This window comes from Hymenobacter sediminicola (assembly GCF_014250515.1).
GTDB lineage: Bacteria > Bacteroidota > Bacteroidia > Cytophagales > Hymenobacteraceae > Hymenobacter > Hymenobacter sediminicola.
Genome location: NZ_CP060202.1, coordinates 1453367 through 1511037 on the forward strand (window position 1 = coordinate 1453367; position 57671 = coordinate 1511037).

Here is a 57671-nt window from a genome sequence, read left to right on the forward strand (position 1 = left end):
ACGGCACATCGGTGCGCTTAGTAAGCGTGCTGGGGCTGGTGCCAAAATACACGGCGTAGGTGGTGGTATTGGTGCTGCCAGTCCACTTCAGGGTGAGGTTCCCGTTGGTTATTTCCGCGTATTGAAATGCGTCGGTGGGGCTGGGCGTGACGGCCACAGTCGGGGCTGAGGGCAGCCCAGGCGTTTTCACGGATGCCACTGCAAACGTGGATTCCTCGGTGGACGTCACGGCTTTCAGACGGTAGGAATACGTGGTGTTGGGCTGGAGGCCGGCGTTGTCGGTGTAGGTGGTAGCGTCGGCGGCCGGCTGGGCAATGGCGGTATAGGTGACGCCATCGGCGGAGCGCTCCAGCACAAAGTTGGTTTCGTTGGGAGAGTTGTCGAGCCAGTTTAACACTACCTGGCTGGCCGGCGCGGGCACTTCCGTGGAAGTAGCCGCCAGCTCCATGCCCGATGGGGGCCGCACGAAGGCCGGAGCTGCCGTTTTGATGAGCGAATTAACGTAGACCTCAATGTTCAGGTAGGCCGGCGCTGTGGTGCTGTAGGCCACGGCATCAGCTTTGTTGTTCTTGTTGAGGCCGTGCGCGTCTTCCCAGGCGTCAGGCATGCCATCAGCGTCAGAATCCTGCCGGGACGGTGCCCCAAACACGTTGCCAAGGCCGCCGTTGGTAAACGGCAAATCGGCTTCGGTATACACATAGTAGCCTTGCGTGCCGCGCGAACGGACCTCGTCAATCATCAGTCCGTCTACCTGGTCGCGGCGCGGGTAGGTAGCCCCGGCGCTGTCTATCACCTGTTGGTAAGCCTGCACAGCCGTCAGCGGGTTGGCGGCGGCAGGGTAGGAGAAGGGCTGGGTGCGGAAACCCGTGTCGGCAATGCCAGGGTAGCCGACTGTGTCGTAGGGCACCAGCGTACCATCCAGCACGCCGTTGCGGTTGTTATCAAAGTAGTTGCCGCTGCCAAACAGGTTGAACGTGCCGGTGCCGCGCGAGAAAGGCGTGGTTTTGCTGGGCGGTGTAAGCGGGCCACCCACGAAGTAGTTGTTGATGATGTTGACCTCCGACACGCCTGCCGAGCCGCCCATGATGTAGGCGTCGCCCGACCAACCGTAGTTCGGAATGTCGCCGAGGCGGTTACCGTTGCCCCAGTCGTACACCACATTGTTCACAAACTCATTGACACTCTTCACCTTGGGGTTGCGGGTTTTGTTGCTGATGTAGAGGTTGCGCAACAAACTCACCTTGCCACCGTCGGGCGTCTGAATCAGGCCGCCGGCCGAGTGGTTGGCGCGGTGCAGGCCCTGCCCGATGATAGAGTTCTGCACCGTAATGTTATCTGGTGCAGTGCCTTTGCCGTCCCAGTTAATGGAAAATACCTCGTCCATGCCCCACGAAAAGGACATGTGGTCGAGGATGATGTTGGAGCCATTGGCGAGGCCGGAGGCGTCGTTGCCGGAGTTGCCGGTAGCACCCAGCCGGACCCGCAAAAAGCGACAGATGGTGTTATTGGAGCCGGTAAAGGTGATGCGCTTGTTAAAGAACACCACTCCGTCGCCGGGAGCAGTCTGGCCGGCCACGGTCACGTTGGGAGCTACCTGCACGTTGCTTTGCAGCGTAATGATGCCGCCTACAGCAAACGTCACGATGCGGCCCGGCTGGCTCACGGCGTCGCGGAAGGAGCCAGGGCCAGTGTCGTTGAGGTTCGTAACGACGTAGACGCTGGGATTGGCCGCGCCCCGGGCTCCGGTGGCAAAGCGCCCGAAGCCACCCGCGCCCGGGAAGGCGACAGTTTGGGCTTGCGCCTGGGTGGCCAGAGGCAATAGCGCCGCCAAGGCCAGCGCCAGCCGCCCCCAGGAACGACGCCGCGGCAGAGTAGTTGTGTGCATAAATGGTGGGATTTGGTGGAAAGGACTGATAGATACAGCATGGCTGACTGCCGTGACTGCCTGACAAGAGTAGCCAAACCGCTCTGCCGAACTTCCCTGCACAGTTCTGGTATAGAGGCATATAATTCCGGTTTTCTATGTCTTTTCAAGGTCAACTCTCCTGCTCGTTGGTAGTACTTGCTGCTGGTAGCGCCAAGGCCAGTTCAGCCAAGCCGAAGTGCCAAGTCGGCTCCTATCAATAGCTCAATTGAAAGCGGATTGGACTGCCGCCAAGCGAAAAGTGGGAGGTGGTTTAGGGAAAATCTGGCGGCGTTGAGCAGAGTGGGCCTACTTTTGCGGTGTGGTATATGCCTGCGGGCCGTGGCGGCGTTATAGCTGTCCGGTTTATCGTTTCACCTCAACCCCGGCCGCTTTGATTCTGCGCTCCTTCTTCTCCTTCGACTTTTCCCTTCGCCGTCTGAGCCGGCCAGTAGGCCTGCTTACGGCCGCGCTGTTGCTTGTGCAGGTAGCACAAGCCCAGATACAGCTGCGCGGCACCGTCATCGACAAGGACACCCGCGAGACGCTGCCCTTCTCTAGTGTGGTAGTGCGCAACACCACTCTCGGCACTACCACCAACGTCGATGGCGAATTCACGCTAAGCGTACCCAAGCTGCCGGTTACACTGCTGGTATCAGAGTTAGGCCACTTGAAGGATACGATTCGGGTGACTAGCGCCTCGGAGCCGCTGAAGCTAGCCCTCGCCACGGCCGCAGTAGCACTACCTGAAGTGAAAGTGGGTAGCTACCCGTTTCAGCTTGTAGACCGTGCTTACCGCCAGATGCAGGCCAACTACGACCAGAAATTCTACGGTAAGGCCTTTTACCGCCAGCTCACTCGCATCGATAAGCAGCCCACGGAACTGCAGGAAGTGGTTTGGAATGTGAAGTCCAGCAACGCCCGCATCGAGGGTACTGCCATTGCGCAGGGGCGCTATGCGGCGGTTCCGAGCATGACCAACTTCAGCAACTTCTCGCTCTACACGAAGTCTTATGGCCTCTACGACGCCAATGCTGACACCACCAAGTCTTTGGCGCTGCTCAGCCCCAACGTGGTGAAAAACTACCTGCTGGAGCTGAAAGGCATTGTCTCAGGCGCCGACAGCACTAAAGGCGGCATTGCGGAAATCGACTTCGAAACCCGCCCCGAACTGACTAAATACCGCTCGGAGGGCACCATCTGGATTGATATTGACTCCTATAAAGTGGTGCGCTATCATATGAAGTCGCCCAATTTCACGGGCTCCACGTCGAACCCCAACCAGAAATTCCGCAACACGAAGCTGGAAATCGAAATGGCCTTTCGCAACGACGACCCGGCCGTGGCAGTGGCTCCGCTGGAGTATATGAAGGTGAACCTGGCCGCCGATCTGGTCAGTGGCAAACAGTCGACCCCGCTTACTGTCTCGTCGTTTACCTTTTTCTACGACACCAACACCAAGCCTACTACCATTCCTTATGCCCGCGTGAGTGTGCAGGACCGGGACTTGGCGGCCATCAAGGCCATCAAGTACGACCCCGAATTCTGGGCCAATAACCCCGTTGTGCAGCGTACCCCGGTGGAGGACGAAGTTATTGCTTCGTTTGAAAAGAAAGGGGCTTTCGGTACAATGGTCAAAAAGCCAGAGCCCAAAGCCGATGTCCGTATCCGCAACGGCCGGATTGAATAAGCAAAGCCGTCATTCCGAGCTTGCCGAGGAATCTCGCTAGTGTAGTAAGTACTACCACAACCTCAGCACACGAGATGCTTCGACTTCGCTCAGCATGACGTTCTTATTACACGCAAAAAGAGCCCCTCCAATTGTGGAGGGGCTCTTTTTGTATGACCCAAAGCAGGGTTTAGCCTTTGCGCGACTCGTCGTAGCGGCTGGATACTTCGCCCCAGTTCACTACGCTCCAGAACGTTTTGATGTACTCGGGGCGCTTGTTCTGGTGCTTGAGGTAGTAGGCATGCTCCCACACGTCGAGGCCCAGGATAGGCGTGCCCCGCTGTACGCCGGGCAGATCCATCAATGGGTTGTCTTGGTTAGGCGTGCTTGTAATCATCAGCTTGTTCGCCTTTTTATCGTGGATCAGCCAAGCCCAGCCGGAACCGAAACGGCCGGTAGCAGCTTTCGTGAATTCCTCGGTGAACTTCTCATAGGAGCCGAAATCCTTATTTATAGCTGCCGCTAAGCCACCAGTAGGCTGGCCGCCACCTTTCGGCGACAGAATCTGCCAGAAAAAGGAGTGGTTCCAGTGGCCACCAGCGTTGTTGCGGATAGCATCAGGCTGTTTGCTGGCCGAGGCCAGCAATTGAGCCAAGCTCAGTTTTTCTTCCGGCTTGCCCACTACAGCCTCATTCAGCTTCGATACGTAGGTTTTGTGATGCGCATCATGGTGGATTTCCATGGTTTTGGCATCAATATGTGGCTCCAGCGCATTGAAGGCATAAGGCAGAGCCGGCAGCGTGAAGGGGCCATCGGCCATGGGGGTGGCGCGGGCCTCGCGCAGCAGCTTTTCTTCGTGGGCAGCGGCTAGCACTGCGGGGCTTACCAGGGCGCCGACCATCGTCAGCAGGCCGTTTTTCAGAAAATCTCTTTTCAGCATGATTAAGGCAGATAAATGAAAGAGCGGAAGTGAAAGCCAGAGTGGCTGGCGGCAAAGCCGCTACCGTGTACCGGTTGCGTAAGGCTCAGGTTGCGGTAGCTAGCGAAACCAAATAAAGAAAAAAGCCCTGGAAACTGCTTCCGGGGCTTTCGTTGCTTAGGGGTTAGTGCTCCACATGCCGGCTTCCTTAATGAAGATGCGGCGGTTGAGCTTGAGTTGCGCCACGATGAACTCGGCCAGGTCTTCGGGTTGCATCACCTTGTCGGGGTTGCCGTCGGTGAGCTTGTTGCTGATAGCAAGGTCCGTAGCCACGGTGCTGGGCGTGAGGGCCGACACGCGGATGTTGTGTTTGCGTACTTCCTGCATCAACGACTCGGTGAGACCAAGCACGGCAAACTTAGAGGCACTATAGGCACTAGTGGTAGCCGCGCCACGCTGCCCGGCCGTGCTGGCGATATTGATAATGTCGCCGGTTTCGCGCGCAATCATGCCCGGCAATACGGCGCGCGTGGCGTAGTAAGTGCCCATCAGGTTCACCTGGATAATGTGCTCCCACTCTGCGGGCTCCATATCCACAAGTTTGGCAAATGTGCCGATACCGGCGTTGTTGATCAGGATATCAAGGGAGCCGAGTGCCTCAGTAGCTTGCGCCACGGCAGCTTCCACAGCGGCGCGGTCAGCAATATCAGCGGCCAGCACCACGGCTTTCACACCAAGCGCCTCTACTTCTTTGGCTACATCCTGTAGCTGGGCTTCGGTACGGGCCAGCAGAGCCACATGTACGCCTTCGTGAGCAAGAGCAAGTGCTACTGCCCGCCCAATTCCTTTGCCTGCACCCGTAACAAGGGCGTTTTTACCGGCTATTGATGCCATTACTTCCAGATTAGATAGTGAGCTGTCTTAAACCGCTAAGACGGCAGGTAGGATAACCTGAAATGCCGGCTCTGGGTTGGCCTGAGCAGACATTTTCCATAAGAAGGGAAAAGTTTTTCTAAAAAATATACGCTGCTTTCTGCTCTTTATAGCAACGCGGAGATATTATTTAAGTGCAATGTGTGAGGCAGAATGCACCGCATACGCGGCACAAATTTGTTATATGTGTAATTTTAATAAAAATTGATTTATTTATATAAATAAATATAAAAATATTATATACGATCTTGTTATGGATACCCTAATGAGCAGCGGCGGCGTACAAGCTGCAAACGGGTTCAAAGAAATAAAACTTAAACCACATTCCCATGAAAGTCTACCTACTTTCTTTTGTTATACTTTTTCTGTTTGGCTTCGGTGCATCTTCGCGGGTGCTGGCCCAGACAACTTACGTCTCTCGTCCCGGTGGTGGCGCATGGAGTAACCCCAACACTTGGCTTGTAGATGGAATAGCAGGTGTCTCGGCTCCAGCAATGAATTCTACCACCCGCCAAAGAGAAACGAACAACATTATCGTCATCAACTCGGCCGTAGTTCTCGACCAGGATTATTCTATTGAAGGAGGCAACGGCCTCCTGACGGTAAATGCTGGTGGTTCACTCATCGAGGACAGGGCAGGCCGCCGGCTGAGTTTTGGGAGCCAGCAGGGCAACGACAAGCTGCGCCTCGTCCTGAACGGGACCCTACAGGTAACGTCGTTGAGCTTCTACAAAGCTGACGCTGAAATCAATGCCTCGCTGCGCACCAGCTGCAACATATCGGTAGCCAACCAGTCGACGCTGGAAGTAAACGGCAGCGTGACGATTGAAGGCAATCTAATTGTCCGCCAAGGCAACCCTACCATTGAAGGTACCGGCCAGGTGAACATCAGCGGCTGCGTACTTACCAACAACAATGGTTCGCTCAACGGTCTTTTTGGCCCTAACATCAGTGTATGTGTGCAGGGCACGGCCAATGCTTGTGACACGGAAGGCCTCAGCTGCAGCCCCAACATTGCCCAGTTTATCACGATTGATGGCTGCCGGGCGCCGCTGCCAGTAGAGCTGCGTAGCTTTTCGGCCCGCAACACGGGCGGTACAGTACAGATAGTTTGGACCACGGCTACCGAGAAAAATTCGGATAGTTTCTTGGTAGAGCGGGCAGGCGAAAGCAAGGAGTTTGTACCAGTAACGTCTGTTGCTGCAGCGGGCTCGTCGCAAACGCTTCGCTCATATTCGGCCATTGACCGTAAGCCCCTGGCTGGCAACAATTACTACCGTCTCAAGCAAATCGACAAAGACGGCACCTTCGCTTATTCGCCGGTGGTGAATGTTCTACTGGCTGGTATCGATAAGCAGGATTTGAACGCCTACGGCACCAGCAGCCGCCTGAACATCCAAGTGAATACGCCGGCCGTGTGCCAGATGCTCCGTGTGATGGATAGCATGGGCCGGGTCGTGTACACCGAAAATATGCCTACTGGCACCACTGGAGTTGTGAGCCGCGAGGTGCCCTTGAGCAGCACTGGTTCGGGCGTCTATATTGTTCAGGCAGTAACGAACCAAGGCACTATCAGCCGCAAGTTTATGCTGGCCGAATAGCCCAAAGCGGTAAGCCACGTCGCACTTTACACGGAAGCCCCCGAAGATTTTCTTCGGGGGCTTTTTGTGTCTGGCAGCCAGCGCCCCGCGAAACCTCTTATCTTGCCCGGTACCAACCTTACTCCCGCTTTCCGCATGAAAAATATCGTCCTGACAGGCTTGCTGGCTGGAATGCTGCTTGGCGGCTGCAACCAGCAGAAGCCGAAAACAGGGGACACTACAGCTCCCACCAGCCTCGCCGACGTGAAAGAAATCAACCAGTTGTTTGAACTGTATTGGGAAGAAAACGCCAAGCTCTTTCCGCTCGATGCTACCACGCAGGGCGACAACCGCTACAACGACCAGCTGCCGAACGACGGTACTAAAGCTTTCCGGCAGAATCTGACGGCCTTCTACCAGAAATATCTGGATGGCCTGAAGAAGTTTGACCGCGCTACACTGGCCGACAACGACAAAATCAGCTACGATATCTTCCAGTACGACCTCGAAACCAAGCTGGAAGGCCTGAAGCTGAACACCTGGATGATACCTTTCCAGCAGTTTTGGGGACTGCCCATTACAATGGGACAATATGGCTCGGGTGAGGGCATGCAGCCCTTCAAAACTGCCAAGGACTACGACAATTGGCTGGGCCGCGTGCGCGGCTTCTCGGTATGGGCCGATACGGCCATCAGCAATTTTCGGCAGGGCATAAAGGCTGGCGTGGTGCTGCCCAAAACGCTGGTCACGAAGATGATTCCGCAAATGCGCGACCTGCAAGTGACAGATCCTACCAAGAGCCTGTTCTACGGCCCCATCAACAAGATGCCCGCCGATATTTCAGCCGCTGACAAGCAGCGTATTACGGCTGCTTACAAGAAGGCCATCATGGAGGAGCTGGTGCCTACGTACAAGAAGCTTGGCGACTTCCTGGAGAAGGAGTATGCGCCTAAAGCACGCCCCAGCACCGGCATTTCGGCGGTGCCTGGCGGCCCCAACATCTACCGCTACTACGTGAAGAGCTGGACCACCACCGACAAAACGCCGGAGGAAATCTATGAAACCGGTGTGAAGGAAGTAGCCCGCATCCGGGGTGAAATGGAGAAAGTAAAAGCGCAGGTAGGCTTCCAGGGCGACCTGCCGGCCTTCTTCGCCTCGCTGAAAACCGATCCTAAGCTGATGCCTTACAAGACACCGGAAGATGTGCTGAAAGCTTTCCGTGGTATCCAAGCCAAAATCACCCCGAACCTGCCCAAGCTGTTTGGGCGCACTCCCAAAACACCGTTCGAAATCCGGCAGACCGAAGCCTTCCGGGCCGCTTCTGCCTCCGCCGAGTATAACCAAGGCTCCCCGGATGGCTCGCGGCCCGGCATTTTCTACATTCCGATTGTAGACGCCACGAAGTTCAACATGACGTCGGGGATGGAGTCGCTGTTTCTGCACGAAGCTATTCCTGGACACCACTACCAGATTTCGCTGCAGCAGGAAAACACCGACTTGCCTAAGTTCCGCCGCTTTGCGTGGTATGGGGCCATGGGCGAAGGCTGGGCGCTCTACACTGAAAGTCTGGGCAAAGAGCTGGGCCTCTACACCGACCCGTACCAGTATATGGGCGCCCTCGGCGACGAAATGCACCGCGCTGTGCGCTTGGTGGTAGACGTGGCTATGCACACCAAAAACATGACCCGCGAGCAGGCTATCAAGTACATGATGAGCAACGAAGCTATCAGCGAAGATGGTGCTACTGCCGAAATTGAGCGGTATATGGCCATTCCTGGCCAAGCACTGTCTTACAAGATAGGAGCGCTCAAAATCCGGGAGATGCGCGAGAAATACGCCAAGCAGCTCGGCAGCAAGCCAAATGCGCTGCGGGAAAAATATGCCGGCCAGAATAAGGAGCATTTCCGACTCCCACAGTTTCATGACGAGCTGTTGAAGGACGGTGTGATGCCACTGGCCGTATTGGAGCGCAAAATGGACAACTGGGCCGCCGGCCATCGGTAGAAACCCTTCCTACTAGTTGCGCTGCCCGCTTCTGTCCTGGTTTCCGGATGAGGTGGGCAGTGCTATATTGGAGCCACCCGGCTGGCGTATTCGCATCTGCTAGATAGGTGTTGCGTGCGTGCCGGATTCAGCACCTTCTAGTGAGATAGGCTGACTGTGACACAGTTGGTTATTGCGTCGTGAGGTGGTGTTCTTTGGGACATGAAAAAGGGTAGATTTGATTGTTCAGGAATTCTATCGTTTCATGATGAGAAAACAACTACTACTTGCAGGGTTGCTGGCTGTTGCATACAGCGGAACCGCTCAAAATCAAGAAGCTGCGCAGGAAATCGGTAATCTGGTGGTGCGCAATATCCCGGCTCTGCCCGCCGACCTGATGGAGCGCGTCGACCAGTACCAGAACGTGCGCGGCGCCACAGTAGCTGATTGGGACCGGGAAGGTAAAGGCCTGTTCATCTCCACCCGTTTCGCCGAGGTGCCCCAGATCCACCATGTGGCGGCACCCGGCGCCGACCGACGCCAGATTACGTTCTATAAAGAGCCGCTGGCCGCTGCGGCCGTAGCGCCCGACAAAAAGCAAAATGGCTTCGTTTTCAGCCGCGACAATGGCGGCAATGAAAACTACCAGATCTACTTCTTCGACCTGAGTACGGGCCGCGCCCGGCTGCTGACGGATGGCAAAAGCCGCAACCAGTTTCAGGGCTGGAACCGGGCCGGGTCGCAGCTGGCGTACATGAGCAACCAGCGCAACGGCGCCGACCTCGACCTGTATCTGCTCAACTTTCAGCCCGATGCCAAGCCCACCATGCTTACGGAGCTGAAAGGTGGGGGCTGGGGCGTGTCAGCTTGGTCGGATGATGGAAAGCAAATGATTCTCAGTAACTACAAATCCATCAATGAAGCCGAACTCTACCGATTTGATGTGACCAGCCGCAAGCTGGAACGGCTGTTTGCCACGGCTGGCCCCGTGAGCTATAGCGGCGCGGAATTCACCAAAGATGGCAAAGGGCTGTTTCTTGTTTCTGACGAAGGCACCGAGTTCCAGACCCTGCGCTACGTGGACCTAGCCAGCAAGCAGCAAACCCCGCTCACGGCACCCATCACCTGGGACGTGCAAGGCATGGACCTGAGCATGGACGGCACAAAGCTCGTGTTTGCTACGAACGAGGATGGCTACTCGAAGCTTTATGTGCTCGATACCAAAACCCGCAAATACCAGCCCGTTGCCAACGTGCCGAAAGGCGTTATCAGCAACTTCCGCCTCAACGATGACAGCCGCCGCTTGGCCCTGAGCGTGTCGACGCCCACAGCCAGCAGCGACGTATACGTAGCCGACCTGACTACCAAGACCCTGACGCGCTGGACTACTAGCGAGCTGGGTGGTCTGAATTCGGCGAGTTTCGTGGAGCCAAGCCTCATTCAGTATTCCACCTTCGACCAGGTAGATGGGAAGGCGCGCCTGATACCGGCTTTCCTGTATAAGCCCAAAAACGCGACGGGCAAAACGCCGGTGCTCATCAGTATTCATGGCGGCCCCGAAGGACAATCATTGCCCACTTTTAGTCCCCTGATTAATTTGCTGGTGAATGAGTTAGGCGTGGCGGTAGTAGTGCCCAACGTGCGGGGCTCCAGCGGCTACGGCAAGACCTACCTCAAGCTCGACAACGGGGCCAAGCGCGAAGAATCGGTGAAAGACATTGGCGCGCTGCTGGAATGGATTGGCCGCCAGCCTGATCTGGACCCGGGCAGAGTGGCGGTGTACGGCGGCTCTTACGGCGGCTACATGAGCCTAGCCACCATGACCAACTACAACGACCAGATGCGTTGCGGCATCGACCTGTTCGGCATCAGCAACTTCACCACCTTCCTCAAAAATACCAGTCCTTACCGTGCCGACCTGCGCCGCGCCGAATACGGCGACGAGCGGGACCCAGCCATGCAGGCAGTTTTTGCGCAGATTTCGCCCATCAGCAAAATCAAGAACATCACGAAGCCTATGCTGGTGTACCAAGGCAAAAACGACCCGCGGGTTCCGCTTTCCGAATCGGAGCAAATGGTAGCTGGCTTGCAGCAGCAGGGCACTTCCGTGTGGTACATCATGGCGAAGGACGAAGGGCATAGCCTCGCCAAAAAAGCCAACCGCGACTATACGTATGGCGCTATGCTACTCTTCCTGCGCAACAATTTGCTGAAATAAGGCTTAGCCTACAGAAGTATCACGGCCGGCTGGCGCGCATGATGCGCCAGCCGGCCGTGGCATGTATAACTCTACCCTCCCCGTACGCCCGTATGCGCCATATTACGCCCACCGATCTGCAGGCTTTTGAAAAGGTATTTCGCCTCAACCTGATAAACGCCCTGCCCGGCTACAAACCTGCCAATCTTATTGGGACGGCTGATGCCGACGGTGCTACCAACTTGGCTATTTTCAGCTCTGTGCTGCATCTGGGCTCGGCGCCGGCGGTGCTGGGCATCGTCACGCGGCCTACCACAGTGCCGCGCCACACCTACCAGAATCTGAAAGCCACTGGCTGCTTCACCATCAACCACGTGCACGCCGGCTTCGTGGCGCAAGCTCACTACACCTCCGCCGACTTCCCGGCCGGCGAGTCGGAGTTTGCTGCGTGCGGCTTCACGCCGGTCTGGCGCGACGATTTCCCGGCCCCCTACGTAGCCGAAAGCCAGATCAGCATTGGGCTGCGGCTGCAGGAAGAGCTACCGATTCATAATGGCACCGTGCTACTGGTGGGCAGCGTAGAACATATTTATCTACCTGAAGCTGTGTTGCTGGCCGATGGTACACTCGACCTGGCGGCCGTCGAGGATGTGAGCATTTCGGGGCTTAATACCTATTTCCGGGCCCAGCCTGTGGGTGCCTTCGCCTATGCCCGGCCGGGGCAGGGCCCCCAGCCAAAACAGTAACAGCCGCTACAAAGTGGTAGCCTGTGCAGCCACTGTGCCAGGTAGCCCGTTTAAGCAAAGCAGTTTCTTCATTAGACTACCTGAAATCATGAGCAAACACTTCTGGCAGACCGTTGGCTTAGGTACCATTGCCGGCTTCCGCAGCATGACGGCCCCGGCGCTGCTGACGGGCAACTTGGCCAAATTTCATCCGCAGGCGTTGGCTGGTTCCCCGCTTCGCTACTTGCAAAAGCCGCTGGTAGCTACGGGTTTTAAGCTGCTGGCCGGCGGTGAGTTGGTAGGCGACAAGCTACCTCAGACCCCTAACCGCATTGCCCCACCCGTCCTGTTGGGCCGGCTACTCTCGGGGGCTCTGGTGGGGGCCACACTCTACAAAATCAACCACGGTAAAACACTGAATGGTGCACTCCTGGGTAGCGCCGTAGCGGGGCTGGCTACATTCGGTAGCTTCTGGCTGCGCAAAAAGACCACCGACGAGTCGGGTTTGCCCAGTGCACTGGTAGGGGGTCTTGAGGATATACTGGTACTGAGCAGTGGCCTCGCTCTTTCCAAGGGTACTGATATTGGAGCACCCGCCGGCCGGGCGTTGTAGCCAGTCTGTTGCATAAAAAAAGCGCCGCCAGCACTGCTGGCGGCGCTTTTTTTATGCAACAGACTGGCTGCTATTCTTCACGAGTTGTAGAGCGGCCTTCTTCCGATTCGGTTGGCATTGTGGTAGTAGGGGAGCTAGGGCTGCTTGGGGCGCCTTCCAGCGCCGCGTTGGTCGAGGTCTTCTGGTCGGCGGCTGAGCCCAGGCCGGTTGGTGTTTCTACGTTCTGTCCGCCGCTGAGACTGTCCCGGTCGGTTTCGTTGGTCGTTGCTTTGGGTGCGTCTGAGAAGTCCTGGCTAGCTTGTGGGTCTTTGCCCGGCGTGTTGTTGTAATCGCAGGCCGTGAGGGCAGCACCCAAGCTGAGTGCCAGCAGGAAAGTGAAAGAGCGTTTCATAGAAGAAGAGTAGGGGTAGAGATGGAAGGGAAGACGATGAAGCCGTAGTGCTACTGCGCGGGGCCAGGAGCTGGGCCCGCCTGTGTCGAGTTCTGAACGGCACTCTGGTTCTGGGCACCGTCGGTGCCGGTAGAATCGGAGGTGTTGGCTGGCGTAGAGGAGTTGGCCGCGCCCGAAGTAGAGGAGCCGGAGTCGCAGCTGGCCAGCGTGAGGCTGAGCAGCAAAGCGGCAAGGGACAGCATACGAACAGGATAGTGCATGTACGAAATCGGAAAAAGATGCTTTGGGCAAACGGCCACAAACCTGCTTCGGTTGCGACACACTTACCTTTGGCCCATGCCCGCCCCAACCCTCATGAACTGGAGCGGGGGTAAAGACTCGGCCCTCGCCCTCTACCACGCCCTCCACGACCCCCGCTACCACGTCACGGACCTGCTGACCAGCGTAAACGCGCAGTACCAGCGGGTATCCATGCATGGCGTGCGGGTAGCGCTACTAGAGCAGCAGGCGCAGCGCATTGGGGTGCCGCTCACCAAGCTAGAACTCCCCGAAATGCCCGGCATGGATGACTACGAACGGCTGATGAAGGCCGCATTGGCTCCTTTACAGGCCCACGGCATACAGCACGCCATCTTCGGCGATATTCATTTGGAAGACCTGCGCCACTACCGCGAACAACAGTTGGCCCGGGTTGGCATGCAAGCCGTATTTCCGCTGTGGCAGCGTCCTGCCGCCGACCTGCTGCGCGAATACCTGGACCTGGGGTTTCGGGCCATTGTTGTGTGCGTCAACGAAAAGATGTTGGATGCCAGTTTCTGTGGCCGTGAGCTGGATGCAGAGTTTCTGCGCGACCTGCCACCAGGAGTAGATGCCTGCGGTGAGAATGGCGAATACCACAGCTTCGTGTACGATGCGCCGTACTTCAGCGCGCCCATTGCTGTGGAGCGGGGCGAGTTGGTGCACCGCACGTATGCACCGCCCGCTGCTGCCCAATCCACCTGCTACCAGCCCAATGGCCCTGATGAAGCTGCTTCTGCTACACCAGACCCTTATTCTACTGGCTTCTGGTATTGCGACTTGCTGCCGGCCTAACTGTGCGGGCGGGAAGTTTTATGCTATTGCCTGTTACGACACCACCAGCGTATACCTGCCATGCCCGATTCATCTACCAGTATTGTCTTCTTCGACGGGGTCTGCAACCTCTGCAACGGCTTTGTGCAGTTTATCATCCACCACGATGCGACCGGCCGTTTCCGTTTCGCCTCCTTGCAGTCGGAGGCCGGGCAGGCGCTACTGGCGGCGCATGGCCAGACAGTAGCAGCCACTCCCGAAACGGTGCTGTTGCTCGAAAATGGCCGACTCTACACCCATTCTACGGCGGCTTTGCGAATTGCCCGGCAGTTAGGTTGGCCGTGGCGCGGTTTCGCGGCGGCCCTGGTGCTTCCCCGCTTCCTGCGCGACGCCGCGTACCGCTTCGTAGCCCAGAACCGCTACCGGTGGTTTGGCCGCGAAGAAAGCTGCTGGCTGCCCACTCCCGAATTGAAAGCACGGTTTCTCTGAGGCGTTGCGTCCGCACGCAACCACCTATTCCTTTCCGATCTACTCATCTACTCATTCCGTACCTCGCTACATGCAAGCACTCGTCCTCGACGGTATCAACCAGTCCGTACAGCTCCGCGAAGTTCCCACCCCGCAGCCCGCGCCCGGCCAAGTGCAGGTGCAGCTACACGCCGCCGCCCTCAACCACCGCGACGTCTGGATTCAGAAAGGGCAGTACGCCGGCCTGAAGTTTCCTATCATTCTGGGTTCTGATGGTGCGGGTACTGTTACGATGCTGGGCGAAGGGGTAGATGCCAGTCTGCAGGACCAGCAAGTGCTTATCAACCCTGGCAGCCACTGGGGCAACCAGCCTGCCGCACAAGGCCGCGACTTCCAGATTCTGGGTCTGCCTCAGGATGGCACTTTCGCTGAATATATATGCGTCGATGCGTCGCAGGTGCGTGCAAAGCCGGCACACCTCAGCTTCGAGCAGGCAGCTACTTTGCCCCTAGGCGGCCTCACCGCGTACCGTGCCACGTTCACGCGCGCGCAATTGCAAGCCGGTGAACGGATTCTCATCAGCGGAGTAGGCGGCGGAGTAGCATTGCTGGCGTTGCAGATGGCAGTAGCCGTTGGCGCCGACGTGTGGGTTACATCGGGCTCAGAGGAGAAGATAGCCAAAGCTGTAGCGCTGGGAGCTAAGGGAGGCATCAGCTACAAAGCCGAAAAATGGCCTGCTACGCTCACCAAACAGGCTGGTGGCGGCTTCGACGTTATTGTGGATAGTGCTGCCGGACCGGGCTTCAACGACCTGATTGATGCCGCTGTCCCCGGCGGGCGCATTGTGTTCTACGGGGCTACCCATGGTGACATTCCGGAGTTGGCGGCCCGCAAAGTGTTCTGGAAGCAACTTTCATTATTGGGCTCCACGATGGGCACAGCGCAGGATTTTGCAGCCATGGTAAGCTTTGTCGAACACTACCGCATCATGCCTGCCATTGATGAAACCTTTGCTCTGGCCGAAGGAGAAGCAGCGCTCCGCCGCATGGATGAGGGTCTGCAGTTTGGGAAAATAGTGTTGAAAATAAAGTATCTGGGTTCAGGTGCTTAGGTGTATAAAAGCCAATATAAATAGTTGAAATGCACGGAATGAAAAAGGTGCTACCTGCGTTAGTATTTTGATGGGATTTTAACCCCGAAACCTACTAACTTGCCTCTATGAAAACGCCTGCTGAATACCTGCAATGCCCGGTTTTTGAACTGACGTATCCCACGGGTGACGCAGCCGAATCGGTGCCGGTAGTTGCTTACGACGACGCGCTGCGCGCCGTGGATGCGGCCTTGGCCGACGCCGAGAAATACAAATATCTGTTGATGCGCGCCCTGCGCCGCCACCACGCCGATACGGCAGTGGGCCCGGCGCTGATACCGCCGGCCTCCCGCTTTCAGGAGTACATTGCTCAGCCCGATACGCCCGTTCTCCCACTCTACCCCGACGAGCAGGCTGCTTAGCTAGTATGTAGTGCTATTTCGAAAGCCAGACCCCAGGGTCTGGCTTTTTTGTGTATAAACGGTACTACCAGCGCCGCCTTAGTTCCTGCGCGAGTGCCACTGCCTGTTGCCGCAACTCCGGCACAGCTGTCGACTCGAAATAGGCAGGGCGGCGGCTGGGGCCAAGAGTGAAGAACAGTGGTGACGCTTGCTGGGCAGCATCGAGTAGTGCACCATGCGCATCTGTTTGGATGCCGAGGCCTAAGGTGTCAGGCTGCAGGTAGCCGGCAGTGCGCAGGCTCACTACCAGTGGGTCCTGAATGCGGCTGTAGTTTAGCAAGGGTCCAGTGCAGCTAATGACGTGCCGGGTGCGCATAGAGTGATGCTGTTGTCTGTAGTGGGTCTGGACCATCAGTCCTTCTCCTTCCACTGCAATACCACTTACCCGGCCACTAAGCATGCGTATCTGGCCTGTTGCCATCATGCCGCGTACTATCTCATCATTTTGCGGGGGGCTGCGGTGGCGCAGTACAGCCCAAATTGAAGCCAGATGCCGCAGAAACCGCGCCTGCTCGGCAAGTGGCCACGCAGCCCAGATCTGGCCCAGATCCGGCCGCAGTGAGTCAAATACCGGCCGCCAGTCCCATCCTGCCGCCGTTGCCTCCCGGACACGGTGGCGCACGGCGGCCAGCACTTCCGCCACGGTGTGCAGGCCCCGGAGCTCCTGTTCGTAAAAGCTGGGGTACGGCGTGCTGGCTGGCCCGTGCGCCGTTGGCCAGCGCTGGTGCCTCGACACCACCGTGACAGGCGCGCGGTGGCCATCAGCGCGTAAGCCCAGCAGCACGTCCACGGCTGTAAGGCCGGTCCCGATGAGCAGCACTTCGTCGTCGGGGGCAATATTGCGGAGTGCGCCCTGAGCCCACGGGTTGCCATGGAAATTTGGATGCGCGAGGTAGTCACCGGGGCGGGCAGGCGAGGCAGGCGGAAAGTTGCCTAGGGCCAGCACAACCGCGTCGCTGAGCAACTCCGTGCCATTAGCGAGGCGCACAGTGGCATGGCGGACGTTAGTGGCAAGCTCAGCCGCTACAGCAGCCTGCGGATGCCAGTGGAAAGTAAGGCCGTTGGCGGCGGGCTGATGCAGCAGGCCCGCTACCATTTCCTGCAGATAGCGGCCGTAGGTCTGGCGGGAGCAGAAATCATGCTCACAGCTAATAGCATTGGTGCGCAGCCAGTCCGAAAAGTGAGACGGCTCATCGGGAAAAGCGCTCAGAAAAGGGGCCCGCACATTAAGCAGGTATTCGGGCCGGCGGGCGGTATAGGCCAGGCCAGGCCCTGGTGCTGGGCGCGGTTCCACTATGTGCACCGTGCCTGCCAGCGGCCCGGGTAGCCGAGCCAGCTGCATGGCTGCCATAGAACCCGAAAAGCCACCGCCTACAATCGTAATAGTTCGTTGCTGCACTAGGAGAGAGAGGTGAAAAGTGGCGAATCGGCCCGAAAAAATGGGTGAAAAATAGTTCTTAACAAATCCGGCCGGCTGTTTCCATCCAAATCAGAAAGTCAAAATGCCCGAGCTACAGGCTTTTCTAAAAAGGCCCGGCCCGGTTGTGGAGCTACCACAACCGGGCCGGGAGAACTGTCAGGATAGTATTTGCGACCGAAAGCCTAGGGCTACATCCCACGAGTAGAAGGCAGCCAACAAAATTTAGGCTTAGTAGTATGTGCCCGGCACCAGGTAGTTGCGGACGTAGTCGTTGATGCCGTCTTCGAGGCGAGTGAAAGGCCGGTCGTAGCCGATGCCGCGCAGCTTGCTCATGTCGGCCTGGGTGAAGTACTGGTACTTGTCGCGGATGTCCTCCGGCGTGTCGATGAAGCGGATGTCTGCCACCCGGTCGAGTGCCGCGAAGGTGTTCAGGGCCAAATCGAGGAAGGAGCGCGCCTCACCGGTACCCAGGTTGTAGATACCGGAATTTTGGCGGTGGTGCATCAGGAAGTAGCACACTTCCACTACGTCTTTCACATACACGAAGTCGCGCATCTGGCCTCCGTCGGTGTAGTCGGGGTTGTGCGAGCGGAACAGCGACATGGAGCCGGTTTTGTTGATCTGCTCGAAGGCATGCATTATCACCGACGCCATGCGGCCCTTATGGTATTCATTGGGGCCGTACACATTGAAAAACTTCAGCCCAGCCCAAAAAAACGGCTTTTCTACTTGGTTGACAGCCCAATTATCGAAGTCATTCTTCGAGTCGCCATACGGGTTTAGCGGGCGGTAGAGGGGGAGCAGGGCGTCGTCGTGGTCGGAGTAGCCGAGCGTGCCGGAGCCGTAGGTAGCCGCCGATGAGGCATAGACCAGCGGCAGCTGGTACTGAACGCAGGCCTGCCACATCTGCTTGGAGTAGTTCAGATTGAGCAGGTCCAGCACGGCGCGGTCCTGCTCGGTGGTGTCGGTGCGGGCTCCGAGGTGGAAGATGAATTCCACTTCCTCATGATTGGCGTCCAGCCACTCAAAAAACTCGTTGCGGTCTACGTATTCCCGCAGATGCTTGCCGGCGAGGTTGGCCAGCTTACGCTCCACGGCAAAATTGTCCACCACCACGATGTCGTTGAAATTGGCGGCGTTGAGACGGGTAACAAGGCAGCTGGCAATAAAGCCGGCGGCTCCGGTGACGACTATCATAGGGCAGAAATTTTCTCAAAAGTAGGACCGATTTGGTTCAGTACGCGCCCCGGCCCACTTTCAGCTAAACAGGGGCCGCTGCAGATTTGTGTTATTGGCCACGGCTGTGTTCTACCTTTGGCGCATGCACTACCCGTTCCTGAAGCCACTACTGCAGGCTCTACCGCTGCTCCTGCTGCTGGCCTGCCGCCCCGATACGCCCGCTACCACCGAAAAACCCACGCCAGCTACTGCCCCGCAGCAACTCACCGACGACCTAGGCCGCCGCCTCACCGTAGTGGCATACCCGCGCCGGGTAATGGCGCTGGCACCTTCCGCAACCGAAATGCTGTACGCCGTGGCCGACACAGCCACCATTGTGGCGCGCACCCAGGTCTGCGACTACCCGGCGGCAGTGTTGCGCAAGCCTGTTGTCAGCAGCTACCCCTTGGATATGGAGAAGCTTGTGCAGTTGCACCCCGACATCGTGTTTACAGTGGAAGGTATTACGTCTCTGGATGATGCCGCCCGGCTGGAAAAATTTGGTATTCCAGTCTATTTCCAACGTTTCGGTAGCATGAAGGATATATTCCGGGCCCTGAATGACATGGGCCGTATTCTCGGCCGCCCGGCCCAGGCTCGGCACTTCACCGACTCGCTGCAGGCAGAACTACAGGCCGTGACAACTGCTACACCTGCAGGTAAGCCACGTCCGCGCGTGCTGGCCATCACCTGGCAGGACCCCATCTATGTGTATGGCCAGAACACGCTCTTCACCGATAAAATCCGTCTGGCAGGCGGCCAGAACGCGGTGACAGAACAATTTGCTCAGCCCTATCCGGCGCTTACCCGGGAATACATTCTCAAGCTGAATCCGGACGTGCTACTAGGTGGCAGCTTCGGCAAGCTGGACAGTACGTTCTTTAGAAATTACCCCGAACTAAAGCGTATTAACGCCTACCGCAACCACCGCGTCTATGGCATCACCGGCAACCTGATGGAAAGGCCCGGGCCGCGTGTGGTAGAATCGGTGCGGGAACTGCAGCGGATAGTATCCGGCCGCTAGCTGCTCACAAACACTTATCGAATCAAGGAGACAGCTGCAACAAACAACCGACGCCCCCTGCAAACTACCTTTGACTGCATGAACCAACGCGCCCTGCCCTGGATTGTGGCCAGCCTGCTGCTGATGCTGGCGCTGGTAGTGCTGGGCCTTCGCATCGGTTCCTACGAGACTGATTACGGCTTTATCCTGCGCACGCTCACGCACTACAACCCCCAGGACCCGGCGCAACTGGTATTGATAGAACTGCGGCTGCCACGCATTCTGCTGGCGTTGCTGGCCGGGGCCGGACTGGCTTTCAGCGGCTATCTGATGCAGGCCATGGTCAACAACCCGCTGGCCGACCCCTATCTGCTTGGTACGGCTTCCGGAGCCTCATTGGGCGCTATTCTGTGCCTCTCGTTGCTGCCCAGCCTCACCTTGGGCGGATTTTATCTGCCGCCGTTCTTTGCCTTGGCTGGTGCGCTGGGCACTACGTTGGTGGTGGTGGCCGTAGGGAGCCGGCGGGGGCAGATTATTCCGGCGCAGCTACTACTTGCAGGTGTGGCGGTTGGTTCGCTCACTACAGCCATTGGCGGCGTGTTCACCTTTCTGTCAGCCACGCAGGAGAAGCTGCGGAGTGTCACGTTTTGGGCGGCTGGTAGCTTCGAGCGGGCTGGCTGGAGCGTATTGCCCTATCCGGCGCTTATGCTGGCGGCGGCGTTACTGCTCTTTGGCTTCGTCCAGAAAGACCTCAATATTTTGCTGCTGGGAGAGGAACGCGCCCAAGGCCTGGGCGTAAACGTGGCCCGTACCCGTTGGCTGCTACTGCTCACGGCTTCCGGTCTGACAGGCTGCGTAGTGGCGTTGTGCGGCCCGGTGGGCTTTGTCGGGCTCATGGTGCCGCATCTTACTCGCTGGCTGCTGGGTGTCACGGGGCGGGCCAATATGCTGTTTTGCGCACTGCTCGGCGGTAATTTCCTGCTGGCCTGCGACCTATTGGCTCGGCTGCTCTATCCACCTGCTGGCTTGCCCGTAGGGTTGGTCACGGCCCTGTTCGGCGTACCGTTCTTCGTATATTTGCTGCGAAATAAAGGTTGATTGTCGCCTGTCATCCCGCGTGAAACGAACAATCTGGCTGCGGTGCGAGTAGAATTCGCCCTACAGCCTAGGCGCTTCGTACCACTCCCGATGACAGGTTATTTGTCAGCAACCGTCTTGCAGCCACCCGCCTACCCATGATTTATATCAGCCGACAGGAACACTTCAACGCCGCGCACAAGCTCTACAACCCCAAGTGGAGCGAGGAGCGCAACCGGGAGGTGTTCGGTCCCTGCGCCAACACCAACTGGCACGGCCATAACTTCGACCTAATAGTGACCGTGAAGGGCAAGCCCGACCCGGAAACCGGTTTCGTCATCGACCTCAAGCAGCTTAGTACGCTCATCCGCACACATGTCATCGACAAGGTAGACCACAAGAACCTCAACCTAGATGTGCCGTTCATGGAAGGCCAGATGGCCAGCACCGAAAATCTAGCTATTGCGTTCTGGCAGATTCTGGCTCCCGAAATTGAGTTGATTTCTTCGGCCCGGCTGCACAGTATCAAGCTCTACGAGACTCCTCGGAACTTCGTGGAATACCTGGGAGAATAATTAATAATTAGGAATTAACAAGTAAGAATGGCTGCTGCCCGGCGCTACGTTTTAATTGTCCCCAATTCCCGATTCTTAATTACTAATTCTTAATACAACAAATGAAATACTACCTCATTGCTGGCGAACGGTCCGGCGACTTTCATGCTGCCAGTCTCATGTCAGAGTTGCAGCAGCAGGATCCGCAGGCCGAGTTTCGCTTCTGGGGCGGCGACCAGATGCAGGCAGTAGGAGGTACCCAGGTGCGTCATTACCAGGAAATGGCCATCATGGGTTTCTGGGAAGCCGCTACCAGCCTGCTCAAGTTCCGGGGCTACCTGAAGCAAGTACAGCAGGATTTGCTGCAGTATAAGCCCGATGTATTGATTCTGGTAGATTACGCCGGTTTCAACCTGCGCGTAGCCAAGTTTGCCAAGGCACAGGGAATTAAGGTGTTTTATTATATCTCGCCGAAAATCTGGGCCTGGAATCAGAGCCGTGTGCACACCGTCAAGAAGCTGGTTGACAAGATGTTCGTCATCCTGCCCTTTGAGAAGGAATTCTACCAGCGCTTTGGCTATGACGTAGATTATATCGGCAACCCTATTGCCGATTCCGTGGCCGAGCACCAAGCGTCCCCCGACTTCTACCAGCGTAACCACCTCGACCCAAAACGGCCCATTATTGCGGTGCTGCCCGGTTCGCGCAAGCAGGAAATTGAAGAAATGCTCTACGAAATGACGGCCATCATCCCGCCGTTTCTGGACTATCAGTTCATCGTCGCCGGGGTCGATAACCTCGACCCGAACTACTACGCTCATTTCGAGCGCAACAACGTCCGCATCATCTTCGACCAGACCTACGACCTGCTGGCCCACGCCAAGGCAGCCCTCGTTACGAGCGGTACTGCTACGCTGGAAACCGCCTTGTTCGATGTGCCGCAGGTGGTGTGCTACCGCACCAGTGCTGTGTCGTATGCTATTGGTAAAGCCGTTATCAAAGTCCCATACATTTCCCTCGTCAATCTCATTGCCGACAAGGAAGTGGTGAAAGAGCTGATCCAAGGCGACTTCAACTCCCGCAACCTCGTTACGGAGCTGAAAAAGGTAACTGCCGACGAAGCATTCATTGCCCAGCAAAAAGCCGGCTACGCCGAAATCCGCGAGAAACTAGGCCAGCAGAACTCCGCCGAAAAAGCCGCCAAACTGATGGTAGGGTATTTGAAAAAGTAGATCATAGCCAGCAGATAACTAAAAAGAAAAGCGGCTCTCCACATGGAGAGCCGCTTTTCTTTTTAGTTATCTGCTGGTTTCTACGCTGCGCGCAGCTGCTTAATAGCCGTCTGCTCGAATTTACTCCGAGCGTATTCCTCGTCAATCACCAGTTCTTTCACGCCTTCCTCAGAAGGCATGTCGAACATGGCGTCGGTCATGATGCCTTCGCAGATGCTGCGCAGGCCGCGGGCGCCGAGGCGGTATTCGTCGGCTTTCACCACAATATATTCCAGCGCGCCTTCAGAGAAGCTGAGCTGGATGCCTTCCATGTCGAAGAGGCGCTGGTACTGCTTCACAATGGAGTTCTTGGGCTCCGTCAGAATCTTGCGCAGGGTAGCGTGGTCGAGCGGGTTGAGGTGCGTGAGCACTGGTAGGCGACCAATCAGCTCCGGAATCAAACCGAATGCTTTCAGGTCCTGAGCCGTAACGTAGCGCAGGAAATTGTCGGTGTCTACCTTTTCTTCGAGCTGCGTCTTGGCAAAGCCGATGGGCTTCGTGTTGAGGCGATTTTTGATGATGCGCTCAATACCTACGAAGGCACCACCGCAGATGAACAGAATGTTCTCGGTGTTTACCGTAATCATCTTCTGCTCGGGGTGCTTGCGGCCGCCGTGTGGGGGCACGTTCACTGTCGTGCCTTCCAGCAGCTTCAGCATGGCCTGCTGCACGCCTTCGCCACTCACGTCGCGCGTGATGCTGGGGTTGTCGCTCTTGCGAGCAATCTTATCAATTTCGTCGATGTAAACGATGCCACGCTCTGCTGCCTCCACGTTGTAGTCGGCAGCCTGCAACAACCGCGTCAGGATGCTTTCCACGTCTTCACCTACGTAGCCGGCTTCGGTAAGTACAGTAGCATCGGCAATGCAGAAAGGCACCTGCAGAATGTTGGCCAGCATGCGCGTCAGGAACGTTTTGCCGGTGCCGGTTTCGCCTACCATGATGATGTTGGACTTCTCAATCACCACGTCGTCCTTTTGCGGCTTCTGCATCAGGCGCTTATAGTGGTTGTACACCGCCACCGACATCACCTTTTTGGCTTCGTCCTGGCCTACCACGTACTGGTCGAGGTAGTCCTTCATTTCGCGTGGCTTCACGAGGTTGAACTTCGGCGCTTTCGAGTTCGTCCGAATCTTATTTTCCTCGTTTAGAATCTGCTGGGCCTGCCCGACACACCGCTCACAGATGTGCGCGTTGATGCCGGAAATCATAACCGAGACGTCTTTTTTATTCTTTCCGCAGAAAGAACACGTTATATCTGCCATTGCCAGGGAAGCTCTCAGGGTAGGGGAGGGTAGGCTGTTTACACTAAACCTACCTCAAAGGTACGAAAAGGCCAACGCCCCACAGAGTTAAAAAAGTGCCGTCAGGGTTGCCTTCTACTAAAAAGAAAAAGCCCACCGAAGCGGGCTTTTTGCTATACAAGCGTCATTCAGAATGACGTGAAAGGAAGAAATTACGCCTTCTTCTTTTCCAGAACTTCGTCAATTAGGCCGTATTCCTTCGCCTCATCAGCACGCATCCAGTAGTCACGGTCAGAGTTGTCGTGGATTTCCTGGTAAGTTTTGCCGGTGTGGTCAGCCAGAATGTCGTACAGCTCTTTCTTGAGTTTCAGAATCTCACGAGCTGTGATTTCGATATCCGACGACTGGCCTTGCGCACCACCCGAAGGCTGGTGAATCATGACGCGGGCGTGGGGCAGGGCCGAGCGTTTGTCCTTGGCACCACCAGCCAGTAGCACGGCACCCATCGAGGCAGCCAGACCCGTGCAGATAGTGGCCACATCAGGGTTTACATACTGCATGGTGTCATATATACCGAGGCCGGCATACACCGAGCCACCGGGCGAGTTGATGTAGAGCAGAATATCCTTCTTGGCGTCTACCGACTCCAGAAACAGCATCTGCGCCGTCAGGATATTGGCAATATAATCGTCAACGGCCGTACCCAGGAACACAATCCGGTCCATGATCAGGCGCGAAAACACGTCAATTTCAGCAAAGCGCGTGGGGCGTTCCTCAATTACCGACCGGGTCATGCCGGTAGGCATAATCAGACCGTTGCGGGTCTGGCCTTCTACGTGCTGGATGTATTGGTCAACGCCCAGACCGTTCAGGCCCTGGCCTTTAACGGCAAATTTGCGGAACTCTTGTTTATTCAGCATGGGAGAAAAAGTGGGAGATGAAATGTGTCAAACCGAAACCGACGGGCAACAAAAAAGCCCATACGGCAAGTAAGGGCTTTTTTGTTGGTTCGAAAACCGGAAATGTCAGCGCTTAGCCAGCATTCTGATTGCGGAAGTCCTCGGCCGTAATCGGGTTGTCGTTAACAACAACTTTGCCGCGCAGGTTTTCCAGCACTTTCTCTGCCAGAATGGCTTCATACTCCTGTACGTAGTTCTTGCCGTTTTCCTGGCGCAGGAAATTGTCAGCAAAGCCGCGTACCGACTCTTCCAGCTCCGGGGTCATTTCCATGTTGAACTGGCCCAGAATCTTCTGCATCGTGCGGTCCACGATTTCCTCGTTTTCCACTTTCAGGCCCTGCTCTTCCACCACTTTGTTGCGGATCAGGGACCATTTCAGCTCCTTCTCGTAGTCATCATAGTGCTCATCAATCTGCTCGGGAGTCAGTTTGCCTTCGTTGGCGCGCAGCAACCACTTCTTGAAGAACTCCTTCGGAATCTCAATCGTGGTATTTTCCAGCATCTTGTCGATGATCTGACGGCTCACCAGGTTGTCAGCTTCCCGGTCGTAGTTTTCCTGTACCGTGCCCCGGATTTTCTCGTCGTACTCTTCTTTCGAAGTCACGATATCCTTGCCGAATACTTTGTCGAACAGCTCTTGGTTGTGCTCCGGCGTAACAGTGCGGTTCACTTTTTCCACGGTCAGCGTGTAGTCGCCTTCCACAGCAGCCGCTTCCTCCTTGCTGAAGCCGGTGAAGTTGCGGATAGCAGTAGCGTCGCCACCGAACGAATCTTTCAGGTCGAAGGTCACAACGTCGCCGGCTTTCACGCCTACAAACTTGTCAGCACCTTTCGTTACTTTATTAGTTGGCAGCAACACTTGGCGGCCTTCACCTTCTTCCTCTGCCTTTTTCAGCTTGCCGAAGATGTAGTCACCAGCTTCCGACGCCTCAGGCTCCGAGGTTTCGCCGAACTGACGGCCGATCTGCTCGTAGGTTTCGTTGAGCGTGTTTTCGTCGAGGTCTACCTTGTGGCGGTCCACTGAAATGCTCTGGTCGGCCGGCAGTTCGAAGTTAGGCAGCAAGCCCAGCTCAAACTGGAAAGCAAAATCCTTCTGCGCGTCCAGGTCGATGTTGTTCGACATCGGCAGGGGCTCGCCCAAGATTTTGAGGTCGTTTTCCTTGATGTAGCCATCCACTGCCTTGCCCAGCAACGCGTTGATTTCGTCGGCCAGAATGCCTTTGCCGTACATTTTGCGCACCAGCGTAGCTGGCACTTTGCCCGGCCGGAACCCTTTGATCTGCGCCTTTTTGCTGTATCCCTTCAGTTTGGCATCCACAGCAGGAGCGTAGTCTGCCTCTGTGAGGTTTACTGTCAGGATGGCATTCAGCTGGTCGTCTTTCTTGTCGAGGGTAATGTCCAAAACGAGGGGTCGGTTAAGGGTACTACGTGTTGTAAACAGCGGGCTAGCCCGGTTAAAAAGAAACCCCCAACGGGTGGGTTGAGGGTTGAGAAGCGGTTTTTAGAGTAAAAACCTAAACTATTGTGCGGATGGAGGGACTCGAACCCACACGCCTTGCGGCACCAGATCCTAAGTCTGGCACGTCTACCAATTTCGCCACATCCGCGTCCTGAGGCCAACTGCCTTGGGGGCGCAAAGCTACAGAAGCCAACCGGAAATTCCAATGCAGAATTTACTTTACCTGTGTTGCTGGTACTCATGCTGCGCACCTTATGGGCCACAGGCTTGTTATATGAGTGAAAACCGGCAAATTCTCTTGCGTACTGGTCCAAGCTGGTACCTGATGCCGTACTTTAGCACTTATTGACTCTGGCGCCCTGGCGCCGCCCGTGTAGCATGGCCACCCTTATCGACCCCGAAGTAGAGCGCCAGGAAATCCTGCGTCACTACCGCCGCCTCCTCCGCACCGCCAAACCGTACCTCAAAGCCGGCGACGCCAAGCTGATTAAAAAAGCCTTCAATACTTCTCTGGAGGCGCACAAAGAAATGCGCCGCAAGTCCGGTGAGCCCTACATACTGCACCCGCTGGCAGTGGCCCAGATTGTGGTAGAGGAAATAGGACTGGGTACCACCAGCATTGTGGCGGCGCTGCTGCACGACGTGGTGGAAGACACACCTTGGGAAATTGCTGATGTAGAGCGGGAGTTCGGGACAAAGGTCGCCCGCATTGTGGATGGCCTGACCAAGATTTCGGGCGTTTTCGAATACGGCACTTCGGAGCAGGCCGAAAACTTCCGCAAGATGTTGCTCACACTGTCGGAAGATGTGCGCGTCATCCTCATCAAGCTCGCCGACCGCCTGCACAACATGCGGACTCTCGACTCGATGCCGCGCCACAAGCAGCTCAAGATTTCCTCCGAAACCATCTATCTCTACGCACCCCTAGCCCACCGCCTCGGCCTCTATGCCATCAAGACGGAGCTGGAAGACCTGCATCTGAAATACACTGACACGGAGGTGTACAATGAACTGGTAAACCGGGTGCGCCAGAGCCGCAGTGCCCGCAACCGGTTCATTAAGGAGTTTGTGCAGCCGATTGATGAAGAATTGACGGCTCAAGGCTTCTCATTCGAAATCAAAGGCCGGCCCAAAAGCATCTACTCCATCCTCAAAAAGATGCGTAAGCAGAACATCACCTTCGATGAGGTGTACGATTTGTTTGCCATCCGCGTGATTTTGGATGTGCCACAAGAGCAGGAAAAAGCCGCTTGCTGGCAGGTGTACAGCATCGTAACGGACTTCTACCAGCCCAACCCCGACCGGCTGCGCGATTGGGTGAGCACGCCCAAAGCCAACGGCTACGAAAGCCTTCATACTACTGTTATGAGCCGTTCCGGTCAGTGGGTGGAAGTGCAGATCCGTAGCCGCCGCATGGATGATATTGCTGAGAAAGGCTATGCGGCCCACTGGAAATACAAGGACACCGGTGTGCCGCAGCCTGAGTCGACGCTGGAGGCCTGGATCAATAAGGTGCGCGAGATGCTCGAAACCAACAATTCCAGCGCCCTGGAATTCATGGACGAGTTCCGTCAGAACCTTTTTGTGAAGGAAGTCTATGCCTTTACGCCCAAAGGCAAACTCATTATCCTGCCGGACAAGGCTACGGCACTTGACTTTGCTTTCGACATTCATACCCACATTGGGCTCCAGTGCTTGGGCGCCAAAGTAAACCAGAAGTTACAGCCGCTCAGCTACCAGCTGCGTAATGGCGACCAGGTCGAAATTCTGACTTCGCAGCGCCAAAAGCCTACCGAAGAGTGGCTGCAGTATGTTATTACGTCTAAGGCCCGCTCCAAAATCAAGGACTGGCTCCGCGACGATAAGCGCGCCAAAGCCGAAGACGGCCGTTTCCTTGTGGAAAAGCGCTTGGAACTGCTGGGAATAGAGTTTACGCCCGAAACCCTCAACCGACTGCTGGCTCATTTCAATACCTATAGCACGCAGGAGTTCTTTTACCGCGTGGCTATTGGGCAGGTTGATGGCCGGGAGATTAAAACTGAGTTGTTCGACCCCAATATCGAAGTGCTCCGCCTACCTTCTATGCTGGAGCCCAAGGCTTTCGACCATGAGGTGCAAAAAGTGCGCGGCGTAAATGCCAATATGCTCGTCATCGGAGAGCGAACTGACAAGTTCGATTACACCATTGCGCCCTGCTGTAACCCCATTCCCGGCGATGATGTGTTTGGGTTTGAAACCGAAGATGGCATCGTTATCCATCGTACGTCCTGTCCCAAGGCTGTGCAGATGATGTCCAACTACGGCAACCGCATCGTGCGCGCCAAATGGACCGATCAGTTGGAACTGGCATTCCTAGCAGGTATTCGCATTAAGGGCTCCGATAGGGTAGGGCTGGTAAATGATGTCACGCGCATTATCAGCAACAGCCTCAAGGTAAATATGCGCTCCATCACCATCGATTCTGATGATGGCATGTTTGAAGGTCAGATTATGGTGTTCGTCAACGACACCAACCATCTGACCAAGTTGATTCAGCGTCTCGCACGTGTAAATGGAGTGTTGCAAGTAGAGCGTTTCGATACGTGAGTTATAAAGAGCTTTAAAATAGATGCTCAGTATAAAATAGCACATAAAAACACTGCTTATACTCGCTATACAGCCGGTCTAGGTGTCTTCTGATTGTTATCTAGTAACTTTGCACCACTCCTTATATATAAGGTTGCCTAAAATGCCCGATAAAGAAAAGTATGAGGAGGTAAAGAAGATTTTTACCGCTTACCTCGAAAATAAAGGCCTGCGCAAGACATCAGAGCGCTATGCCATTCTGGAAGAAATCTACTCCCGTACCGGCCACTTCGACGTGGAAGAGCTTTATGCTGGTATGAAGGAGCAGGGGTTGCAGGTCAGCCGGGCTACGGTGTACAACACCCTCGACCTGCTGGTGGAGCATGGCCTTGTTAGCAAACACCAGTTCGGCCGCAATCTTGCGCAGTATGAGAAATCGTATGGCTACCGGCAGCACGACCATGTCATTTGCACCGAATGCCACAAGGTGGTTGAATTCTGCGACCCGCGTATCCACGGCATCCAGACGATGGTCGGGGAGTTACTCAACTTCCATATCTTGCATCACTCTTTGAACCTTTACGGCGTATGCGGCGACTGCCGTGCTAAAGCCGCTGCCCGTTCCTTAGCTGAATGAAAACCGAATCTACCGTCCAGGACGGCATCCTCTTCGTGCGCCTCTCCGGCGACCTAATCGGCAGCCCCGATACCCAGCAACTTCTGCAATCCGTTGATCAGCACTTGGGCGAGGACGTCCGTCATTGTGCCGTCGATCTGTCCGGCATCCGCTACATCAATAGCACCGGTATCGGCGTGCTAGTGTCATTGCTGACTAAGTTTCGCAGTCGTGGTGGCGAACTGGTACTCATAAACCCAGCCGACCATCCACGGAAGATGCTCGCCCTGACTAAGCTGAACGCTATATTTTCCATTGCAGACGATGAACAGTCGGCTGCCCAACAGTTGAAAGCCGCAAACTAATGCCCGTTGACGTACTAGTAGGATTGCAGTGGGGGGATGAAGGCAAAGGCAAAATTGTCGATGTGCTGGCCCCCACCTACGATGTAGTAGCCCGCTTCCAGGGTGGCCCCAATGCCGGTCACACCCTCACTTTCGATGGTATCAAGCACGTGTTGCACCAGGTACCATCCGGAATTTTCCACCCCCATATCATCAATGTAGTCGGCAATGGCGTCGTACTCGACCCGGTTGTATTTCGCCAGGAACTACAGAAACTCACCGACCGAGGCATTGACTGGGGCAAGAATCTCTACATATCGCGCAAAGCCCAACTGATTCTGCCTTCGCACCGAGCCCTCGACCGGATCAATGAAGAGGCGCGCGGCGGCAGCAAAATTGGCTCCACTCTGAAAGGAATTGGGCCCACGTATCAAGACAAAATTGGCCGTACTGGTCTCCGTGTCGGTGATATTCTGCTTCCCGACTTCCAGCAGCGCTACCAGGAGGCGGTATCCCGTCATGCTGCTCTTGCTGAATTCCACGGTCGCGGCCTCGAAATTGAAGAATTCGAGGCCGATTTCTTTTCTGCCGTAGAATTTCTGCGCACTCTCAAGCTCACCGACACAGAGTATCTGCTGAATGATCTGTTGAAACAGGGCAAGAATATCTTGGCGGAAGGCGCTCAGGGCTCCATGCTGGATATTGATTTCGGTACATATCCGTACGTCACGTCCTCCAGCACCATCGTAGCCGGCGCCTGCACCGGTTTAGGCATCGCGCCGCAGCATATAAAGAAGGTGTATGGCATTAGCAAAGCCTACTGCACGCGTGTGGGCAGTGGCCCATTCCCAACTGAGCTACACGACGAAGTAGGGGAGCAGATCCGGCAGGCCGGCCGCGAGTTTGGCTCTACCACAGGCCGACCCCGCCGTTGCGGTTGGATTGATCTGCCAGCGCTTCGCTACAGCATCATGCTCAACGGCGTCACCGAGATTCATCTGATGAAGGCCGATGTACTCGATGAGTTCGACGAAATCCGCGTCTGCACCCATTACCAGTTCCCCGACGGTCAGCAGACTGACCAGCTTCCTGATCATGGTGACCTGGAAAACATGCAGCCAGTATATGTCAGCCTCCCGGGCTGGAAAACCACGCTACAAACCATATCAGACCCAACAGCACTTCCGCAAGCCCTCGTTACTTATGTGGAGTATCTGGAGCGCTACTTGTCCGTTCCAGTTAGTATCGTAAGTGTCGGTCCTGACCGTAAGAGTACTTTACATTTGAAGTAGAAGTTTAGTAAGCAACAAAGCCGGCCAGTCTTATACAGACTGGCCGGCTTTGTTGCTTACTACATATAGGGAGTGGAAGACTTCTAATAGTCAGAGCAATACATAATGCTTTGACTGCTTAAAGGGAAAAAATGCCAACAGTTCTTGCATTTTTAAGATCCGTAGCGCACCTTTGCACTCCCAAATCGGAAGGATATGGGGTACGGCAAAGCAAAAGTGGAAATAAGTACAACCTTATTCCTTTGCCACTCACTTCGACCAGAAGCTTCCCATAAAGCGAAAAAACTTTTGCTTTGTCCTTGCAAACGAAGAAAAGAAGCTGTTACCTTTGCAGCCCGCTTCAACCGGAGGCGGCAATGAGTTCTGGGAAAAGCCCTAAAACGTTTTTCTGACAGGATTTGGAAAGTCAGAAAAGGGAGTTACCTTTGCAGCCCGCCGCGCCTCGACCGAGAGGCGGAGCGGACAGGCCAAGAAAAAAAGAACATTTTTTTCTTGGTCGTAGCAAAAACGGTGTTACCTTTGCACCCCGCTTCGATCGGAAGCCGGCACACCGACTCACAAGTAGAGTCACTACGTTGTTTCAAATGCGAAACGACGCACGTTCTTTGAATGGATGGAAAGACAAATGAAAGGGCTTCTTTCCCTGGGCTTCGGCGCAGGAACACGAGAGAAGACCACGCGTAGAAATAAGAAGTAAACAGCTCGTTAACACGAGTCGGATCAGCACTCGACATCGTCTGTGGTTCGCCACAGATTAGGATTTTTATACAATGGAGAGTTTGATCCTGGCTCAGGATGAACGCTAGCGGCAGGCCTAATACATGCAAGTCGAACGGGTGTAGCAATACACTAGTGGCGCACGGGTGCGTAACGCGTAACCAACCTGCCCTTGACTGGGGGATAGCCCGCCGAAAGGCGGATTAATACCGCATAAACTCACAATGTGGCATCACATAATGAGTAAAGATTTATTGGTCAAGGATGGGGTTGCGTAGCATTAGCTAGTTGGCGGGGTAACGGCCCACCAAGGCGACGATGCTTAGGGGACCTGAGAGGGTGATCCCCCACACTGGCACTGAGATACGGGCCAGACTCCTACGGGAGGCAGCAGTAGGGAATATTGGGCAATGGGCGAGAGCCTGACCCAGCCATGCCGCGTGCCGGATGAAGGCCTTCTGGGTTGTAAACGGCTTTTCTCAGGGAAGAAAAAGGTGATGCGTCACAAACTGACGGTACCTGAGGAATAAGCACCGGCTAACTCCGTGCCAGCAGCCGCGGTAATACGGAGGGTGCAAGCGTTGTCCGGATTTATTGGGTTTAAAGGGTGCGTAGGCGGCCCGTTAAGTCCGGGGTGAAAGCCTCTTGCTCAACAAGAGAACTGCCCTGGATACTGGCGGGCTTGAGTCCAGACGAGGTTGGCGGAATGGAAGGTGTAGCGGTGAAATGCATAGATACCTTCCAGAACCCCGATTGCGTAGGCAGCTGACTAGGCTGGTACTGACGCTGAGGCACGAAAGCGTGGGGAGCGAACAGGATTAGATACCCTGGTAGTCCACGCCGTAAACGATGGATACTCGCTGGCAGCGATAGACTGTTGCTGGCTTAGGGAAACCGGTAAGTATCCCACCTGGGGAGTACGCTCGCAAGAGTGAAACTCAAAGGAATTGACGGGGGCCCGCACAAGTGGTGGAGCATGTGGTTTAATTCGATGATACGCGAGGAACCTTACCTAGGCTAGAATGCGCGTGACCGGTTCAGAGATGGACCTTTCCTTCGGGACACAAAGCAAGGTGCTGCATGGCCGTCGTCAGCTCGTGCCGTGAGGTGTTGGGTTAAGTCCCGCAACGAGCGCAACCCCTATGTTTAGTTGCCATCAGGTTATGCTGGGGACTCTAAACAGACTGCCTGCGCAAGCAGTGAGGAAGGCGGGGACGACGTCAGGTCATCATGGCCCTTACGCCTAGGGCTACACACGTGCTACAATGGACGGTACAGAGGGTCGCTACTTAGTGATAAGATGCCAATCTCACAAAGCCGTTCTCAGTTCGGATTGAAGTCTGCAACTCGACTTCATGAAGCTGGAATCACTAGTAATCGCGTATCAGCAATGACGCGGTGAATACGTTCCCGGGCCTTGTACACACCGCCCGTCAAGCCATGGAAGTTTGGTAGACCTGAAGCTGGTGCTCCGCAACGAAGCCAGTTAGGGTAGAACAAGTAACTGGGGCTAAGTCGTAACAAGGTAGCCGTACCGGAAGGTGCGGCTGGATCACCTCCTTTCTGGAGCGGTTCGACTCGTGAGTTGTTCTTCTTCTAGTATACAGTGGTCAACGCCCACTCGTTTGTTTTTCCTTCATTCAAAATATCACTCCTTAGTATAAGGAGAGAACAGGGCTTGTAGCTCAGGTGGTTAGAGCGCTACACTGATAATGTAGAGGTCCCTGGTTCGAGTCCAGGCAGGCCCACTGTAACAGGCGGGGATGCTGCTTGGAACAAACCGGGGGATTAGCTCAGCTGGCTAGAGCACCTGCCTTGCACGCAGGGGGTCAACGGTTCGAATCCGTTATTCTCCACCATCACTCCAACTGGGAGTGTTCGGTAGTGCCACAACTACTGGTTTATATAGGAGCAATCTTCTATAAACTACTTTTCTCTTCAATAGGAGGAGAAAACGTTCTTTGACGTAAGGATAACAAGAGAGAAAACGAAGTAAGAAATAGAGTGATTACCCTAGTGGATAATCACCCGAGCCCTCTCTTCTAGCAATAGAGGAGAGCTACAAGAAGTAAGCAAGGGCACACGGGGGATGCCTAGGCTCTCAGAGGCGATGAAGGACGCGATAAGCTGCGAAAAGCGACGGGGAAGAGCACATATCTGGTGATCCGTCGATATCCGAATGGGGCAACCCCTCTAGGTGAAGCCTAGAGACCTTTCGCTATAGGCGACAAGGGGCAAACCCGGGGAACTGAAACATCTAAGTACCCGGAGGAAAAGAAAATAACAATGATTCCCCAAGTAGTGGCGAGCGAACGGGGAGGAGCCCAAACCGGGTTGGTTACGGCCAGTCCGGGGTTGTAGGACCACAATATCTGATTATTTGATCTTAGCTGAACGACGTGGGAAAGTCGACCATAGACGGTGAGAGTCCGGTAAGCGAACTGATCAAGTACGGTAGTGGAATCCTGAGTAAGGCGGGACCAGCGAAATCCCGTCTGAATCCGGCGGTACCATCCGCCAAGGCTACATACTCCTGAGAGACCGATAGTGAACTAGTACCGTGAGGGAAAGGTGAAAAGAACCGGGAATACCGGAGTGAAAAGAACCTGAAACCGTGTGCTTACAAGCAGTTAGAGGGCTTTTGTGGCCTGATAGCGTGCCTTTTGCATAATGAGCCTACGAGTTACTCCTCTCTGGCAAGGTTAAATGACTCAAGTCATGGAGCCGCAGCGAAAGCGAGTCTGAATAGGGCGCAGAGTCAGAGGGGGTAGACGCGAAACTTTGTGATCTACCCTTGGGCAGGTTGAAGGTTGGGTAACACCAACTGGAGGACCGAACCAGTTTCCGTTGAAAAGGATTTGGATGACCTGAGGGTAGGGGTGAAAGGCCAATCAAACTGAGAAATAGCTCGTACTCCCCGAAATGTATTTAGGTACAGCGTCGGCGTTGAGTTATGTGGAGGTAGAGCTACCGATAGGACTAGGGGGTGTCACAGCCTACCGAATCCTGACGAACTCCGAATGCCACATAATATAGCCGGCAGTGAGGCTTGGGGTGCTAAGGTCCCAGGCCGAGAGGGAAAGAACCCAGACCATCTGCTAAGGTCCCTAAATTCGGACTAAGTTGAACAAAGGAGGTCCACTTGCTTTGACAGCCAGGAGGTTGGCTTGGAAGCAGCCATTCCTTTAAAGAGTGCGTAACAGCTCACTGGTCGAGCGAGAGGGCATCGATAATACGCGGGCATCAAGTCCGGTACCGAAGCAATGGATTTAGTCGTATGACTAAGTGGTAGGGGAGCATTCTAGCAGCGGTGAAGGTGCGTCGTCAGGCGAGCTGGAGCGGCTAGAAAAGCAAATGTAGGCATGAGTAACGATAAGGCGGGTGAGAAACCCGCCCCCCGATAGACTAAGGTTTCCTGCTCAACGCTAATCGGAGCAGGGTTAGTCGGGACCTAAGGCTACGCCGAGAGGCTACGTCGATGGACAGCTGGTTGATATTCCAGCACCTAGGATTTGGAGTGATGCAGTGACGCAGTAGTGAAAGCAACGCGGGCGGACGGAAGTGCCCGTTAAAGTGCGTAGGTATAGGAACGGTAGTTAAGTACGCCGATCTTGCTGAACCATGATAGTACTCTACGGCCTCGGCCACGGAGATAGTTTGCCTAATCAGACTGCCAAGAAAACCTGCTAAGCGTTTACTGAATTCTAGCCCGTACCGCAAACCGACACAGGTAGTCAAGGAGAGTATCCTGAGGGGCTCGAGTGAATCATGGCCAAGGAACTCGGCAAAATGGTCCTGTAACTTCGGGAGAAGGGACGCTTCCTTGCAGCAATGCAAGAAGCCGCAGTGAAAAGGCCCAGGCGACTGTTTAACAAAAACACATGGCTTTGCGAACGCGCAAGCGGAAGTATAAGGCCTGACACCTGCCCGGTGCCGGAAGGTTAAGAGGGGAACTTAGTCGCAAGGCGAAGGTTTGAATCGAAGCCCCGGTAAACGGCGGCCGTAACTATAACGGTCCTAAGGTAGCGAAATTCCTTGTCGGGTAAGTTCCGACCTGCACGAATGGTGTAACGATCTGGGCGCTGTCTCAGCCATGAGCTCGGTGAAATTGTAGTCTCGGTGAAGATGCCGAGTACCCGCCACGGGACGGAAAGACCCCGTGCACCTTTACTATAGGTTGACATTGACGCTGGGTAACACATGTGTAGCATAGGTGGGAGACGTTGAACCAGGGCCGCTAGGTTTTGGGGAGTCGCCGTTGAAATACCACCCTTGTGTTGCTTGGTGCCTAATCTGGCAACGGAGACAGTGTCTGCTGGGTAGTTTGACTGGGGTGGTCGCCTCCAAAAGAGTATCGGAGGCTTTCAAAGGTCCGCTCAGTACGCTTGGTAACCGTACGCAGAGCGCAATAGCAGAAGCGGGCTTGACTGTGAGGCCTACAAGCCGAGCAGGGTCGAAAGACGGATATAGTGATCCGGTGGTTCCGCATGGAAGGGCCATCGCTCAAAGGATAAAAGGTACGCCGGGGATAACAGGCTGATCTCCCCCAAGAGCTCATATCGACGGGGAGGTTTGGCACCTCGATGTCGGCTCGTCACGTCCTGGGGCTGGAGAAGGTCCCAAGGGTTCGGCTGTTCGCCGATTAAAGTGGCACGCGAGCTGGGTTCAGAACGTCGTGAGACAGTTCGGTCCCTATCTGTGGTGGGCGTTGGATATTTGACAGGACCTGACTTTAGTACGAGAGGACCGAGTTGGACCAGCCGCTCGTGCACCGGTTGTATCGCCAGATGCAGCGCCGGGTAGCGACGCTGGGATGAGATAAGCGCTGAAAGCATCTAAGTGCGAAACTCACCTGAAGATGAGATATCCGTTAATAAGAGTCGTCGGAGACCACGACGTTGATAGGTCCTAGGTGTAGAGTCCGAAATGGCACAGCCGAGGGATACTAATGACTCGAACGCTTCTGTAGTACACCGCTCACGCTTACCCGTTTTCTTTCTTGTCCTTGCGTCAACGTTTTACAGTCGCGCTGCTGCCTGCGGGTAGTGGCTGTGGACTGCACCAGTAATGGTGGCTTTAGCCCGGGTGTTCACCTCTTCCCATTCCGAACAGAGTCGTTAAGCCCCGGAGCGCCTATGGTACTGCCTTCATCGGTGGGAGAGTCGGTCGCCGCCAACCTTACTGTATTTGCCCGTCGCCCCTGGCTGCACGCGTCCCCTTCCGGATGCCGCGGCCAGGGGCGACGTCCGTTTGTTTCTATATACCTGAAGAAAGGGAGCGAGCAGGTTGGAGGGGCGAGTACTCGTGTGCCTATTAGGCCGCCGAACCTTGGCCCTGCTGTATAAGCAAAGAGGCCGCTGTTCTAAAACAGCGGCCTCTTTGCTTATACAGCGCTTTGCTTAAGTTCGATATTGCAGCAAGCATAGCCTCTCTGTAGCATCTAACTTATCCTGCTTGTGTCTATCTTCACCACCACCTTACTGCTTATCTATGGCTTTAACATATCCTTGGTTTTTACTCGGGTTGTTGGGGGTAGCTATTCCGATAGCTATACACCTGTTCGAACTGCGCCGACCGAAGCGGTTGTTGTTTACCAATGTAGGGTTTATAAAGGAGGTGAGACTCATCACAGCTCGTCAGCGGAAGCTGAAGCATGTTTTGATTCTACTCACGCGTATATGCTTTATCGTTTTTCTGGTCCTGATATTCGTGCAACCGTATATCATGGCACCGGAGAGAACTAGCAAACAGCAGATAACGGGTGTACTCGTTGATTCATCACCTAGCATGCAGGCTGGTGTGAATGGAGAGCAGACGTATTTCGACCAGGCAGTTGCGCAGGCTCGTGAACTACCTGATGCTTATTCAGCCGCAGGGCAGTTCATACTCGCTCAGGAAGGAGCTACACCTACAAATGCAGTTGCATTCCGAGGTGAATTAAACAAGCTGCAAGTATCAGGACAAAGTGCTGATATGAATAATATGCTTCGCCGGTTTGGAACTGCCAACCGGAAGGTAGGCGAGGTGTTTATCTTCTCTGATTTCCAGAAAAGAGCCTTTTCAGCTAGGACATTGGAAGCAATTGATTCGGCGCAGCAACTGTTTCTGGTGCCAGTAGGTGGAAGCGCTGTCCGAAATGCTTTTGTAGATAGTGTCTGGTTGGATGACGCATTTGTGCGCACTAATGCAGATATATTATTGCATGTGCGTGTGCGCAACGGTGGGAGCGAAGCGGTAGAAAATTGTCAAGTAAAATTGTTCGTTGGCCAGCGGCAGGCTACCGCTTTTTCGGTAAATGTGCCCGCCAAAACGCCGGTATCAGTTACTGCCCGTGTGCGTTTAGCTGGTACAGTATCTGAAAAATGCCGGGTGGAACTAGAGGATTATCCGGTTACGTTCGACAACTCGTATTATTTTTCGTTGCAGCCTTCGCCCAAAGTTCGCGTGGTTGATATAACCGCGCAGCAGGTTCCTCCTACGCAGCAATTGTATGCCAACGAACCGCTTTTTACTTATACCCGAGCTACTGCTGGTGGCCTGAATTATCAAGTGACAGAAGAGGCCAACCTGTTACTGGTGCAGGGGCAAAGCCAGATTACAGCTGGACTGCGGGAGAGCCTGCGGCGGGTAGTGCAGCGTGGTGGCTCGGTGGCCATCGTGCCCACTGACAATCCGCAGGGGCGTGCTTCCTATGATCAGCTTTTCCGAGACTTGGGCATCGGGCCTGTGCAGTGGGAAGATGTAGCGAGCAAACCTGCACTTCGTTCGGTGGCAGTGCCTGAGCGGCGGAATCCGTTCTTCAGGGACGTATTTGGTGTGCAAAGCCGACAGCCCGTAATGCCTAAAGCTGCGCCGGTGTTGCGCTGGTCACGTTCGAGCAATGAGATTCTGCGCCTGCAGGATGGCGACGGTTTTCTGGGCGCATTTACAAGCGGCAAAGGCACTGTATACCTGTTCTCGACTCCTTTTGATGAAACGCGCACAGACTTTGCCCAACATGCGCTGTTTGTGCCTGTAATGTATCGGCTGGCTATGCAGAGCTTCCAGCGGGAGCAGCAGCCAGCGTACCGGCTTAATCAGGGAACAGTGGTTGTCCCGATTGATGCCGCTCCGGGCCAAGGAGAGCAGGTGTTCAAGCTCACAAAAGACAGTTTGACCTTCATTCCGAGCCAGCGGCTGCAGGCTGGCACCTTGCGCTTTGAAGTACCGGCTGCTATGCGTGAGCCAGGCTTCTATACTCTGCTGCGCGGCAACCAGCCAGTGGCTACGCTGGCTTTCAACAATGATAAGAAGGAGTCAGAATTGGCGGTGTATTCGGCTGATGAATTGCGGCAGCTCATTGGCCCCAATCGTAAAAACGTGCAGGTGTATGATGCCAGCGCCGGCGAATCGGTAGCGGCGCGTTACAAGGCAGAGCGGGTAGGTACGCCGTTGTGGCAGTATTGCCTGTGGGCGGCGCTGGCCTGTTTGCTGGCAGAAGTATTGTTACTCCGCTTCCTGAATGCGCCTAAAGCAGCGGAACCAGTAGCAATGGCGGCTTAGATTGAGGGCAGGCATCGTATCTTGCCGCTCTCAATTACTTTACTCTTGGAAACTACTAATACGCCCTCCAATCCGGTTTTGCGCACTGCTCTACTCTGCGGCGTGGCGGCCGGAGCCCTCTGCATCGGCTGGGTATTGTTCCTGTACTTAACCGGCAACAACCCATACGGCCCGAAACGGACGCTTTCGGATTTCTTTCCTCCGATTGCCGCCATTGTCAGCCAGATTCTGCTGCGTCGGTATTATGCAGATGGCCCCGGTTTGGGCAAGGCAGTAGGGGTAGGGCTGCTAACCACACTACTGGCGGCACTATTGGCTGCCACGGGCCTCTACCTGTTTGCTCGCACGGCTGATACCAGCCTCATCGAGCAGCACTTGGCCGAAGCCCGGCAACTGCTGGAAAACGCGAAGTCGCTGTATCTGGCGCAGAGCAATGGCCGGCAGCAGTTTGAGGCTACGCTGCGCAACTTGGCACATACGCCCCAGGCATTTGCCCAGGACGAGTTCCTTAAAAAGATGCTTTTGGGTATCTTAATCAGTATTCCGGGTGGGATATTCCTGCGGAAATAGAATATTGCAGTCTGCAAATTCTTCCTTCCACTTCCCAACACCCTTCTCATGGAAAACACCACTACTCCCGTTGCCGTTACGCCCAGCGCTGTAGCCATCCGCTATGGCCTGCTGACCGGGCTGGTATCCGTCATTTTCTCGTTTCTGCAGCTTAGTCTCATCGACGACCCGGAAACACCGCTGCGCTGGTTGAGTCTGGTGATTCTTGCGGTAGGCATCTGGCTGGCCCATAAACAGTTCAAGCAGCTCAATAATGGGTTTATGAGCTACGGTCAGGGCGTGAGCACCGGCACCATCTTGGCAATAGTTTCGGGAGTGATAGGAGGGGTATTCAGCTACATCTACTTTACGTTCATCGACCCTACCTACATGCAGCGCGTTATGGACCTGACCCGCTCACGCATGGAGGAAAAAGGCATGGACGACGCCCAAGTCGACCAGGCTATGGCCATGGCGGAAAAGTTTTCCGGGCCAATAGCTACCACGATATTCGCAGTTCTGGGAGCCTTGCTTATTGGCTTCATCATTTCACTGGTGATATCTGCCATCACCAAACATGCCCGTCCCGAGTTTGAGTAAGCGTCCTTCTTTTCCGGTTGAGCTATCCATTGTTATTCCGTTGCTCAACGAAGCCGAGTCGTTGCCGGAGCTGACGCGCTGGATACACCGCGTGCTGGCCCAGCACGGGCTTACCTATGAGGTGATTCTGGTAGACGATGGCTCAACGGATACTTCTTGGGGAGTAATTGAGGAGTTGGCTGAAACCGACACGCACCTGCGCGGTATCCGCTTCAACCGCAACTACGGCAAGTCGGCGGCCCTGAATGTGGGGTTTAAGGAAACGACGGGCCGGGTGGTGTGTACCATGGACGCCGACCTGCAGGACTCCCCGGAGGAATTGCCCGAGCTATACCGCATGATTACGGAGCAGGGCTATGACCTCGTAAGCGGCTGGAAAAAGAAGCGCTTCGACCCCCTGTCGAAAACCATTCCGACCAAGCTTTTCAACGGCGTGACGCGCTGGATTTCGGGTATTCAGCTGCACGATTTCAACTGTGGCCTCAAAGCCTACGACCACCGCGTGGTGCGTAGTATCGAGGTCTACGGCGAGATGCACCGCTACATTCCCGTGATTGCCAAATGGGCGGGTTTCCGTAAGATAGGCGAGAAGGTGGTGCAGCATCAGGAACGCAAATACGGCACCACCAAATTCGGGCTGGAGCGGTTCGTCTACGGCTTCCTCGACTTAATGAGCATCACGTTCGTGAGCCGGTTCCGGCGGCGCCCTATGCACTTCTTCGGCACGATGGGCATGATTTCCTTTGTGCTTGGGATGCTGATTACGCTGTGGCTGGTGGGCGAGAAGGTATACCTGTCGCTCAATAATCTGCTGGCCCGTAACGTAACTGACCAGCCGTTGTTCTTCCTGGCCCTTACAGCCGTGATGATTGGGGCCATGCTGTTCCTGACAGGTTTCCTGGCCGAATTGATCCAGCTGAACGGTGCCAACCGCAACGATTATCTGGTGCGGGAGAAGGTGAACATTAATTAAGGAAATGAACATCGGAACGTCCTGCGGAGCCCCCAACTCCGCAGGACGTTCTTTTTTATGCAGCAAGCCTATGAAAGTAGTCATCATTGGGCCGGCGTATCCGCTCAGGGGAGGCCTAGCCACCTACAACGAGCGACTGGCCCGCGCCTTTCGTGAAGCCGGCGACGAGGTACGGCTGGTGACATTTTCGCTGCAATACCCCGATTTCCTGTTTCCAGGCCAGACGCAGTTCAGCACCGAGCCCGGCCCCGCCGACCTCGACATCGAAGTCAGCATCAACTCGGTAAACCCCTGGACGTGGTGGCGCGTGGGCAACAAGCTACGCCGTGAGAAGCCGGATCTGGTGATTTTTCGGTTTTGGCTGCCGTTTATGGGGCCCGCACTGGGTACTATTGCGCGGGCCATTCGCCGCAACCGCCATACGCGCGTCGTGGCCATCACCGACAACGTAATTCCGCATGAGAAGCGCCCCGGCGACCGGCCCCTCACAAGGTATTTCCTCTCAGCCTGCCATGGTTTCGTAACTATGAGCCGGTCGGTGCTGGCAGATCTGCGCCGCCTGCATTTCAAGCAGCCAGCCCTTTACAAGCCACACCCACTCTACGACAACTTCGGCCCGCTCAAGCCCAAGCCAGAGGCCCGGCAAGCTCTGGGCCTCGATCCTGCGTTTGGCTACCTGTTATTCTTCGGATTCATCCGGGCCTATAAGGGGCTGGATATTCTGCTGGAAGCCTTTGCCGACCCCCGGCTGGTGGCGCTGCCTGTTAAACTCATCGTGGCCGGCGAATACTACGAGGATGCTGCTCCTTACGAAGCGCTGATCCAGCAGCACAATCTGGAAAGCCGCCTGATTCGCGCTACCGACTTCATTCCGAACGAGCAGGTGGTGGACTACTTCTGCTCCGCCGATATGGTGGTGCAGCCCTACAAAAATGCCACCCAGAGCGGCGTTTCTCAGATTGCCTACCACTTCGAGCGGCCCATGCTGGTAACCGACGTGGGTGGTCTGGCCGAGCTGATACCAGACGGCGAGGTAGGCTATGTGGTGCCACCCCAACCCAAATCCATTGCCGATGCGCTGGTGGATTTCTACGAGCACCAGCGCGAAGCTGAGTTTACGGCCGGCGTATGGGCGCGCAAAAAGGATTTTTCGTGGACCGAGATGGTGAAGGCGCTGAAGGAAGTGGCGCAGCTGTAATCTGGACAGTGAAGACCGTACTACAACTGCATGGTATAGTCACCTGATAACCGGTTTTATCAATGCTGATGCGTTGCTACCCATACTTACTACTGCTGATGTTGCTGTTCGGGTTTCGGCCCGTTTTCGGCCAAGCGCACCGCGCTTCACCGCCTACCAGTACCGTAACAGTAGCTGAAGCAACAACGGGTGACAGTGACATCGACTCAATATTTGTGGTTCATCGGGTGCGGCAGCTTTCCGACACCACAGCGTTGCAATACGGGCATTGGCAATGCATGCATAGTACGTGGGATACACTGAGCGCCTCTCTTAACAGCCTCTACACGTTAGAAACGATGCTGGCTACGTTCAAAAAGCAGGAATGGCCGCGCTGGGTTGAGGGGTACCGAGAGTACCAAATTGAAGTGACCCTACTCCCACAAGACAGTACGAGCCAGACAACAACAGGCCTGCTTAAACCAGCTGGCAAGCCGAATAGGAAGACTAAAATCAAGCGCAAAAATACTTCCTTCCAGCAGCACAAGCACTATTTCAGGCAGCTTACGGGAGCGGCCTACTTCACTACAACTGCAGTAGCTTATACCAGCGGCACACTTGCCTGCACGGCCTCGAACACCTTTTCTGCGGGCAGTTCTTCCATACAACTGGTGCCCAGCTGGCAGGTGCCGCGGTAGAAGCATACGCACTGCTTGTCAGGCCCCACGAGTTGGCCGCGGCCGTAGAGGTCGAATTCGTAGGGGTTAAAGATGTTGTTCATCAGGATGGTGGGCTTGCGGAGTGCGATGCTGATGTGCATGGCCATGGTCACCTGCGTCACGATGCCGTCCATCTGGTGCATCAGGTTGATGAACTGCTGCAGCGGAAATGTACCTAGATAAGCAGCACCGGTAGCTTCCTGCAGCACCCGGTTACGGGCGTGTTCCGCTTCGCCGCCGAGCAATACAGGCGTGTAGCCGGCGGCCTGAAGCTGCGTAATCAGTGCAATCCACTTCTCATCTGACCACAGGCGCGTCGTCCATCGGTCGCCGCAGCCGGTGTTCAGGCCAATGCGCGGGCGGCCTTGTGGCAGCGCGTCCCAGCGGTAGCCTTTGTCTTCGTGGGTATCAAAAACGTACTCTTCGCCCCGGAAATCGAAGCCGCACAACTCAAATATCTCCTGCACATAAGGCTTCTGATTCTGCAGGCTGAGTTGGTCGAAGACGCCGGTCAGGAACTTGTGGTGGGCCTGCTCGTTCTGGGGCCACGCCACACCGTCGTATTCGCGCAGCGTGTAGCCAAACTTGGCTGGAGCATCTACTTTCAGAAGCAACGCACAGGCCTCTTTTTCCTTGTCTAGGTTGATGGCTACGTCGAAGCGCCGGGCCATAAGCTGCAAAGCACTGGCGAAATCGAACTTCAGAATCTCCTCTACTTCGCCCTGGGGCAGGATAGCGGGTGTGAGTGTCAGCCAGGTGATATAGCAGCTCGGATATTCCTGACGCAACCGCCGCAGCAGGGGCGTAGTCCGAATGACGTCGCCGATGGCGCCCAGCTTGATAAGGAGGATGCGCTTCTGCACCGGCGCGTACACCGGACAGTCGGAGCAAACGTAGCTGTGTTCTTTGTTGGGGCGGCAGGGCAGGTCGCCGCGGAAATAGCGGCAGTCGGAGTGAACAGTGACGCCGGAAAGGTCGGACATAAAGGACGCGGTTAGGAACCGCGAAGATAAACACCCTGTCCGATGTTGGATACCGCCGCTAGCGAGGAAGTAGCTGCGGAATGCGGCCCGGTTCTGGGCGGCTCAGGGCTGATACGCTCCCCGGTATGTTAGCTGGCCGATCCGAAGCCCAAGTAGGTAAATCGGTAAACTGAGGAGTAGCCGGCAGGAGCTTATCGAGAGGTACAGCTGCCCGAGGCGGTGGCACAGGGCTATCTGAGGTGAATGTATCGGAATAAAACATGCAAATCGGTGTTAGGACGGAGCAGTATCGATACCAAATGTCCTCTTATTCAAGGCTGTAGGCAATACCTACTTTTCGGTATTTTTTTGAGAATAATTTGTTGCTACAGTGAGCTAGTTGTAGGAGTATTCAGTATGGGATAAAGGCGTATTAGTGTTTTTACAGCGTACTATAAAACAAGAAAGCTCCAATCTGCCTACACGCAAACCAGAGCTTCCCCTAAAGGTAAAATCACATATCTACATCCCTACATAGCTCTGCGGCGAGATGCTGCGCAATTCAGCCTTCACACTCTCTGTTACCTCTAAGTCGTCTACGAATGAGGCAATGGTTGCAGCCGAAATGGCTTCGCCGGTGCGGGTAAGGACTTTGAGGGCGTTGTAGGGGTCGGGGTAGTTTTCGCGGCGCAGCACCGTCTGGATGGCCTCGGCTACTACGGCCCAGTTAGCTTCCAAGTCGCGGTGTAGGGCGGCTTCATCGAGGGCCAGCTTGTCGAGGCCGCGCTGCAGCGCTGTGAGGGCAATGAGCGTGTGGCCCAGCGGTACGCCCAGGTTGCGGAGTACCGTGGAATCGGTCAGGTCGCGCTGCAGGCGACTGATAGGCAGCTTAGCCGACAGATGTTCCAACATGGCGTTAGCCAGGCCCAGGTTGCCCTCGGCGTTTTCGAAATCAATAGGATTCACTTTGTGCGGCATTGCCGACGAACCTACTTCCCCAGCCTTGATGGTTTGGCGGAAATAGCCCATCGAAATGTACTGCCATACGTCGCGGGCCAAGTCGATGAGGATGGTGTTGAGCCGCTTCAGTCCGTCACAGAGCGCGGCCAGGTGGTCGTAGTGCTCAATCTGGGTGGTGGGGTAGGAACGGTGCAGCCCCAGACGGTTGTTCACGAACACCTCTGCGAACTGGTGCCAGTCTACCTGCGGATAGGCCACATGGTGGGCGTTGAAGTTGCCAGTGGCGCCGCCAAACTTCGCCGCGAACGGAACCTGCCCCAGCAGTGCTACCTGCGCATCAAGCCGGGCCACAAACACCTGCACTTCCTTGCCCAAGCGCGTAGGCGAAGCCGGCTGGCCGTGGGTGCGGGCCAGCATCGGCACGGTGGACCACTGCCCGGCGCGCTCGGCTAGGCTGTTGCGGACCTGCGCGTAAGCGGGCAGCAGCGTGTTGATGAGAGCATGCTGCAGGCTCAGCGGAATGGCGGTGTTGTTGATGTCCTGTGAAGTCAGGCCGAAGTGAATAAACTCCAGGTACTGGTCCAGACCCAAGGCTGCAAACTGGTCGCGCAGGAAATACTCCACGGCCTTCACGTCGTGGTTGGTTACTTTCTCGTGGGCCTTCACTGCCTCAGCATCGGCCGTTGAGAAGTTCTTATAGAGGGCACGCAGTTGTTCGTACACAGCAGCGTCTACCGTTTGCAACTGGGGCAGCGGCAACTCGCAGAGAGCAATGAAATATTCCACCTCCACCAGCACCCGGTACCGGATGAGGGCCAGCTCTGAAAAATAGAGCGCCAACGGGGCCGTAGCGCGGCGGTAGCGGCCATCGAGCGGCGAAACGGCAGTGAGCGGAGTGAGGGCAGCGTAGTCGGCAGCAGCGTTCATGCGTAGAAGGGGTTGGCCAGAATAGGCCAAAGGTAGCGAAGGCGCTGCGTGCCGGAAACCGACGAGGGCCTTTTTCGTTACCTTTGTACTCCGAGTGACGGCGGGTTTGGCACGAATCTGGCCCGGCCCGGCCGCGACTTCCTTCTCTCTCCGAACTGTTCGCGTGACTCCAGCAACGAAGAAAAAAATAGCTATTGGCGTAGGTATCCTGGTGGCCCTGCTGACCATAGGCCTCGGCGTGTTTCTGGCCAAACGCCAGGAATTGCTTGATTATGCGCTGCAGCAGGTGAAAGTCAAGGCTGAGCGCAAGTACCCCGTAACCTTGGCCCTGGGCCCGGCCCGCTTCACCGACCTGAATACCGTGCAGGTGGCCGGCATGAGCCTCGTACCTAAAGGTGCCCCCACCGATACGCTGATGCGGGCCCGTCTGATGACGGTTTCGCTGAGCGTGAAATCGTTGTTTGCCGGGCGGCCGGTGTTCAGCAACCTCGAAATCAGCGACGCCCGTTTTACGGCTCGCAAAACAGCGGCCGGCACCGACAACTACTCGTTTCTCTACAAAAAGAAAGGTAAACAGCCAGCCATTCCGCGCGACACAACCAAAGGCACCAACTACGGGCTGCTGGCGAATCAGCTCCTTGAGGCCAGCTTCGATAATGTGCCCGGTGAGGCAGATTTCCAGAACTTTCTTGTGACGTACGACAGCCCCCGCCACCGGGCGCGCATTGTAATGCCCCGCCTTTCTATTGAGGACGGCGACATTCAGGGGCAGCTGACGGCGGTAATTGATTCGGTGGAAAACCGGGTGGGCGTACAGGGCCACATCGAGCCCGGTGACTATGCGCTGAACGCGGAGGTATTTGGGCTGGACCGCCGCCCCGTGACGCTGCCTTATGTGCAGCGCCGCTACGGGGCCCGCGTACAGTTCGATACGCTGCGTTTTAGCATCTCCGACAAGGATCTGGACGATGATGAGCTGACGGTGCGTGGTACTGCTTCAGCGGCCAATTTCATTGTAAATCATCCTAAGCTCTCCGACCGGGATGTGCGCTTCCCGCGCGGCGGCATCGACTTCGCGGCCCGGCTGGGGCAGGCCTTTGCGGCCCTAGAAAAGGGCACCAAAGTCACGCTCAACAGAATGGAGTTTTACCCGGTGATGAGCGTGCGCAAACTGCCGCTCAACCAGCGGGTGGTGGGCAAAATGATAAATGGCGTCCGCAACCGCCGCGAAATGCTGGCCGGACTGCAGGTAAAAGCCGATATCCAGTCGGCAGAAACACCGGCCAACACATTCTTTGCAGCCTTGCCCGAGGGCATGTTCAATACGCTGGAAGGTATGCAGGGCAGCGGCACGCTCACCTACCGCATGCACCTTGACCTGGATATGAACAAGGTCGACAGTCTGGAATTTAGCTCCGGTTTGACACCCAAGAACTTCCGCATCACACGCATGGGTGCCGAAGACCTCAACAAGCTCAACCAGGAGTTTATCTATACTGCCTACAACGACAAAGGGGACTCTATTAAGGCGTTTGCCGTAGGTCCATCCAACCCCAAGTTTGTGGCTTATGATGACGTAGCGAACTACCTGAAAGCTGCCATCATGACGGCTGAAGACCCACGCTTCCTGACGCACAAAGGCTTTATGGAAAAGGCTTTTGTGAAATCGGCCATCCAGAATATCAAGGAGAAGCGCTTTGCCCGTGGTGGAAGTACTATCTCCATGCAGCTGGTGAAAAACGTGTTTTTGACGCGGCAGAAAACCGTGACCCGCAAGATTGAGGAAGCACTTATTGTGTGGCTCCTTGAAAATACCAAGCTGGTATCGAAGGAGCGCATGTTTGAAGTGTACCTGAACATCATTGAGTGGGGCCCGAAAATATACGGCGCGACAGAAGCCGCGCAGTTCTATTTCGACAAGCAGCCCGCCAACCTCAATCTTTCTGAGAGTCTGTACATGGCCAGCATCATTCCGCGGCCTAAATACTACCAGAACTCCTTCAATCAGTACGGTGAAATGCGCAGTTCCTCGCGCTATTTCCACCGGCTCATTGCAGACCTGATGCTGCGCAAAGGCCTCATTTCGGAAGACGCCCGCAATTCCCTGAGCTACAGCCTGAGCTTCCCTGGCCGCGCCCATAGTTCCATTTTCCGGGCCGTGCGCGACACCGTGCGAGCCTTCCAGCCGGCCGATTCCACGCAGTTTGAGCCGCTGAACCTGATTGACCTGCTGGGCGGCATGCCCGACGAGGGTGTAAACACCACTGCGCCCGCGCCACCCGGTGGCAATCCGAATCCCGCTCCCAAGCCGTAGTACACCCTAGCAAAAAGCCCGACTGCCATAACGCAGCCGGGCTTTTTGCTAAATGGACGCATGCTGTTTTTATGGCTGCACGGGTTCTTCCTCTTTCTTCGGCCAAACCAGTGAAGCTACCACCGAGAGGAGCAGAATACCGCCCACGATGCCGAGCGAAAGGACCATGGAAAGGTGGAAAATCTCCGAAAACAGCAGCTTGGTTCCGATGAAGATCAGAATGAGGGAGAGGCCGTAGTGCAAATAATGGAACAGCCGCATAAGGCCTTCCAGCGCGAAATACAGCGCCCGCAGGCCTAGCAGCGCAAACACATTGGACGTGTACACGATGAAAGTGTCGCGCGAGACGGCCAGGATAGCGGGAATGGAATCGGCGGCAAACACTACATCCGTGGTTTCTACCATCACCAGTACTACTAGCAGCGGCGTAGCGAACAGCATCCCATTCTGGCGCACGAAGAACTTTCCACCATGCAGCTGATTGGTGATAGGCAGGTGGCGGCTCAGAAACTTTACTACCGGGTTAGAATCTGGGTCAATTTCGGGCTGGCCGGCGCTAGTGGCCATCTTGATGCCGGTATACACCAGAAAGGCGCCCAGCACATACAGCAGGAAATGGAATTTGGCCAGCAGCGCAGCACCCGCAAGAATGAAGCCCGCCCGCAACACCAACGCGCCTATAATGCCCCAAAACAGGATTTTGTGCTGATACTGGGGCGGGACCTTGAAGTAGGTGAAGATGAGCAGGAAGACAAACAGGTTATCTACGCTCAGTGACTTCTCGATGAGGTAGCCAGTCAGAAATTCCAGACCCGCCTGCCGTCCCATCCAGTGGTAGACGAGGTAGTTAAACGACAGCGAGAGGACAATCCAGAAAGCACTCCAACTCAACGCCTCGCGCATTTTTACTACATGCGCCTTGCGGTTGAACACCAAAAGGTCGAGCAGGAGCATGGCCAGCACGAAGGCATTGAATCCAACCCAGAAAAGGGGAGTTATTTCCATGAGCAGAGACAGGATGAACCCAAAGCACCAGACGCAGCGCTACTGGCTGCCGCTACGCTTACCGGGTTTCGGGGGCCGGGGTTGCAGAAACTACCGGGGCCGGGCTGCTGGGGGCTACCTGCTCGAAGCGGCGGAACCAGCTACTCACCTTCATCTTGATAACCCCTAGGAAAGCTTCCTGCACAATGCCTTTGCTCATTTTGGACGAGCCTCGGGTACGGTCGGTGAAAATAATGGGCACCTCCTGGATGCGGAAGCCATATTTGTAGGCCAGCCATTTCATCTCAATCTGGAACGCGTAGCCCACAAACCGAATCCGGTCGAGGGGAATAGTCCGCAGTACGCGGGCCGTATAGCACTTGAACCCCGCGGTGGAATCCATAATGGGCATACCCGTAATAAAGCGTACGTAAGCAGAGGCAAAATATGACATCAGCACCCGGTCCATGGGCCAGTTGACCACATTTACGCCCTGAATGTAGCGCGAGCCAATAGCTAAATCATAGCCTTGGTGCGCGCAGGCATTGTAGAGCTTTACTAGGTCGTCGGGGTTGTGTGAAAAGTCGGCATCCATCTCAAACACATATTGGTACCCCCGCTGCAGCGCCCACCGAAACCCGTGGATATAGGCCGTGCCCAGCCCAAGCTTGCCTTTGCGCTCTTCCAGAAACAGGCGTCCCGGAAACTCGGCCATCAGGCTTTGCACAATAGCGGCCGTACCATCTGGCGAGCCGTCATCGATGATGAGCACGTCGAATTCCTTGGGCAACGAGAATACCTTGCGGATGATGAGTTCCGCATTTTCACGCTCATTGTAGGTCGGTATCAGGACGAGCCCGTCATTCATTGGTCAAAGATAGAAGTTAGGCAGAGAGTGGGGAAGTGGAAGCGGGAATTTGTGAAACACACAACCCGCCGGTTTGATAGACGGCTTCGTTTTTATTGTTGTCTGCCCTGCTTAGCGCTGCGTTAGTTCGCTGGCCACCAGCAATGCCTGCCGGATACAGTCCGGCACGCCCACGCCACCCCGCCAGTTGGCCACACTCCAGATATTGTGGGCTTGTAGCGCATCAGCCGCGGCATGAGCCGGCCCGATGTGCTGGTCGAACTGAGGAATGGCCCGCTCCCAATAGTACCGAAATTGCCACACAGGTTGCGCGCCTTCCCGGATGCCGTACAGGCGGCGCAACTCTTCATGTACTGCCGCTTTCTGGGCGGCTTCCGGCTGGCGGGCATGGCGTTCATATTGCGCACCACCTACAAACGTGGTGAATAGCACCTGTCCGGCGGGCGCCCGCCCAGGAAAAATGGAGCTGGTCCAGATGCTGCCAGCAGCGTAGGGTTGCTCCACTTTGGGGTTCAGGGCTCCAAAGCCGTTGAGCGGGTGGCTTACATCGGCGCGCTGGTAAGCGGTATAGACAGCTGCCATGGGCGGATACTGGACATCGTCCAGCGCCGCCGCCGCTTCCGCAAACAACGGCCGCAGCAACGGTGCTGCTGCATACGTAGGCAGCGCCAGCACTACCGCATCATAGACGGTGTCGGTATGGGGTGATGCCGTAGCAGTTTGTAGCTGGTAACGGCCCTCAGGAGTGCGCAGCAGGCCTAATACGGGCTGCCCGACGTGGCGGTGCGTGAGGCGGGCAGCCAGCGTATCGGTCAGGGTCTGGATGCCGTGGCGCAGCGTAATGATGCGCCGCCGCCCAGCTCCGCCGCCCGATTTGGCCAGTCCGCGCAGCACTGAGCCGTACTGCTGCTCCAGCGCTGCTACCTTGCTGAACGTCTTGTGTACAAGCAGTTGCTCTGGGTCGCCGGCATAAATGCCTGAAATGAACGGATTGACAGCATAGTCCACAATTTCAGAGCCGAACCGCCGCCGAAAAAAAGCCGCTACTGTTTCCTGCGGATCGACTGGCGCAGCAGGCCGCAGAAGCTCCCCGAGAATATTGAGTTTGCCTTTCAGGCTAAAGAACCCATTAGTGAGCAGACTGGGTGGGGAGCCTGGTAACTCCTGATAGCGGCCGTCGCGCAATACGTAGCGGTGCTTGCTCACAGCGGCCGCATCTTCTATTTCATCGGTCAGGTCCAACTCCGTCAGCAGGGCGAGGAGTTCGTCGCTCAGCTGCAGCGAATTGGGGCCGGTTTCGAGTAGATAGCCGGCCGGGTGCTGCACGGAGCGCAGGCAGCCACCTGGTGTAGCTTCGGCCTCAAACAGGTCGTAGGCCACACCGGCCTTCTGCAGCTGCCAGGCCAGCGTCAGGCCCGAAATACCGCCGCCAAGGATAGCTACAGTCATAGGATAGTGGTAGGGGAGAAAGAAACTACAGGGGGAGCAGCAAGTAGCAAAGGTAAGACGGCTACGCCCTGGGCGGGGTGCTGCCTTCCATTACTTTTACCTTTGTTGCTTGCCATCTACTCACTCAACTAACCGCCATGAAAAATAAAGCCGTGTTCCTTGACCGGGACGGTGTACTCAACAATGAAATCGGGGACTATGTGTGGGAACCCGAAAAGCTTGTGGTTTCGGATGGCGTACCGGAAAGTCTGGTGCGGCTTAAGCAGGCCGGCTACTACCTCATTGTCGTCACGAACCAGGCCGGTATTGCTAAAAAACTCTACACGGCCACCGATGTAAAAGCCTGCCACGACAAACTGCAACAAACCTGCAACGGCCTCATTGATGCCTTCTATTATGCTCCCGGCCACCCCAGCGTGTCGGAGTCGTTGTCGCGTAAGCCCGATTCGCTGATGCTGGAAAAAGCCATAGCGCGCTTTCACCTGGACCCGGCGCAGTGCTGGATGGTGGGCGACCGGCTGCGCGATATGCAAGCCGGTGCCAAAGCCGGCGTGCAAGGAATACTGGTAGGAGAGGATGAAGGCTACGGCTACCAGCCACATGTGGCCCATCTGACGGCAGCCACAGAACTTATTCTGGCCAGCCAGCCTGTTAGCTATTGAATACCAGCAAACAGCCCTGCCGGTTGCCAACAGATAGCCGGCAGGGCTGGTAAGTAGATTATAGCTGGCGCCGCTACCTGGGTAGCAGGTTGCAGGCTGCTGTAAGCCGGACATTTTCTGAAACCAAGCAAAGCAGTGTTCTAGTCGTCTTCAAATGCTAATACTACGAAGACGATGCTGTAGCAAGGGCCTAATCATAACTGCCTTTAACTTCATAGCGGAATCATCTTCTGTAAATTATACAGATGGTAAGTTTGGTCCGGAAGTAGCCTGAAAACCAAAAAGCCAGCTGTTGCGCAAGGCAACGGCTGGCTTTTTGTCAGGAATATGACGGCGTACGAAACGGCGCTTTACTGACGCGCAGTTTCTGGCGTAGCCGAAGAAGCCATGATAGGCGACGAAACACGGTTAGCAGCTTTGGTGCTGGTATAAGCCGGGCACTTCTGCTTGTTGCATGCGCTCAGACCCAGAACGGCCACAGAGGCCAGCAGGAGTAGCTTTTTCATTATGAAAAGTGAAACAGGTTAAGAAAGAGGAGCTAAAGCTCAAAAATACAATTTCCGGGCGGCCCGTCCAACCACGCCGCCCGGAAATATGCAGAATCTATTCCTGATAGCCTAGAATGCGCATCATCGACTCGCCGGTTTGCTTTTCAGCAAATACATAGTCGGTGAGCGTGCCATCTTCGGCGCGGTCGAGAATAACGTGCTTAGGCGCCGGAATCAGGCAATGTTTGATACCGCCGTAGCCCGAAAGACTTTCCTGGTACGCGCCGGTATGGAAGAAGCCCACATACAGCGGCTCGGTGTCTTTGGCGGGCTTGCGCTCTGGCAGAAACACCTGGTAAATGTGCTTTTCGGCGTTGTAGTAATCCTGCGAGTCGCAGGTGAGGCCGCCGAGCTGAATCTTCTTGTATTGCTTGTTCCAGCCGTTGAGTGCCAGCATGATAAAGCGCTGGTTCAGGGCCCAGGTATCGGGCAGGTTCGTGATGAATGAGCCGTCAATCATGTACCACAGCTCCTTGTCGTTCTGCAGCTTCTCGTCCAGAATGCTGTAAATCGTAGCGCCCGACTCGCCCACTGTGAAAATACCGAACTCAGTGAAAATGTCCGGCTCCGGCACGCCTTCCTCAGCACAGATGCGCTGGATGGTGCGCAGCACTTCCTCAATCATGTACGGGTAGTCGTACTCCTTCTGAATGCTGGTCTGAATGGGCAGGCCACCCCCGATGTCAATGGTGGTGAGGGTAGGACACACTTTGCGCAGCTCGCAGTATTTGTGCACGAAGCGGCTCAATTCCGACCAGTAATAGGACGTGTCTTTGATACCCGTGTTAATGAAATAGTGCAGCATCGTCAGCTCGAAACGCGGATCATTCTGGATGCGCTCCTGGTAGAGCGGAATGGCGTCGGCGTAGCGGATGCCCAGGCGCGAAGTGTAGAACTGGAAGCGCGGCTCCTCGTCGGAAGCCAGGCGCATGCCCACGTTGCACTTTTCGCGCACGTTGTCGTGGTAGTAGTCTACCTCATTCGGCGAGTCCAGAATGGGCATGCAGTTCACAAAGCCTTCGTTGATGAGGCTGGTGATTTCGCGCTTATACTCTTCGGTTTTGAAGCCGTTGCAGATGATGTACGTGTCTTTGGCCACCTTGCCTTTGGCGTGCATGGCCCGGATGATACTGGTATCAAACCACGACGACGTTTCGATGTGCACGCCGTTCTTCAGCGCTTCTTCCACCACAAAGCTGAAGTGCGAAGCCTTGGTGCAGTACGCATAGGAATATTTGCCCTGATACCCGATTTTGTCGATGCCGGTCTGGAACCATTGCTTAGCCCGCTGGATCTGGGAGCTGATTTTGGGCAGATACGTGAGGCGCAGCGGCGTGCCATGCTTCTTGACCAGCGCCATCAGGTCGATGTCGTGGAAACGCAACTCGTGTTGCTCCACCTGGAACTCATCGGTAGGGAAATCGAACGTCTGGGAAATCAGGTCGTGGTAGGTATCCATTGACGGGAAGGTGTGGGGAGATGAGTTAAAAGGCCTGTCATCCGGAGTGTGCGAAGGACCTTGTCACGACAGAACAACGACTTGTTCTGTCGTGACAAGGTCCTTCGCACACTCCGGATGACAGGATATTTTCAACTGGTTGAGCTTTTGCCGAACTTAGTGCCCGCAAAGATACCCCCTCGCGGGGGTTTTGGTTGTGCTTTGTTCGTTGGTTGCGCCGGAGGGTCCGTGCGCGTCAAGCCTGAGAGGAACTCCCACCCGCTCAATCGGCAAGCATCAGAACCACTCTAACCCTTTTCCTGCCAATGTAATATGCGACGCATTAAGCTTCTGGAGGTCCGCTCCGAGCTCGGAGCCGGGACCCGTGGTGCCAGTATGGGCGTAGATGCCCTGAAAGTTGCCTGCCTCAACAAAGGGTCCGACTACTTCCGTCGGTTCAACTCGGTGAACGTGCCGGATCTGAACCACGTGCTCTTCGAAAAAAACCATTTTCCGAAGGCCAAGCACATCGATTCTATTTATACGGTGCAGAAAGGCATTGCCAGCACCGTGGAGCAGACGCTCCGTTTCGGCGAGTTTCCGCTGGTGCTGGCCGGCGACCATAGCAACGCCTCCGCCACCATTGCGGGTATTAAGGCGGCCTATCCGCACAAGACGCTGGGCGTGGTGTGGGTAGATGCGCACGCCGACATTCACTCGCCCTACACTACGCCTTCCGGCAACATGCACGGCATGCCGCTGGCCATCAGCCTCGGCGATGATAACCGCGAGTGCCAGCGCAACCAGCCGGAACCCGAAACCGAGTTTTTCTGGCAGAAACTAAAAAACCTAGGTGAGCCGGGTCCGAAAATCGCGCCCGAGCACCTCATTTATGTGGTGGTGCGCGATACGGAGGCCGAAGAAAATGCCATTATTGAGCGGCTGGGCATCAAAAACTACAAGCTCGACGAGGTGAAGGCCAAAGGCACCCGCCAGGTAGCCCGCGAGATTTATGAGCGGTTGCGCTTCTGCGACATGGTCTACATCAGCTTTGATGTGGACTCGCTGGACTCGCGCTTTTCTAAAGGCACCGGCACCCCCGTAGAGGCCGGCCTGAATGTGGAAGAAGCCATTAGCCTATGCCGCGCCCTGCTTGATAATGACCGGGTAGTGTGCTTCGAGATGGTGGAAATCAACCCCACTCTCGATAACATGAACACCATGGCCACCAATGCCTTCGACATTCTGGAAGCCGCTACTGATGCCATCCAGAACCGGCTGCGCATGGAGGAAGTGGTGAGCCGCTAAATAGCCCAAACGAAATAGCCAGGCCCTGCCGTATTGCCACTTGCAGAATAGCAAAAACCGGATACATTCGTAGCTACCTGTTGCGTGTGTATCCGTTTGCTGCTCTGTCATGAAAATCCGTCTGCTTTCTGCCTTCTGTGTGCCTGTGCTGCTAGCAGCCTGCACTGCTAGTCCCTCCGCTACCAGCAGCGCTGGAGCTTCTGCGGCCGAGGCTTCGCAGCCAATGACTGTGCCCCGGGATACCGTAACGGGGACGCTGGCCTATCGGGAGCGGATGGCCCTGCCCGCGGCGGCTATAGTACAACTGCAGCTGCAGGATGTGTCGAGGCAGGACGTAGCGGCTACTATTATTGATTCGGTGACCATTCGGCCTAACGGGCAGCAGGTTCCGCTCTCGTTTGCGCTTACCTACAATCCTGCCCGTATTCAGGAAAGCAACACGTACGCTGTGCAGGCCCGCATTCTGCTGAACGGCCAGCTGCTGTTCATGAATGATGTGTCTTACCCGGTTATCACGCGTGGCAACCCCCGGCAGGTGCAGATGGTGTTACGCAGAGCAGGAAAATGAAGCAGGGTGCGGGGCTTCCGGTCGGGGTTTCTACCTTTGTGGCCGCAGCGGCCCGGCGTGGCAGCGGCGCTAAGTGCTTATGAACCCGGTTTTTTGGCAGCTTCTCTTGCGACGAATGTAGCGTAGGCTTCGGCTAGGCGCTGGTGGGCCGGTCTGCTTCCGTAGCAGGCCCATTGCTACACCAGCCCGCCAGACGCTTACGCCCTCCCGCTGATTCTGCCCTAAATCGTCGTATTTCCGAAGCCTGTATCCGGCTTCACTCTCAGCATTCTGCTTTCCGTGCAACAACTCGAAACTACTCTCAAAGCGGCCCTCGGGGCAGCTATCCAGAACGTATTTGGCACCGAGGTGCCCGCCGCTCAACTCACGCTGCAACCCACGCGCAAAGAATTCGCGGGGCAGTTTACACTCGTGACGTTCCCCTTCACCAAAGCCTTGGGCAAAGGCCCCGAGCAGATTGGACAGGCCGTAGGGGAGTGGCTGGTAGCCAATGAACCATTGATATCGGGCTACAACGTGGTGAAGGGCTTCCTCAACCTCGAAATTGCCGATGCTCAGTGGGTGCGAGTATTCGAGAAGCTCCGCCAGACGCCCGCGGGCACGCCCATCCCAACCGGTGGCCCGCAGAACGTGGTGGTCGAGTATTCGTCGCCGAATACCAACAAACCCCTACACCTGGGCCATCTGCGCAACAACTTCCTCGGCTACTCGGTGGCCGAGATTCTGCAGGCCACCGGGGCCACCGTCACGAAGGCCAACCTCGTCAACGACCGGGGCATCCACATCTGCAAATCCATGCTGGCCTACCAGCAGTATGGCCACGGCGAAACCCCACAGAGCGCTGGCATCAAAGGCGACCATCTGGCCGGCAAGTACTACGTGCTGTTTGAAAAGCACTACCGCGAGCAGGTGAAGCAACTCGAAGCCGAAGGCGTACTGCCCGACGTAGCCAAGCGCCAGGCCCCGATGATGCTGGAAGCCCAGGACATGCTGCGCGCCTGGGAAGCCAACGATGAGGAAGTAGTGAGCCTCTGGCGCCAGATGAATGGCTGGGTGTACGAGGGCTTTGACGCCACTTATACAAACATCGGCGTTGATTTCGACAAGTATTACTACGAGTCGGGTACGTACTTGCTGGGCAAAGAGCGGGTAGAGGAAGGCTTGCATAAAGGCGTATTCTTCAAGAAGGAAGACGGCTCGGTGTGGGTAGACCTGAAAGAGGAAGGCCTCGACGAGAAGCTCCTGCTCCGCGCCGACGGCACCTCCGTCTATATCACCCAAGACCTAGGCACGGCCGAGTTGAAGTACCAGGACTTTGGCTACGACCTGAGCGTGTATGTCATTGCCGACGAGCAAAACTACCACATGCAGGTGCTGAAGG

The 57671-nt window shown here is 55.7% G+C and carries 45 protein-coding genes, 3 tRNA genes, 3 rRNA genes and 1 pseudogene (2 of these 52 running past the window's edge); 34 read left to right on the forward strand and 18 right to left on the reverse strand.

Going from position 1 to position 57671, the window contains the following annotated elements; genetic code table 11:
- Nucleotides 1–1885, reverse strand: the start of a protein-coding gene (locus H4317_RS06155; protein WP_185889263.1) for a cellulose binding domain-containing protein. It extends 3290 nt beyond the left edge of the window; 1885 of the gene's 5175 nt are visible here — the first part of the coding sequence; its start codon is at nt 1883–1885; the stop codon falls past the left edge of the window.
- A 412-nt stretch (nt 1886–2297) separates the two neighbouring features.
- On the opposite strand from H4317_RS06155, the gene H4317_RS06160 reads away from it, so the two are divergent.
- Nucleotides 2298–3593: a carboxypeptidase-like regulatory domain-containing protein gene (locus H4317_RS06160; RefSeq protein ID WP_185889264.1), complete on the forward strand. Its 1296-nt coding sequence runs from the start codon at nt 2298–2300 to the stop codon at nt 3591–3593.
- Between the two features lie 169 nt (nt 3594–3762).
- Here H4317_RS06160 and H4317_RS06165 read toward each other — a convergent pair whose 3' ends face one another.
- Nucleotides 3763–4512, reverse strand: a complete 750-nt coding sequence (locus H4317_RS06165) for a superoxide dismutase (RefSeq protein ID WP_185889265.1) — start codon at nt 4510–4512, stop codon at nt 3763–3765.
- A gap of 156 nt (nt 4513–4668) precedes the next feature.
- The gene (locus H4317_RS06170; protein WP_185889266.1) at nt 4669–5385 is read right to left on the reverse strand and encodes a 3-ketoacyl-ACP reductase; all 717 of its coding nucleotides are present in this window, start codon (nt 5383–5385) and stop codon (nt 4669–4671) included.
- Between the two features lie 533 nt (nt 5386–5918).
- On the opposite strand from H4317_RS06170, the gene H4317_RS06175 reads away from it, so the two are divergent.
- From H4317_RS06175 to H4317_RS06195, 5 genes are all read left to right on the forward strand, one after another.
- On the forward strand, nt 5919–7025 hold the full coding sequence (locus H4317_RS06175; RefSeq protein WP_185889267.1) for a T9SS type A sorting domain-containing protein: 1107 nt from the start codon (nt 5919–5921) through the stop codon (nt 7023–7025).
- Between the two features lie 135 nt (nt 7026–7160).
- Nucleotides 7161–9008 carry a DUF885 domain-containing protein gene (locus tag H4317_RS06180; protein ID WP_185889268.1) on the forward strand — a complete coding sequence of 616 codons (1848 nt, stop codon included), beginning with the start codon at nt 7161–7163 and terminating at the stop codon, nt 9006–9008.
- A gap of 244 nt (nt 9009–9252) precedes the next feature.
- Nucleotides 9253–11205 carry a S9 family peptidase gene (locus tag H4317_RS06185; RefSeq protein WP_185889269.1) on the forward strand — a complete coding sequence of 651 codons (1953 nt, stop codon included), beginning with the start codon at nt 9253–9255 and terminating at the stop codon, nt 11203–11205.
- A gap of 92 nt (nt 11206–11297) precedes the next feature.
- Entirely contained in the window at nt 11298–11930 is a 633-nt protein-coding gene (locus H4317_RS06190; protein ID WP_185889270.1) for a flavin reductase family protein, read from the forward strand.
- 88 nt (nt 11931–12018) lie between these two features.
- Complete coding sequence (locus H4317_RS06195; protein WP_185889271.1) at nt 12019–12522, forward strand: DUF4126 family protein; 504 nt, start codon at nt 12019–12021, stop codon at nt 12520–12522.
- A gap of 70 nt (nt 12523–12592) precedes the next feature.
- Here H4317_RS06195 and H4317_RS06200 read toward each other — a convergent pair whose 3' ends face one another.
- A complete protein-coding gene (locus tag H4317_RS06200; protein WP_185889272.1) occupies nt 12593–12913 on the reverse strand; it encodes a hypothetical protein in 321 nt (106 codons plus the stop codon).
- Between the two features lie 50 nt (nt 12914–12963).
- Nucleotides 12964–13155, reverse strand: coding sequence for a hypothetical protein (locus H4317_RS06205; protein ID WP_185889273.1), 192 nt, complete (start codon nt 13153–13155; stop codon nt 12964–12966).
- 94 nt (nt 13156–13249) lie between these two features.
- On the opposite strand from H4317_RS06205, the gene H4317_RS06210 reads away from it, so the two are divergent.
- From H4317_RS06210 to H4317_RS06225, 4 genes are all read left to right on the forward strand, one after another.
- Nucleotides 13250–14005, forward strand: coding sequence for a Dph6-related ATP pyrophosphatase (locus H4317_RS06210; protein WP_260625839.1), 756 nt, complete (start codon nt 13250–13252; stop codon nt 14003–14005).
- Between the two features lie 60 nt (nt 14006–14065).
- Nucleotides 14066–14473, forward strand: coding sequence for a thiol-disulfide oxidoreductase DCC family protein (locus tag H4317_RS06215; protein ID WP_185889274.1), 408 nt, complete (start codon nt 14066–14068; stop codon nt 14471–14473).
- A gap of 70 nt (nt 14474–14543) precedes the next feature.
- Nucleotides 14544–15563, forward strand: coding sequence for a zinc-binding dehydrogenase (locus tag H4317_RS06220; RefSeq protein WP_185889275.1), 1020 nt, complete (start codon nt 14544–14546; stop codon nt 15561–15563).
- A 107-nt stretch (nt 15564–15670) separates the two neighbouring features.
- Nucleotides 15671–15964 (forward strand): hypothetical protein, encoded by a 294-nt coding sequence (locus tag H4317_RS06225; protein WP_185889276.1) that lies wholly within the window; start codon nt 15671–15673, stop codon nt 15962–15964.
- Nucleotides 15965–16028: 64 nt separating this feature from the next.
- Here the strand turns inward: H4317_RS06225 and H4317_RS06230 are convergent, their stop codons facing one another.
- Both H4317_RS06230 and rfaD read right to left on the reverse strand, forming a co-directional pair.
- Nucleotides 16029–17354: an FAD/NAD(P)-binding protein gene (locus H4317_RS06230; RefSeq protein ID WP_185889277.1), complete on the reverse strand. Its 1326-nt coding sequence runs from the start codon at nt 17352–17354 to the stop codon at nt 16029–16031.
- A 297-nt stretch (nt 17355–17651) separates the two neighbouring features.
- Nucleotides 17652–18620, reverse strand: a complete 969-nt coding sequence (gene rfaD, locus H4317_RS06235) for an ADP-glyceromanno-heptose 6-epimerase (protein ID WP_185889278.1) — start codon at nt 18618–18620, stop codon at nt 17652–17654.
- 124 nt (nt 18621–18744) lie between these two features.
- Here rfaD and H4317_RS06240 point away from each other — a divergent pair, with 124 nt between their 5' ends.
- From H4317_RS06240 to lpxB, 4 genes are all read left to right on the forward strand, one after another.
- A complete protein-coding gene (locus H4317_RS06240; protein ID WP_185889279.1) occupies nt 18745–19665 on the forward strand; it encodes an ABC transporter substrate-binding protein in 921 nt (306 codons plus the stop codon).
- A gap of 78 nt (nt 19666–19743) precedes the next feature.
- Nucleotides 19744–20742: a FecCD family ABC transporter permease gene (locus tag H4317_RS06245; protein WP_185889280.1), complete on the forward strand. Its 999-nt coding sequence runs from the start codon at nt 19744–19746 to the stop codon at nt 20740–20742.
- 137 nt (nt 20743–20879) lie between these two features.
- On the forward strand, nt 20880–21296 hold the full coding sequence (locus H4317_RS06250) for a 6-pyruvoyl trahydropterin synthase family protein (protein WP_185889281.1): 417 nt from the start codon (nt 20880–20882) through the stop codon (nt 21294–21296).
- A gap of 101 nt (nt 21297–21397) precedes the next feature.
- Entirely contained in the window at nt 21398–22507 is a 1110-nt protein-coding gene (lpxB, locus tag H4317_RS06255; RefSeq protein WP_185889282.1) for a lipid-A-disaccharide synthase, read from the forward strand.
- Between the two features lie 80 nt (nt 22508–22587).
- Here lpxB and clpX read toward each other — a convergent pair whose 3' ends face one another.
- From clpX to H4317_RS06275, 4 genes are all read right to left on the reverse strand, one after another.
- Complete coding sequence (clpX, locus tag H4317_RS06260) at nt 22588–23811, reverse strand: ATP-dependent Clp protease ATP-binding subunit ClpX (RefSeq protein WP_185889283.1); 1224 nt, start codon at nt 23809–23811, stop codon at nt 22588–22590.
- A 191-nt stretch (nt 23812–24002) separates the two neighbouring features.
- Nucleotides 24003–24710, reverse strand: coding sequence for a ClpP family protease (locus tag H4317_RS06265; protein WP_262892753.1), 708 nt, complete (start codon nt 24708–24710; stop codon nt 24003–24005).
- Between the two features lie 112 nt (nt 24711–24822).
- A complete protein-coding gene (gene tig, locus H4317_RS06270) occupies nt 24823–26151 on the reverse strand; it encodes a trigger factor (protein WP_185889284.1) in 1329 nt (442 codons plus the stop codon).
- A 123-nt stretch (nt 26152–26274) separates the two neighbouring features.
- Nucleotides 26275–26356, reverse strand: a tRNA-Leu gene (locus H4317_RS06275).
- Between the two features lie 230 nt (nt 26357–26586).
- Between H4317_RS06275 and H4317_RS06280 the strand changes: the two genes are divergently transcribed.
- From H4317_RS06280 to H4317_RS06345, 15 genes and pseudogenes are all read left to right on the forward strand, one after another.
- Nucleotides 26587–28794 (forward strand): RelA/SpoT family protein, encoded by a 2208-nt coding sequence (locus tag H4317_RS06280; protein WP_185889285.1) that lies wholly within the window; start codon nt 26587–26589, stop codon nt 28792–28794.
- 142 nt (nt 28795–28936) lie between these two features.
- Nucleotides 28937–29410 (forward strand): Fur family transcriptional regulator, encoded by a 474-nt coding sequence (locus H4317_RS06285; RefSeq protein ID WP_185889286.1) that lies wholly within the window; start codon nt 28937–28939, stop codon nt 29408–29410.
- On the forward strand, nt 29407–29754 hold the full coding sequence (locus H4317_RS06290) for an STAS domain-containing protein (protein WP_185889287.1): 348 nt from the start codon (nt 29407–29409) through the stop codon (nt 29752–29754). The genes H4317_RS06285 and H4317_RS06290 overlap by 4 nt, the downstream gene beginning before the upstream one ends.
- Nucleotides 29754–31025 carry an adenylosuccinate synthase gene (locus tag H4317_RS06295; RefSeq protein ID WP_185889288.1) on the forward strand — a complete coding sequence of 424 codons (1272 nt, stop codon included), beginning with the start codon at nt 29754–29756 and terminating at the stop codon, nt 31023–31025. The genes H4317_RS06290 and H4317_RS06295 overlap by 1 nt, the downstream gene beginning before the upstream one ends.
- Nucleotides 31026–31792: 767 nt before the next feature.
- A 16S ribosomal RNA gene (locus H4317_RS06300) occupies nt 31793–33305 on the forward strand.
- Nucleotides 33306–33416: 111 nt separating this feature from the next.
- Nucleotides 33417–33490, forward strand: a tRNA-Ile gene (locus tag H4317_RS06305).
- A 34-nt stretch (nt 33491–33524) separates the two neighbouring features.
- A tRNA-Ala gene (locus H4317_RS06310) sits at nt 33525–33601 on the forward strand.
- Nucleotides 33602–33804: 203 nt separating this feature from the next.
- Nucleotides 33805–36710 (forward strand): 23S ribosomal RNA (locus H4317_RS06315).
- A gap of 98 nt (nt 36711–36808) precedes the next feature.
- Nucleotides 36809–36920: ribosomal RNA gene (rrf, locus tag H4317_RS06320) — 5S ribosomal RNA — on the forward strand.
- Together the 16S, 23S and 5S rRNA genes with 2 tRNA genes alongside form the textbook arrangement of a ribosomal RNA operon.
- 312 nt (nt 36921–37232) lie before the next feature.
- Nucleotides 37233–37406, forward strand: a pseudogene (locus tag H4317_RS19520) (BatA domain-containing protein); the annotation flags it as partial.
- A gap of 633 nt (nt 37407–38039) precedes the next feature.
- Nucleotides 38040–39284, forward strand: a complete 1245-nt coding sequence (locus tag H4317_RS19360; RefSeq protein WP_260625840.1) for a hypothetical protein — start codon at nt 38040–38042, stop codon at nt 39282–39284.
- 45 nt (nt 39285–39329) lie between these two features.
- On the forward strand, nt 39330–39854 hold the full coding sequence (locus H4317_RS06330) for a DUF4199 domain-containing protein (RefSeq protein ID WP_185889290.1): 525 nt from the start codon (nt 39330–39332) through the stop codon (nt 39852–39854).
- A 48-nt stretch (nt 39855–39902) separates the two neighbouring features.
- The gene (locus tag H4317_RS06335) at nt 39903–40433 is read left to right on the forward strand and encodes a DUF4199 domain-containing protein (protein WP_185889291.1); all 531 of its coding nucleotides are present in this window, start codon (nt 39903–39905) and stop codon (nt 40431–40433) included.
- Nucleotides 40411–41406 (forward strand): glycosyltransferase family 2 protein, encoded by a 996-nt coding sequence (locus H4317_RS06340; protein ID WP_185889292.1) that lies wholly within the window; start codon nt 40411–40413, stop codon nt 41404–41406. Before H4317_RS06335 ends, H4317_RS06340 begins: the two co-directional genes overlap by 23 nt.
- 70 nt (nt 41407–41476) lie before the next feature.
- Nucleotides 41477–42604 (forward strand): glycosyltransferase, encoded by a 1128-nt coding sequence (locus tag H4317_RS06345; protein WP_185889293.1) that lies wholly within the window; start codon nt 41477–41479, stop codon nt 42602–42604.
- Between the two features lie 580 nt (nt 42605–43184).
- On the opposite strand, the gene H4317_RS06350 is transcribed toward H4317_RS06345, so the two are convergent.
- Together H4317_RS06350 and purB are read right to left on the reverse strand one after the other, a co-directional pair.
- Nucleotides 43185–44285 (reverse strand): glycosyltransferase family 9 protein, encoded by a 1101-nt coding sequence (locus H4317_RS06350; RefSeq protein WP_185889294.1) that lies wholly within the window; start codon nt 44283–44285, stop codon nt 43185–43187.
- Nucleotides 44286–44786: 501 nt separating this feature from the next.
- A complete protein-coding gene (purB, locus tag H4317_RS06355) occupies nt 44787–46151 on the reverse strand; it encodes an adenylosuccinate lyase (RefSeq protein WP_185889295.1) in 1365 nt (454 codons plus the stop codon).
- A gap of 163 nt (nt 46152–46314) precedes the next feature.
- Here purB and H4317_RS06360 point away from each other — a divergent pair, with 163 nt between their 5' ends.
- Nucleotides 46315–48465: a transglycosylase domain-containing protein gene (locus H4317_RS06360; RefSeq protein WP_185889296.1), complete on the forward strand. Its 2151-nt coding sequence runs from the start codon at nt 46315–46317 to the stop codon at nt 48463–48465.
- Between the two features lie 69 nt (nt 48466–48534).
- On the opposite strand, the gene H4317_RS06365 is transcribed toward H4317_RS06360, so the two are convergent.
- The 3 genes from H4317_RS06365 to hemG all read right to left on the reverse strand — a co-directional run bounded on the left by H4317_RS06365 (nt 48535) and on the right by hemG (nt 51766).
- Complete coding sequence (locus tag H4317_RS06365; RefSeq protein WP_185889297.1) at nt 48535–49470, reverse strand: TerC family protein; 936 nt, start codon at nt 49468–49470, stop codon at nt 48535–48537.
- Nucleotides 49471–49528: 58 nt separating this feature from the next.
- On the reverse strand, nt 49529–50317 hold the full coding sequence (locus tag H4317_RS06370) for a polyprenol monophosphomannose synthase (protein WP_185889298.1): 789 nt from the start codon (nt 50315–50317) through the stop codon (nt 49529–49531).
- 111 nt (nt 50318–50428) lie between these two features.
- Nucleotides 50429–51766 carry a protoporphyrinogen oxidase gene (gene hemG, locus H4317_RS06375; RefSeq protein ID WP_185889299.1) on the reverse strand — a complete coding sequence of 446 codons (1338 nt, stop codon included), beginning with the start codon at nt 51764–51766 and terminating at the stop codon, nt 50429–50431.
- A 137-nt stretch (nt 51767–51903) separates the two neighbouring features.
- On the opposite strand from hemG, the gene H4317_RS06380 reads away from it, so the two are divergent.
- Nucleotides 51904–52428, forward strand: coding sequence for a D-glycero-alpha-D-manno-heptose-1,7-bisphosphate 7-phosphatase (locus H4317_RS06380; protein ID WP_185889300.1), 525 nt, complete (start codon nt 51904–51906; stop codon nt 52426–52428).
- A gap of 350 nt (nt 52429–52778) precedes the next feature.
- On the opposite strand, the gene H4317_RS06385 is transcribed toward H4317_RS06380, so the two are convergent.
- Both H4317_RS06385 and H4317_RS06390 read right to left on the reverse strand, forming a co-directional pair.
- Nucleotides 52779–52934: a hypothetical protein gene (locus H4317_RS06385; RefSeq protein WP_185889301.1), complete on the reverse strand. Its 156-nt coding sequence runs from the start codon at nt 52932–52934 to the stop codon at nt 52779–52781.
- 97 nt (nt 52935–53031) lie between these two features.
- Nucleotides 53032–54435 carry a type III PLP-dependent enzyme domain-containing protein gene (locus H4317_RS06390; protein ID WP_185889302.1) on the reverse strand — a complete coding sequence of 468 codons (1404 nt, stop codon included), beginning with the start codon at nt 54433–54435 and terminating at the stop codon, nt 53032–53034.
- A gap of 312 nt (nt 54436–54747) precedes the next feature.
- On the opposite strand from H4317_RS06390, the gene rocF reads away from it, so the two are divergent.
- From rocF to argS, 3 genes are all read left to right on the forward strand, one after another.
- Nucleotides 54748–55722, forward strand: a complete 975-nt coding sequence (gene rocF, locus H4317_RS06395) for an arginase (RefSeq protein WP_185889303.1) — start codon at nt 54748–54750, stop codon at nt 55720–55722.
- A 109-nt stretch (nt 55723–55831) separates the two neighbouring features.
- Entirely contained in the window at nt 55832–56290 is a 459-nt protein-coding gene (locus H4317_RS06400; protein WP_185889304.1) for a YbaY family lipoprotein, read from the forward strand.
- A gap of 279 nt (nt 56291–56569) precedes the next feature.
- Nucleotides 56570–57671: the 5' portion of an arginine--tRNA ligase gene (gene argS, locus H4317_RS06405; protein WP_185889305.1), read on the forward strand. It continues 692 nt past the right edge of the window; the window shows 1102 of its 1794 coding nt (coding positions 1–1102); the start codon lies at nt 56570–56572; the stop codon falls past the right edge of the window.

Coding starts and splice junctions, on each gene's coding strand:
- H4317_RS06165 (WP_185889265.1), bottom strand. CDS start 4,512: ATGCTGAAAAGAGATTTTCTGAAAAACGGCCTGCTGACGATGGTCGGC.
- H4317_RS06170 (WP_185889266.1), bottom strand. CDS start 5,385: ATGGCATCAATAGCCGGTAAAAACGCCCTTGTTACGGGTGCAGGCAAA.
- H4317_RS06175 (WP_185889267.1), top strand. CDS start 5,919: ATGAATTCTACCACCCGCCAAAGAGAAACGAACAACATTATCGTCATC.
- H4317_RS06180 (WP_185889268.1), top strand. CDS start 7,161: ATGAAAAATATCGTCCTGACAGGCTTGCTGGCTGGAATGCTGCTTGGC.
- H4317_RS06185 (WP_185889269.1), top strand. CDS start 9,253: ATGATGAGAAAACAACTACTACTTGCAGGGTTGCTGGCTGTTGCATAC.
- H4317_RS06190 (WP_185889270.1), top strand. CDS start 11,298: ATGCGCCATATTACGCCCACCGATCTGCAGGCTTTTGAAAAGGTATTT.
- H4317_RS06195 (WP_185889271.1), top strand. CDS start 12,019: ATGAGCAAACACTTCTGGCAGACCGTTGGCTTAGGTACCATTGCCGGC.
- H4317_RS06200 (WP_185889272.1), bottom strand. CDS start 12,913: ATGAAACGCTCTTTCACTTTCCTGCTGGCACTCAGCTTGGGTGCTGCC.
- H4317_RS06205 (WP_185889273.1), bottom strand. CDS start 13,155: ATGCTGTCCCTTGCCGCTTTGCTGCTCAGCCTCACGCTGGCCAGCTGC.
- H4317_RS06210 (WP_260625839.1), top strand. CDS start 13,250: ATGCCCGCCCCAACCCTCATGAACTGGAGCGGGGGTAAAGACTCGGCC.
- H4317_RS06215 (WP_185889274.1), top strand. CDS start 14,066: ATGCCCGATTCATCTACCAGTATTGTCTTCTTCGACGGGGTCTGCAAC.
- H4317_RS06220 (WP_185889275.1), top strand. CDS start 14,544: ATGCAAGCACTCGTCCTCGACGGTATCAACCAGTCCGTACAGCTCCGC.
- H4317_RS06225 (WP_185889276.1), top strand. CDS start 15,671: ATGAAAACGCCTGCTGAATACCTGCAATGCCCGGTTTTTGAACTGACG.
- H4317_RS06230 (WP_185889277.1), bottom strand. CDS start 17,354: ATGGCAGCCATGCAGCTGGCTCGGCTACCCGGGCCGCTGGCAGGCACG.
- rfaD (WP_185889278.1), bottom strand. CDS start 18,620: ATGATAGTCGTCACCGGAGCCGCCGGCTTTATTGCCAGCTGCCTTGTT.
- H4317_RS06240 (WP_185889279.1), top strand. CDS start 18,745: ATGCACTACCCGTTCCTGAAGCCACTACTGCAGGCTCTACCGCTGCTC.
- H4317_RS06245 (WP_185889280.1), top strand. CDS start 19,744: ATGAACCAACGCGCCCTGCCCTGGATTGTGGCCAGCCTGCTGCTGATG.
- H4317_RS06250 (WP_185889281.1), top strand. CDS start 20,880: ATGATTTATATCAGCCGACAGGAACACTTCAACGCCGCGCACAAGCTC.
- lpxB (WP_185889282.1), top strand. CDS start 21,398: ATGAAATACTACCTCATTGCTGGCGAACGGTCCGGCGACTTTCATGCT.
- clpX (WP_185889283.1), bottom strand. CDS start 23,811: ATGGCAGATATAACGTGTTCTTTCTGCGGAAAGAATAAAAAAGACGTC.
- H4317_RS06265 (WP_262892753.1), bottom strand. CDS start 24,710: ATGCTGAATAAACAAGAGTTCCGCAAATTTGCCGTTAAAGGCCAGGGC.
- H4317_RS06280 (WP_185889285.1), top strand. CDS start 26,587: ATGGCCACCCTTATCGACCCCGAAGTAGAGCGCCAGGAAATCCTGCGT.
- H4317_RS06285 (WP_185889286.1), top strand. CDS start 28,937: ATGCCCGATAAAGAAAAGTATGAGGAGGTAAAGAAGATTTTTACCGCT.
- H4317_RS06290 (WP_185889287.1), top strand. CDS start 29,407: ATGAAAACCGAATCTACCGTCCAGGACGGCATCCTCTTCGTGCGCCTC.
- H4317_RS06295 (WP_185889288.1), top strand. CDS start 29,754: ATGCCCGTTGACGTACTAGTAGGATTGCAGTGGGGGGATGAAGGCAAA.
- H4317_RS06335 (WP_185889291.1), top strand. CDS start 39,903: ATGGAAAACACCACTACTCCCGTTGCCGTTACGCCCAGCGCTGTAGCC.
- H4317_RS06340 (WP_185889292.1), top strand. CDS start 40,411: ATGCCCGTCCCGAGTTTGAGTAAGCGTCCTTCTTTTCCGGTTGAGCTA.
- H4317_RS06345 (WP_185889293.1), top strand. CDS start 41,477: ATGAAAGTAGTCATCATTGGGCCGGCGTATCCGCTCAGGGGAGGCCTA.
- H4317_RS06350 (WP_185889294.1), bottom strand. CDS start 44,285: ATGTCCGACCTTTCCGGCGTCACTGTTCACTCCGACTGCCGCTATTTC.
- purB (WP_185889295.1), bottom strand. CDS start 46,151: ATGAACGCTGCTGCCGACTACGCTGCCCTCACTCCGCTCACTGCCGTT.
- H4317_RS06365 (WP_185889297.1), bottom strand. CDS start 49,470: ATGGAAATAACTCCCCTTTTCTGGGTTGGATTCAATGCCTTCGTGCTG.
- H4317_RS06370 (WP_185889298.1), bottom strand. CDS start 50,317: ATGAATGACGGGCTCGTCCTGATACCGACCTACAATGAGCGTGAAAAT.
- hemG (WP_185889299.1), bottom strand. CDS start 51,766: ATGACTGTAGCTATCCTTGGCGGCGGTATTTCGGGCCTGACGCTGGCC.
- H4317_RS06380 (WP_185889300.1), top strand. CDS start 51,904: ATGAAAAATAAAGCCGTGTTCCTTGACCGGGACGGTGTACTCAACAAT.
- H4317_RS06385 (WP_185889301.1), bottom strand. CDS start 52,934: ATGAAAAAGCTACTCCTGCTGGCCTCTGTGGCCGTTCTGGGTCTGAGC.
- H4317_RS06390 (WP_185889302.1), bottom strand. CDS start 54,435: ATGGATACCTACCACGACCTGATTTCCCAGACGTTCGATTTCCCTACC.
- rocF (WP_185889303.1), top strand. CDS start 54,748: ATGCGACGCATTAAGCTTCTGGAGGTCCGCTCCGAGCTCGGAGCCGGG.
- H4317_RS06400 (WP_185889304.1), top strand. CDS start 55,832: ATGAAAATCCGTCTGCTTTCTGCCTTCTGTGTGCCTGTGCTGCTAGCA.